This window comes from uncultured Psychrobacter sp. (genome assembly GCF_947488565.1).
GTDB classification, from domain to species: domain Bacteria; phylum Pseudomonadota; class Gammaproteobacteria; order Pseudomonadales; family Moraxellaceae; genus Psychrobacter; species Psychrobacter saeujeotis.
In genome coordinates this window covers 922,743-980,413 of sequence record NZ_CANKZC010000001.1, presented here as the reverse complement: position 1 = coordinate 980,413, position 57,671 = coordinate 922,743, and the positions used below count along the sequence as shown (strand labels likewise).

47 protein-coding genes (1 of these 47 only partly in view) are annotated in these 57,671 nt (G+C 42.3%); 24 read left to right on the top strand and 23 right to left on the bottom strand.

Features of this window, described 5'->3' with window-relative positions; all coding sequences use genetic code 11:
• Window positions 1–640 precede the first annotated feature (640 nt).
• The 4 genes from Q0890_RS03995 to Q0890_RS03980 all read left to right on the top strand — a co-directional run bounded on the left by Q0890_RS03995 (window position 641) and on the right by Q0890_RS03980 (window position 4,010).
• Window positions 641–1,936 (top strand): VWA domain-containing protein, encoded by a 1,296-nt coding sequence (locus tag Q0890_RS03995; protein ID WP_299217855.1) that lies wholly within the window; start codon window positions 641–643, stop codon window positions 1,934–1,936.
• Window positions 1,937–2,400: 464 nt separating this feature from the next.
• A complete protein-coding gene (locus tag Q0890_RS03990; RefSeq protein WP_299217854.1) occupies window positions 2,401–2,889 on the top strand; it encodes a hypothetical protein in 489 nt (162 codons plus the stop codon).
• 246 nt (window positions 2,890–3,135) lie between these two features.
• Complete coding sequence (locus Q0890_RS03985) at window positions 3,136–3,561, top strand: YbaN family protein (RefSeq protein ID WP_299217852.1); 426 nt, start codon at window positions 3,136–3,138, stop codon at window positions 3,559–3,561.
• 239 nt (window positions 3,562–3,800) lie between these two features.
• Entirely contained in the window at window positions 3,801–4,010 is a 210-nt protein-coding gene (locus Q0890_RS03980; protein ID WP_075102704.1) for a cold-shock protein, read from the top strand.
• Between the two features lie 242 nt (window positions 4,011–4,252).
• Here Q0890_RS03980 and Q0890_RS03975 read toward each other — a convergent pair whose 3' ends face one another.
• Entirely contained in the window at window positions 4,253–5,338 is a 1,086-nt protein-coding gene (locus tag Q0890_RS03975; protein ID WP_299217849.1) for a YeiH family protein, read from the bottom strand.
• Between the two features lie 155 nt (window positions 5,339–5,493).
• Between Q0890_RS03975 and Q0890_RS03970 the strand changes: the two genes are divergently transcribed.
• Window positions 5,494–6,426 (top strand): LysR substrate-binding domain-containing protein, encoded by a 933-nt coding sequence (locus tag Q0890_RS03970; protein WP_299217847.1) that lies wholly within the window; start codon window positions 5,494–5,496, stop codon window positions 6,424–6,426.
• Window positions 6,427–6,562: 136 nt separating this feature from the next.
• Here the strand turns inward: Q0890_RS03970 and Q0890_RS03965 are convergent, their stop codons facing one another.
• Together Q0890_RS03965 and Q0890_RS03960 are read right to left on the bottom strand one after the other, a co-directional pair.
• Window positions 6,563–7,030 (bottom strand): universal stress protein, encoded by a 468-nt coding sequence (locus Q0890_RS03965; RefSeq protein ID WP_299217846.1) that lies wholly within the window; start codon window positions 7,028–7,030, stop codon window positions 6,563–6,565.
• 179 nt (window positions 7,031–7,209) lie between these two features.
• Window positions 7,210–7,671: a universal stress protein gene (locus Q0890_RS03960; RefSeq protein WP_299217844.1), complete on the bottom strand. Its 462-nt coding sequence runs from the start codon at window positions 7,669–7,671 to the stop codon at window positions 7,210–7,212.
• 302 nt (window positions 7,672–7,973) lie between these two features.
• On the opposite strand from Q0890_RS03960, the gene Q0890_RS03955 reads away from it, so the two are divergent.
• Window positions 7,974–11,051 carry an insulinase family protein gene (locus tag Q0890_RS03955; RefSeq protein ID WP_299217843.1) on the top strand — a complete coding sequence of 1,026 codons (3,078 nt, stop codon included), beginning with the start codon at window positions 7,974–7,976 and terminating at the stop codon, window positions 11,049–11,051.
• A 79-nt stretch (window positions 11,052–11,130) separates the two neighbouring features.
• Here Q0890_RS03955 and Q0890_RS03950 read toward each other — a convergent pair whose 3' ends face one another.
• Both Q0890_RS03950 and Q0890_RS03945 read right to left on the bottom strand, forming a co-directional pair.
• A complete protein-coding gene (locus Q0890_RS03950) occupies window positions 11,131–11,694 on the bottom strand; it encodes an NUDIX hydrolase (protein WP_299217841.1) in 564 nt (187 codons plus the stop codon).
• Between the two features lie 389 nt (window positions 11,695–12,083).
• Window positions 12,084–12,599 carry an HPP family protein gene (locus Q0890_RS03945; RefSeq protein WP_299217839.1) on the bottom strand — a complete coding sequence of 172 codons (516 nt, stop codon included), beginning with the start codon at window positions 12,597–12,599 and terminating at the stop codon, window positions 12,084–12,086.
• A gap of 131 nt (window positions 12,600–12,730) precedes the next feature.
• Here Q0890_RS03945 and Q0890_RS03940 point away from each other — a divergent pair, with 131 nt between their 5' ends.
• A complete protein-coding gene (locus Q0890_RS03940; RefSeq protein WP_299217837.1) occupies window positions 12,731–13,468 on the top strand; it encodes a CoA pyrophosphatase in 738 nt (245 codons plus the stop codon).
• Window positions 13,469–13,619: 151 nt separating this feature from the next.
• Here Q0890_RS03940 and Q0890_RS03935 read toward each other — a convergent pair whose 3' ends face one another.
• Both Q0890_RS03935 and nhaA read right to left on the bottom strand, forming a co-directional pair.
• Window positions 13,620–14,975 (bottom strand): oxygenase MpaB family protein, encoded by a 1,356-nt coding sequence (locus Q0890_RS03935; RefSeq protein WP_299217835.1) that lies wholly within the window; start codon window positions 14,973–14,975, stop codon window positions 13,620–13,622.
• Window positions 14,976–15,053: 78 nt separating this feature from the next.
• Entirely contained in the window at window positions 15,054–16,253 is a 1,200-nt protein-coding gene (gene nhaA, locus Q0890_RS03930; RefSeq protein ID WP_299217834.1) for a Na+/H+ antiporter NhaA, read from the bottom strand.
• Between the two features lie 592 nt (window positions 16,254–16,845).
• Here nhaA and Q0890_RS03925 point away from each other — a divergent pair.
• Window positions 16,846–17,601 carry a TSUP family transporter gene (locus tag Q0890_RS03925; RefSeq protein ID WP_058369498.1) on the top strand — a complete coding sequence of 252 codons (756 nt, stop codon included), beginning with the start codon at window positions 16,846–16,848 and terminating at the stop codon, window positions 17,599–17,601.
• 162 nt (window positions 17,602–17,763) lie between these two features.
• Here the strand turns inward: Q0890_RS03925 and Q0890_RS03920 are convergent, their stop codons facing one another.
• From Q0890_RS03920 to radC, 3 genes are all read right to left on the bottom strand, one after another.
• Entirely contained in the window at window positions 17,764–19,140 is a 1,377-nt protein-coding gene (locus Q0890_RS03920; protein WP_299217831.1) for a dicarboxylate/amino acid:cation symporter, read from the bottom strand.
• Window positions 19,141–19,717: 577 nt separating this feature from the next.
• Window positions 19,718–22,627 carry an acyl-CoA dehydrogenase gene (locus tag Q0890_RS03915; RefSeq protein ID WP_299217830.1) on the bottom strand — a complete coding sequence of 970 codons (2,910 nt, stop codon included), beginning with the start codon at window positions 22,625–22,627 and terminating at the stop codon, window positions 19,718–19,720.
• 324 nt (window positions 22,628–22,951) lie between these two features.
• A complete protein-coding gene (gene radC, locus Q0890_RS03910) occupies window positions 22,952–23,632 on the bottom strand; it encodes a DNA repair protein RadC (RefSeq protein ID WP_299217828.1) in 681 nt (226 codons plus the stop codon).
• Between the two features lie 139 nt (window positions 23,633–23,771).
• On the opposite strand from radC, the gene coaBC reads away from it, so the two are divergent.
• Window positions 23,772–25,196: a bifunctional phosphopantothenoylcysteine decarboxylase/phosphopantothenate--cysteine ligase CoaBC gene (coaBC, locus tag Q0890_RS03905; RefSeq protein WP_299217827.1), complete on the top strand. Its 1,425-nt coding sequence runs from the start codon at window positions 23,772–23,774 to the stop codon at window positions 25,194–25,196.
• A gap of 51 nt (window positions 25,197–25,247) precedes the next feature.
• Window positions 25,248–26,030: a sulfite exporter TauE/SafE family protein gene (locus Q0890_RS03900; RefSeq protein ID WP_299217826.1), complete on the top strand. Its 783-nt coding sequence runs from the start codon at window positions 25,248–25,250 to the stop codon at window positions 26,028–26,030.
• Between the two features lie 104 nt (window positions 26,031–26,134).
• Here the strand turns inward: Q0890_RS03900 and Q0890_RS03895 are convergent, their stop codons facing one another.
• The 4 genes from Q0890_RS03895 to Q0890_RS03880 all read right to left on the bottom strand — a co-directional run bounded on the left by Q0890_RS03895 (window position 26,135) and on the right by Q0890_RS03880 (window position 29,705).
• Window positions 26,135–26,341, bottom strand: a complete 207-nt coding sequence (locus Q0890_RS03895; protein WP_299217825.1) for a DUF2905 domain-containing protein — start codon at window positions 26,339–26,341, stop codon at window positions 26,135–26,137.
• A gap of 53 nt (window positions 26,342–26,394) precedes the next feature.
• On the bottom strand, window positions 26,395–27,312 hold the full coding sequence (locus tag Q0890_RS03890; protein ID WP_299217823.1) for a histone deacetylase: 918 nt from the start codon (window positions 27,310–27,312) through the stop codon (window positions 26,395–26,397).
• Window positions 27,313–27,577: 265 nt separating this feature from the next.
• Window positions 27,578–28,528 carry a YbjN domain-containing protein gene (locus tag Q0890_RS03885; protein ID WP_299217821.1) on the bottom strand — a complete coding sequence of 317 codons (951 nt, stop codon included), beginning with the start codon at window positions 28,526–28,528 and terminating at the stop codon, window positions 27,578–27,580.
• Between the two features lie 64 nt (window positions 28,529–28,592).
• The gene (locus Q0890_RS03880; protein ID WP_299217819.1) at window positions 28,593–29,705 is read right to left on the bottom strand and encodes a hypothetical protein; all 1,113 of its coding nucleotides are present in this window, start codon (window positions 29,703–29,705) and stop codon (window positions 28,593–28,595) included.
• Between the two features lie 132 nt (window positions 29,706–29,837).
• On the opposite strand from Q0890_RS03880, the gene ccmA reads away from it, so the two are divergent.
• The 5 genes from ccmA (at window position 29,838) to ccmE (ending at window position 33,288) form a co-directional block, all read left to right on the top strand.
• Window positions 29,838–30,467: a heme ABC exporter ATP-binding protein CcmA gene (ccmA, locus tag Q0890_RS03875; protein WP_299217818.1), complete on the top strand. Its 630-nt coding sequence runs from the start codon at window positions 29,838–29,840 to the stop codon at window positions 30,465–30,467.
• 180 nt (window positions 30,468–30,647) lie between these two features.
• On the top strand, window positions 30,648–31,304 hold the full coding sequence (locus Q0890_RS03870) for a heme exporter protein CcmB (protein WP_068039454.1): 657 nt from the start codon (window positions 30,648–30,650) through the stop codon (window positions 31,302–31,304).
• Between the two features lie 195 nt (window positions 31,305–31,499).
• On the top strand, window positions 31,500–32,288 hold the full coding sequence (gene ccmC / locus Q0890_RS03865; protein ID WP_299217816.1) for a heme ABC transporter permease CcmC: 789 nt from the start codon (window positions 31,500–31,502) through the stop codon (window positions 32,286–32,288).
• Window positions 32,289–32,304: 16 nt separating this feature from the next.
• Entirely contained in the window at window positions 32,305–32,526 is a 222-nt protein-coding gene (gene ccmD / locus Q0890_RS03860) for a heme exporter protein CcmD (RefSeq protein WP_299217814.1), read from the top strand.
• A 261-nt stretch (window positions 32,527–32,787) separates the two neighbouring features.
• Window positions 32,788–33,288: a cytochrome c maturation protein CcmE gene (ccmE, locus tag Q0890_RS03855; protein WP_299217813.1), complete on the top strand. Its 501-nt coding sequence runs from the start codon at window positions 32,788–32,790 to the stop codon at window positions 33,286–33,288.
• 80 nt (window positions 33,289–33,368) lie between these two features.
• Here the strand turns inward: ccmE and Q0890_RS03850 are convergent, their stop codons facing one another.
• The 7 genes from Q0890_RS03850 to Q0890_RS03820 form a co-directional block, all read right to left on the bottom strand.
• Complete coding sequence (locus Q0890_RS03850; protein ID WP_299217810.1) at window positions 33,369–34,217, bottom strand: aldo/keto reductase; 849 nt, start codon at window positions 34,215–34,217, stop codon at window positions 33,369–33,371.
• A 338-nt stretch (window positions 34,218–34,555) separates the two neighbouring features.
• Window positions 34,556–35,518, bottom strand: a complete 963-nt coding sequence (locus Q0890_RS03845; protein WP_299217808.1) for a MetQ/NlpA family ABC transporter substrate-binding protein — start codon at window positions 35,516–35,518, stop codon at window positions 34,556–34,558.
• A gap of 136 nt (window positions 35,519–35,654) precedes the next feature.
• Window positions 35,655–36,251 carry a methionine ABC transporter permease gene (locus Q0890_RS03840; RefSeq protein ID WP_299218010.1) on the bottom strand — a complete coding sequence of 199 codons (597 nt, stop codon included), beginning with the start codon at window positions 36,249–36,251 and terminating at the stop codon, window positions 35,655–35,657.
• 109 nt (window positions 36,252–36,360) lie between these two features.
• A complete protein-coding gene (locus tag Q0890_RS03835) occupies window positions 36,361–37,131 on the bottom strand; it encodes a methionine ABC transporter ATP-binding protein (RefSeq protein WP_299217806.1) in 771 nt (256 codons plus the stop codon).
• A 303-nt stretch (window positions 37,132–37,434) separates the two neighbouring features.
• A complete protein-coding gene (locus Q0890_RS03830; RefSeq protein WP_299217805.1) occupies window positions 37,435–39,540 on the bottom strand; it encodes a sensor histidine kinase in 2,106 nt (701 codons plus the stop codon).
• A 131-nt stretch (window positions 39,541–39,671) separates the two neighbouring features.
• Complete coding sequence (locus Q0890_RS03825) at window positions 39,672–40,394, bottom strand: response regulator transcription factor (protein WP_299186927.1); 723 nt, start codon at window positions 40,392–40,394, stop codon at window positions 39,672–39,674.
• A gap of 344 nt (window positions 40,395–40,738) precedes the next feature.
• Window positions 40,739–41,992 (bottom strand): HlyD family efflux transporter periplasmic adaptor subunit, encoded by a 1,254-nt coding sequence (locus Q0890_RS03820; RefSeq protein WP_299217803.1) that lies wholly within the window; start codon window positions 41,990–41,992, stop codon window positions 40,739–40,741.
• Window positions 41,993–42,377: 385 nt separating this feature from the next.
• Here Q0890_RS03820 and pilG point away from each other — a divergent pair, with 385 nt between their 5' ends.
• From pilG to Q0890_RS03775, 9 genes are all read left to right on the top strand, one after another.
• Entirely contained in the window at window positions 42,378–42,758 is a 381-nt protein-coding gene (gene pilG / locus Q0890_RS03815; protein ID WP_299217802.1) for a twitching motility response regulator PilG, read from the top strand.
• 181 nt (window positions 42,759–42,939) lie between these two features.
• On the top strand, window positions 42,940–43,302 hold the full coding sequence (locus Q0890_RS03810) for a response regulator (protein ID WP_299217801.1): 363 nt from the start codon (window positions 42,940–42,942) through the stop codon (window positions 43,300–43,302).
• 3 nt (window positions 43,303–43,305) lie between these two features.
• Window positions 43,306–43,833, top strand: coding sequence for a chemotaxis protein CheW (locus Q0890_RS03805; RefSeq protein ID WP_299217800.1), 528 nt, complete (start codon window positions 43,306–43,308; stop codon window positions 43,831–43,833).
• Between the two features lie 232 nt (window positions 43,834–44,065).
• A complete protein-coding gene (locus Q0890_RS03800; RefSeq protein ID WP_299217799.1) occupies window positions 44,066–46,168 on the top strand; it encodes a methyl-accepting chemotaxis protein in 2,103 nt (700 codons plus the stop codon).
• Window positions 46,169–46,175: 7 nt separating this feature from the next.
• The gene (locus Q0890_RS03795) at window positions 46,176–47,177 is read left to right on the top strand and encodes a CheR family methyltransferase (RefSeq protein ID WP_299217798.1); all 1,002 of its coding nucleotides are present in this window, start codon (window positions 46,176–46,178) and stop codon (window positions 47,175–47,177) included.
• An 18-nt stretch (window positions 47,178–47,195) separates the two neighbouring features.
• The gene (locus Q0890_RS03790) at window positions 47,196–54,227 is read left to right on the top strand and encodes an Hpt domain-containing protein (RefSeq protein WP_299217796.1); all 7,032 of its coding nucleotides are present in this window, start codon (window positions 47,196–47,198) and stop codon (window positions 54,225–54,227) included.
• Window positions 54,228–54,234: 7 nt separating this feature from the next.
• A complete protein-coding gene (locus tag Q0890_RS03785) occupies window positions 54,235–55,236 on the top strand; it encodes a chemotaxis protein CheB (RefSeq protein ID WP_299217794.1) in 1,002 nt (333 codons plus the stop codon).
• The gene (locus Q0890_RS03780; protein WP_299217792.1) at window positions 55,233–55,811 is read left to right on the top strand and encodes a hypothetical protein; all 579 of its coding nucleotides are present in this window, start codon (window positions 55,233–55,235) and stop codon (window positions 55,809–55,811) included. The genes Q0890_RS03785 and Q0890_RS03780 overlap by 4 nt, the downstream gene beginning before the upstream one ends.
• Before the next feature lie 147 nt (window positions 55,812–55,958).
• Window positions 55,959–56,486, top strand: coding sequence for a cytochrome b (locus Q0890_RS03775; protein WP_299217790.1), 528 nt, complete (start codon window positions 55,959–55,961; stop codon window positions 56,484–56,486).
• 114 nt (window positions 56,487–56,600) lie between these two features.
• Here the strand turns inward: Q0890_RS03775 and minE are convergent, their stop codons facing one another.
• The gene (minE, locus tag Q0890_RS03770; protein WP_299217788.1) at window positions 56,601–56,891 is read right to left on the bottom strand and encodes a cell division topological specificity factor MinE; all 291 of its coding nucleotides are present in this window, start codon (window positions 56,889–56,891) and stop codon (window positions 56,601–56,603) included.
• A gap of 2 nt (window positions 56,892–56,893) precedes the next feature.
• On the bottom strand, window positions 56,894–57,671 hold the 3' portion of the coding sequence (gene minD / locus Q0890_RS03765) for a septum site-determining protein MinD (RefSeq protein WP_058369466.1). It continues 35 nt past the right edge of the window; 778 of the gene's 813 nt are visible here — the last part of the coding sequence; its start codon lies off the right edge, out of view; it ends in the stop codon at window positions 56,894–56,896.

The window sequence follows — 57,671 nt, the reverse complement described above, 5'->3', positions numbered from 1 at the left end:
TATCTATTTCTAGTGTTCTAAAAATACAGGGTTTTACTATGATGTACTTTATTATTCCTGATAGCCTATTTATTAATGTGTATTATATTGGACATTTTATATATTTAATTTCTTTCATGATAATTTCTTATTTATTTATCAAGTCTAGTAAGTTTTTAGAATTTACGGAAGTGGCAAGCAAGCAGTTCTATGAAAAAAACGATTCTTTAATGGGGATATTTTTTAAACATTTTTCTGGAGTGTTTCTTGTATGTGCATTTTTTACTCTTGTATTGAAGTCTTTTAACTACCATCCTAAATTTAATTCTATTATATTGGAAAGAACTTTCTATTCCATTATCCCTATTTTCCAATATCTATTAGCTGTAATGTTATTATTTTCAATAGTTGTCATATATGGTAGGTTAGCAGTGGTTATGGGAGAGAAGAAATGTGAATCATTAAAAGTATTTTCTGTGTTTTTTATATCATTCACGACTTTATTTTTTTCAGTGATTATGTAGTACTTTATAGTTTAAATTTTACTATTTTTTATTTCATATAATAAAAAACCGTTACCGCGTCATGCTGTAGTGGTTTTTTAATATCAGTAATTAGTCTATTATCTTTAAAAGAACAACACGCTAACGTAAGGAACACCATGAACCACCTCACCGTCGGACAACGCGCGCCTCTAAGCAACTTTGCTATTGACGATACCGCACCCATCACGCTCAAATTCACTCGCCAAAGCCCGATAGAGATGGACATCAGCTGCTTTGCCTTAGATGCAGCGGGCAAACTGATCAATGATGATTACATGGTGTTTTATAATCAGCCAACCTCTCCGTGCGGGCAAATCAAACTCACTCATTATGAGTCGCAGCCAACAGCGAGTAAAGGAATACAAGCCGAGTTTGAGGTTAATTTATCTAAACTGGCGGATAATATAGATAGTCTGTTTTTTGTATTATCAGCCGATACGCCGCTCAATCAAATTCAATCGTTAGAGATTGGCATTTGGCAACAAGTGCAAAAGGCGCAGGCAGAGTATCAAGCAGCAGACTTTGCTCAGCAGCAAGCCAGTATGTTGATGCAGCTTTATCGAAAAGGCGGTGTGTGGCGAGTATCTAACGTCGCGCAAGGCTTTAATGGTGGACTTGCCGCCATCGTCCAGCATTTCGGTGGCGATGTAGAAGAGGACACTACGCAAGCAGCAGACGTAACCACCACACCAGTGCAAACAAAACCGTCGCTCGAGAAAGTCATGCTAGATAAAGCGCCAAAACTGGTCAATCTGGCCAAAAAAGCCACCATATCGCTTGAAAAACGCCAATTGCAGCAATTAACCGCAAAGGTAGCGTTGGTGTTGGACGCCTCAGGCTCAATGAACAGGCAGTACAAAAAAGGCCGTGTGCAAGAGGTGGTCAACCGCATATTGCCATTAGCAGTGAACTTCGATGACGACCAAGCGCTAGACTGCTGGGCGTTTGCTCGAGATCCGCAGTACTTGGGCGAGATTGGGCTGAATAACTACGACGGTTTTATTAAAAACGCTCATGGCGGCTGGCGCAAATGGGTACTTGGCCCGCGTATCAATAATGAAGCAGAAGTCATGAAAGCGGTGACGGAGTTTTATCAAAAGGACGGCTTGGATGTGCCTATCTACGTGCTATTTATCAGTGATGGCGGGGTGAATGACAATCGCGGTATCACTAGAGTCATGACGGATGCCGCTAAACTACCGATATTTTGGCAGTTTGTGGGCTTGGGTGGTCGTGGTTATGGCATCCTCAAAAAACTAGATGATATGGAAGGGCGCGTGATTGATAATTGCGACTTTTTTGAACTCGATGACTTGGATGATATCAGCGAAGAAACTTTGTATGAAAACATGCTAGAAGAGTTTCCAAGCTGGCTCAAAGAAGCACGAGAAATAGGATTGATATCGAAATAAGTAAGCCAAAATAATATCATTAAAAATAAAACCGCCCACAAAATTGTGAGCGGTTTTTTTACGCCAAAACAAAACCGAATTAGACACTACGTCCACACGATTTACCAAACACGATAACCTGTCTGCTATAAGCTATACTCGATCCACCATAAAAAAAATACAGTGCTATAGGAATAAATTTTTTGTAGCCTCTGTCTGCGTAGGCACAACAAGCAAAGAAAAATTTGTTCCAGTAGCGCATTATGATATTTATTTATACTTATTTTATTTAGGACGGAATATAGCATCAGTACAGCAAAATCAGGTCTTAGACATTTTATTACAAATCAAAGCGATAAGGCTGATAGTATAAATATAAGCGCACTGACTTCTCTAAGAATTGGATTTACACAAGTAAAAAGTAAGTGACGGGGTCGGTGTATAAGATATTTTTAAATCATGTTTTAGTGGATTTAGGAATAATAATGATGATAAATATACATGTAGTCTTTTGGGTCGCCCTGACATTTTTTACCTTTCTTGTGACCATGAGTCATATAAAAGGTCATAAATCAATCGTTGATAGAGACTCGATGCCAAGGGCACTGAGTAGCGATAAGCTAAACATCGAAACCAGCTTTTATAAAGCTGATGCCACCTTACACGATATTATATTTTTCCATGCCTCTGCATCAGGTGCCGCGATTGTTTTATTGGTCCTAATTATCAAAGGTGAGATTTTATTCCCAGGAACGGTTGTCCTCTTTGGCGCGCTATCTTCCATCGCGATATTTACTATTAGCATTGTACTTCTCTTATTTGCCTTTTATTTTTATAGTATCTCGATTTTGAAGCTTGGCGATACGCTGGCGAGAATGCAGTTTAATGGTAAAGGTATCGAAACCAAGTACGCAATTTTGGCCGTTTTTGGGTATTTTTTGATATTCCCAATTATTGCGTTAATACTGGTTTAAGGTTTTTTCAACGCATGTTTAATCAAAACCGCTCATGATTTAAGTTATGAGCGGTTTTTGTTGGTCAAATTTATCCAGATATACTCAATAATAGTAAAATGTCGCAAAAATAGACTTGTGTCGTTCTAAACGTTATAGCATGCTTACACAATTATATAGATAGCTGAGCTTTACTTTTTAATCTGCGTTCTCGCTTCATAAGTTCATAGTGCTATCTGTCTTTTATCGTGTATCGAAACCATATTTATGACTGACAATAAAAAATCCTTTTACTATCGACCAAAGACCAATCAATCCAGTAGTCCAACGATACGCTGGACGTTTGTGACGCTTGGCTGGTTGTTTTTTGTGTTGGGTATTATCGGTATCTTATTGCCAGTGATGCCGACCGCGCCTTTTGTACTATTGGCAGCTGCCTGCTGGGCAAGAAGCTCGCGCCGCTTTCACTTTTGGCTGATCAATCACAAGTATTTTGGTAAATATGTTCGCGATTGGGAAGAAAACCATGCTGTTCCTCGGTATGCTAAATGGCTTGCAACACTGATGATGGGATTTTCAACGGCAATGTTATTTTATCGTCTGCCAGCAGATATGCTATGGGTTGCATGGGCGATAGCCCTTGTATGTAGTGGAGTGGCGATATATTTGTTTCGCTTACCCAATGCCAAGTAAGCGCAAAGCGATGACTAAAAAATAGGATTGTATATCCGGTTACATGAAATATAAGATAAAGCTTGCCATATAGGCTTGCACGTCTTATAATACGTCCAAGCTTAAAAGCAGTTCTGCACCAAATCATTACCTCGTAGTATTAGTTATAATCCTTCGTTTTAATATTTATCGTTCAGTAGCTATTTGCAAGCGTTACCGGTCACTAGACCATTAATAAATTTAAAAGTAGGATTATCGACATGTCAGATACTCAAAAAGGTACAGTTAAGTGGTTCAACGAAGCTAAAGGCTTTGGTTTCATCGCTCCAGAAAACGGCGCAGACGTTTTTGCTCATTACAGCGAAATCAGTGGTTCTGGCTTCAAAACTTTGGCTGAAGGCCAAGAAGTTGAGTTCACTGTAACTCAAGGCCAAAAAGGCCCACAAGCACATAACATCGTTGCTATCTAATTTGTCTTTATAGACAGCTAGATGAATAGATGTAAAAAAGCGGACCTTCGGGTTCGTTTTTTTTCGTCTATGATTTGGTATTTAAAGTATTGAGAATAGATTTAGTAATCGTTTTTCTTAAAAAGTTTTAGTCAATCATACTAGATTAGATGATAAACATAAAAAGGCCTCCGACTATAAGTAGTTGGAGGCCTTTTACGTTAGGTAATGAGATGAGCATTCAAGAATGGACAGGCAAACTACTAGATAAAGCTAATGCCAATATTAATAAGGCCACCGCCTAGTATTAACCAGCCAAACATAATTGCACCTAAAATAAGCGGTCTAATGCCAGCTTGCTTGATCGCGCTCAGATGAGTGGTTAGGCCCAGTGCAAACATAGCCATCGTCAGTAACACATCGTCTAGTAAAATCATGTTTTGCTCAAAGCTTTTAGACATTGGCACCCATGTATGTAGTATGACAATAGCAATAAAGATAAAAGCAAACCAAGGTACGCTGACTTGTCTAATACGCGCTATAAACGATAATTTTTTATCGCTGTTTTGACCATCGCCCTTGGTCAAGGCAAATGATAAAACCAGTAAAAATGGCGCGAGCATCATGACGCGTATCATCTTGGTGACAACTGCAGTATTACCAACCTCAGTGTTCACTGCATTACCAGCGACAACAACCTGTGCCACTTCATGGACGGTTGAGCCAGTATAGACGCCGTATTGCTCGGCACTAAGCCAAGGCTGTAACCAACCAAGGTGATACAAAAATGGATAAAGTAGCATGGCTATAGTGCCGAACACGACCACTGTCGCTACTGCAATCGTAACCTTGTGCGCCTCAGCTTTGACCACTGGCTCTGCCGCTATGACCGCCGCTGCACCGCAAATACTAGCGCCGGAACCAATCAATAAAGTGGTTTTTTTATCGACCTTTAACCACCTTGTGCCTAGCCAATACGTCAGTAAAAATGTCGATGTCAGTACTAGTGCATCTGTCATAACCGCTGGCATGCCAACGCTTGCAACCTGTGTTATTGTCAGTTTAAAACCATAAAACATAATGGCAAGACGTAAAATCTGACCCTTAGCAAAGACCACGCCAGCATTTAAGCGCTCAGCGAAATTAGGATAAATCGTATTACCAAGGATCATTCCAAATAAGATAGCCAATGTCAAAGATGACAGACCCACGATCTGTCCATTCGACCAAGTATTCAAACTGTTATTAAGCCATAGGCAAAATAAGCTACCGATCAGCACGACAACCAATCCTGCTAAGTGACGGTTGTTTGGAAAATAATGATTCACTGATTGGGCAAAAGCGTGCATAAGGGACGCATCCTATTGTCGATAATCAAAATAAGCATAAGCTTATGAATAGACAGTATAAGACAACTTGTTTTATAATAAAAACAGATTAATAAGGTATAACCTATCGAAATTTTAGGTTAATAGAGTATCTTGATAAAAGGCAATCGCGATTGATGAAGAAGACCGTTCAGACTGTACCAAAGATCACTTTGCGGCAACTGGCAGTATTTGTTAGTGTCTATCAGACAGGTAGTACCAGCCTTGCCAGCGAAGCGCTGCATCTATCACAGTCAGCAGTCAGTAGCGCACTGACCGAGCTAGAAGCGCGCTTACAAATGCCTCTATTTGAACGAGTAGGGCGCAGGCTTAATCAACATCCAAATGCGCATCCGGTTTATGTACAGGCGCAGGCACTACTAAGCCAGTCTTTGACACTTGAGCAGTATCATCAGTATCAAGCAGGACAGATTCATATTGGTGCGAGTACGACTATCGGCAATTATGTGTTACCACCACTATTAGCCCAGCTGTATAAAGCGCTACCAGACGCTAACGTCGATATGTATATTGCCAACACCCAAGAAGTCATTCATGAAGTTGAACAGTTAAATATTGATATCGCTTTAGTCGAAGGCATGCCGCGTCCGACAGACGTAAAAGCCATCGAGCAGCAAGAATGGCGTACAGATACCTTAGTAATATTTGCTAAATACGATAGTAAATGGCTAACCGATTGGGCGGAGTATAGTGCAGATGAGCAGTGTTATAAATTGACTGTAACACAGCTGGCAACATTACCGTTGTTGGTACGTGAAGCAGGCTCGGGCACGCGACAAATTATCGACGAGCAATTACTCAAGCATTTACCAGATGTCGAAGTCGTTATGGCGATTCAGCAGTCAGAGGCGATTAAAAATATGGTCAGTGCCGATATTGGGCTTGGCTGTTTGTCGCAGCATGTGATTGAAGCAGAGTTGACGGCGCAAAAATTGGTACAAGTGAAGGTAACGGGTATTGATCTGTCGCGGACTTGGTGGTTGGTCTGGCACAAAGCCCGCCATAAAAGTCCAATCTGGCAAGCATTTATAGATATTATTCAAGAGTAATACACTTAGGTATCAATGCATTAGGTAGGTAAGATTGTCATGCAGAAATATGCAAAAAGCGCACCGTAGACAAGTAGCTACAGTGCGCTTTTTTTATTTATTAATGAGCTAATAAGCAATACCTATATCAACTCTATTAGCTACGTTTTGATACTGGTTTATCAAGCCTGACGACTAAACTGTCGCAGGGTACATTTGGCAGAATGTTATCTGCGGTCGCACCGCTAATCCATGCAGCAATACCATGGCGTTCATGACGACCAATGACCAATAGATCAACCTCATTTTTATGGCAATAATTAACAATGCCTTCACTGTTAGAGATGGCAGTCGTCACTTCAGAGTTTACCGCATTTAGATCATTACGCTCCAAAAACTGGGCCAGTTTTGCCCGTGCTTCTTGGCAGCGCTCATCATCAATCTCATCATATAGGCTTGAGGCAGGTACCAATTCATAACCAAAGCCAACCATAGTATCTTTGACGATATGTAATACTGATAGCTTGGAGCCAGGACGGTTATCAACGATGCGTTTGGCTTTTTGAGCAACTATGTCGGCATCAGCCAATAAGTCAGTGACTAATAAAATATGTTGGTAACTCATGAGGGTCTCCTCGTAGCAAGTAGTTTTAACTATAGCACTACTGATGACTGCTGTTAAGTAGTGAGTTGCACTCTTTATTGTATTCTTTAAAGACACCGCTCAAATTACTTATTAGCCTATTTAACAGCGTTTAATTGGCTGCAATGTTTCAAGCAACCGGTCATATGGTTACGATAACCTTACTCAAGTACTGGCTGATTAAGCTTGACTACTAAGCTATCACAAGGCGTGTTAGGCAAGATATTGTCCGCTGTTGCCCCAACCAGCCACGCAGCGATACCATGTCGTTCATGACGTCCGATAATCAATAAATCGACGTTTTTTTCATGACAATAATTGATGATGCCTTTGTCATTAGAGATAGCAGCAGTCACTTCAGAATTGACCGCCTGTAAATTATTGCGCTTAAGAAAGAGCGCAAGCTTGGCTCGGGCCTTTTGCCAGTGCTCACCATCATTATCTCCTGATAAGCTAGACGCTGGTACCAGCTCATAGCCAAAACGCACCATATCATCTTCAACGATATGTAAGACCGATAATTTGGCTTTAGGAGAGCCTGCTAGGATACGTTTGGCTCTTTGGGCGACTATATCAGCATCAGATAACAAGTCAGTAACCAATAAAACATGTTGATAGCTCATAATGTGCTCCTATTGATGGATAATTTAATACTAGCAGTACTGGGCATCTTTGTTAAGGGATAAAGCCATATTTTAATTGTGGTTATTGTTACGTTATTGGTGGTTTGGCGTTGGCGACCTTGACTTATCAATATATTAGCCCCATCTATAAGCGCTAAGTTAGTTTTTAAATAATTTACTGACCAATCAACGTTTAATAACTAAATATTAAAAATATTTGGCACAATTTTGAGGCTAGACTCTCATATTTACCCAGCTCATTGGGCGCTCTCTACATTATATTATAAGCTATAAGGATAACTATGACTGACACACCGTTTACCGCTGACTTAACGTTGCATCCAGCGTTTGAGCTGATTGAGCATCGCCATATTGAAGCACTGTCGATGGATGTGCTGATCAGTCAGCACATCAAAACTGGCGCGATGCATTATCATTTAGCGCATCCAAGTGATGAAAATGCGTTTTTGGTGGGTTTTCGCACCCAGCCTATGGATTCAAAAGGTGAGGCGCATATCTTAGAGCATGTGGCTTTATGTGGCTCTGAGAAGTTTCCAGTACGTGATCCGTTCTTTTCGATGATTAAGCGCTCATTAAATACGTTTATGAATGCAATGACGGCGGCTGACTGGACAGCGTACCCGTACGCCACCCAAAATAAAAACGATTATTTTAACTTGCTTGCCGTTTATCTTGATGCGTCGTTTTTCCCCAATATTCATCCGCTTGATTTTGCTCAAGAAGGCATCCGCATAGAGCTTGACGAAAATGATAAGCCGCAGTTTAAGGGCATCGTCTTTAATGAGATGAAAGGCGCAATGAGTGGTGAGATTGATCAGTTATATCATACAGTCGCGCATCATTTGTTCCCAACGACGACGTATCATTACAATTCAGGCGGCGATCCTGCTGATATTCCAGACTTGACCCATCCTGAACTGGTTGAGTTTCACCGCAGTCATTATCATCCATCAAACAGCGTCATTATGAGCTTTGGTAATATTCCGGTAGCTGAGACCCAAGCGAAAATCCATGACGATGCTTTGAGCCAATTTGAAGCAGGTAAAAAGCATGTGTCACGCCCTGAGCAGCGTTTGTCTGCACCGATTAGCGCTGTCGATACTTATACTGCTGACGAGACAGGCCCTGATCAGACCCATCACGTGGTGGCGTGGTTACTGCCATCGATTACCGATCCCAAGCAGCGTTTGGCTCTGCGCTTATTAGAAGGTGTGCTGGTCGAACACTCAGGTTCGCCATTACGTGCGTATCTTGACAGTCATCCATTAGGTAAGGCACCAAGTCCATTATTGGGGCTTGATGACAGTCATTACGAGATGGTGTTTTATACCGGTCTGCGTGGTTCAAACCCCGAGCATGCCGAAGCGGTAGAGCAGGGTATTATTGATTTGCTGACTGAAGTTGCAAGCAATCCAATCGATGATGACACCATTGAAACCATCTTGCACCAAATTGAGATCGATCAGCGCCATATCGGCGGTGATAGCATTCCTTATGGTCTAAATCTGATGTTAGAAGGCTTTAGCACGGCGATTCATGATGGCAATCCTATTGATGTCTGGGAGGTCGATGAGCATCTACAGTGGCTACGTGAACAAGTAAAAGATAAGCAATGGCTGCCTAATTTAATTAAACAGCATTTACTCGATAATCAGCATCGTGTCCGTGTCACACTAACGCCAGATAGTGAAAAGTCAGCCCGTCTGGCAGCCGCTGAGCAGACCCGTCTTGATACCATCGCTATGGATTTGACCGTTGATGACAAAGATATCTTGCACAAGCAAGCGCTGGATTTAGCAGCGCGTCAAACTGCACCCGATGATGTCAGCCTCTTGCCAAAAGTTGGTCTAGAAGACGTACCAGCAGATATTAGCTTTAAACAAGGCACGCAACAGCCTGTGCGTTTGAATGGGCAAGACAGCACCTTGTTTGAGTATGAAGCAGGTACCAATGGCCTCTATTATTATCAAGTCATTGTACCGTTGACGGATGCAATCGGTGAGCGTAACTGTGATGAATTACCGGTTAATGAAGTGATTAATCACCCACTGCTGCCTATTTATCTAAGTCTATTATCTGAGCTGGGTACGGACTCCTTGAGTGCTCATGAGCTGCAGGCTAAGCAAGCTGCGCATTCTTCTGGAGTGACAGCGCGTATTAGTCAGCGCACCAATATCGATGATAGCCAATCTATCAGTAGTTATTTTGTCGTTGCAACGCGTGCGCTAAACCGTAAACCTGAAGCGATTGACTTGCTCAAAGAAGTGATGGAGCACAGCGTCTTTACCGAGCATGACCGTATCAAAGAGATCTTGCAGCAGCGTCAAGCCAGCTGGCAATCGAACCTTGCAGGATCGGGCCACGCTTATGCCATGCAAACGGCCAGTCGCGGTATGAGTCGCCAAGCGCAGCTAGAATATGTGCGCAGTGGCTTACCAGCACTCAATGCACTGAAAGCGTTTTTGACGCAGGCAAGTACGGATGAGGCGCAGTGGGATAAGTTGGCAAGCAGCTTGATGGACTTGCATCAGCGTTTGATTAGTTTGCCTAAGCACGCGGTTATCATCTGTGAAGCGGAGCAAACCGAACGCTTAAGCAACTTGATTGTCGATAGCTGGCAAGACAGCCGTGCCCCTGAGCTGGCTGAAAAGCTGAAAAGTTCTGATGCTGGTATTGAAGATAATATCCCAAGCGAGTTTGCAGACTTGCAACTTGATCCAGCATTAAATGGCGAACAAGACGCGGTGAGAGCGATAGAAAGCGGTACTACTGCTGATGTTGAAGATATAGCTTGGCTAGTGCCGACCAACGTCTATCATAATGCTAGCGCTTATACCGCTCCGGCCGCTGACCATCCAGATACGGCAGCGCTTATGGTATTAGCACCTTACTTGCGTAATGGGTACTTGCATAGTGCTATTCGCGAGCGCGGCGGTGCTTATGGTGGCGGAGCTGGTTACGATGCCAATGCTTGTGCATTTAAGTTCTTTAGCTACCGTGATCCGCATTGTGCCGAAACTTTTGCGCACTTTGATGCCAGTATTGAGTGGTTGTTAAACGAGCCGCAAACGGCTGAACAGCTAGAAGAAGCCATCTTAGGAATTATCTCAGGGATGGACAAGCCAGGCTCGCCAGCAGGTGAAGCGATTAAAGCTTGTTTTGCTGATCTCCACCAGCGCAGTGCAGACTGGCAACGTAAGATGCGAGCCGCCATCTTGGCCGTGACGGTCGAGGACTTACAGCGTGTGGCCAAGCAGTACTTGCAGGGCCAAAAGCATGTACGTGCGGTACTCGCGCCCTATGATAAAGAAGACAGTGTCAAAGATTTGGGCTTTAAAGTTTGCAAAATTAAAAGCTAGAGCAGTAGCGGTTATGAGATAGTAAGTCGCATACAAAAAGCCAAGTATAATGCTTGGCTTTTGTTATTTTGCCTCTGATTCAATAGCGCTTGATACTTTGATCTTTACCAATAAGGTCTTGATGAATAGGAAAGTCAGACAAATCATCGAACTGCTTACGATCTGCAAAATAGCTGGTCAATGTACGGCGTACTGCCTCAAAAGCAATCTTGTCCCATGGAATGTCTTCTTCACTAAACAAAGCACAGTCCAAGCTCTCAGAACCAATGCCGTAAGCGCCATCCTTTAAATCAGTCAAATAAATACTGTAGATTTGGCCAATATCTGGAATGTCATAAATACAGTACAAATGAGGATTGAGAACAACAGCGTCGGCTTCTTCAAAGCTTTCTCGTGCGGCACCTTCAGCCATGGTTTCACCATTTTCCATAAAGCCTGCTGGTATGGTCCATAAGCCATATTGAGGCTCGATAGCACGGCGACATAGCAGCACTCTGTCTTTGTGTACTACCAAAGAGCCACAAATTACCTTTGGGTTTTCGTAGTGAATGTAACCACAGTTTGGGCATACCAGACGCGGTACATTATCAGTCGCTGGTATCTTGCGTTCCGCTTCATGACCACATGCTAGACAATAGCGCATATCAACTGCCTTATTTTGGTGAGATAAAAAGAGTGGTAAAAGATGTTTAATTTTTAGAATGTTTTTACTAACGTCATGTTTTTAGCTTTTATAAGTATAGCCAACAGGTATAACTCTAGGTCTAAACATTATTTTGAGTTTAAACGTTATCTTAAGAACGTTGTTTTAAGATAGCACAAAACAAGGCAATGCTGAATAATGGTAACATGAACACGTCATTTATCTGCAATAGAGCAAATATGACTCCGATGTTACGCCAGTTATTTACCCTTATAAAGTATGACTGGCTTGATGAAGAATAGCCAGTCACGTAAAAGTGGGGTAGTGATGACCAGATTGGGCTAATCTAAACTACAAAGCAGGATATAGCTTAGTATGTCTGAGCGACATTACCAATATCTTGGATAGTGTCTGCCTCTACCGATGTTGTTATAAATCAGGGCAACGACAACCAAGGCGAGCGCGCCTACCAGTGTTGGGGTGACCAAAAAATGCCATTTGACACCGCCAAGCATGACAATTAGTGGGTTCGAGCCTGCAGGCGGGTGCGGTACCCGAAACAATAGCATAAGCGCAATGGCAGTACCGACAGCGAGTGCCAAGCTCCACCACTCAATACCAAATATCGTCATAAATGCTAGACCAGTAAAAGTGGTAATAAAATGGCCGCCAACAATGTCTCTTGGCTGAGCGAATGGGCTTTCTGGATAAGCAAAAATAAGCAAACAGCTGGCACCAAATGAGCCCAAAATCATAGCAACATTTTGCCAATTGCCAATCAATGCCAAGGCGGCGGTTGCTAATGTACCGCCAAGCCAAGCCAGTCCAATAATAACTAAGGGCAGTCTTTGCGGGCAATCATCAATTCTGCCTTGCATTTTATTCAACGAAAAAATCTTATTCACTAGCGTTTCTTAAATAATATACTGATAAATTTAGCGACTTGATTGATGATAAGTCTTATTATTTTTGAGAATTTTTATAGATAACCTAGCTTAATGACACTGAACACTGATAAAAATATAGGCCAATAATAATGTTAATACCTTCGCAGTCTGCACAATTTGATAAACTGTCAGTCGCTGTCCCCACGTTTATTCGTCACCCTACGCTCAGAACATTGGCTGAGCGAGTACAGCATGAGACTTTAAATGCTGTCACCAGTCCTGCGGTATATCATTCTTACAGTACTTCCCGTAGTGCCCGTATTTTGGACAGTCTATACCAAACGCCAATCGCTGATGCGTCGATATTGGTGGCCATTACCCATGAGCGCCATCCTAAGTTACTGCTGACACGTCGCGCCGCCCATATGAACAGTCATGCAGGGGAGGTCTCCTGTGCTGGTGGTAAGTATGAAGTAGGTGATGGCAACAACGTTGTCACAGCCTTACGTGAAGCTTGCGAAGAGACGGCGCTACCACCAAATAAAGTGCAGCTATTGGGTCAATTACCTATTCAAACCTCTAAAAGCGGCATGAGTGTGCGTCCAATCGTGGCGCTCATTGCTCCAGGTTTGGTATTGGTGCCTGAGATGGGAGAGATATCACGCATCTTTTGGGCAGATTTTGAAACCTTGCTTACTCAGCCAACTGTAGAATATGCAGTAGAGTACGCGATGCAAGATCAAGTGGCGACGATGCTGACACCCAGCTGGCAAGTCGATGGTGAGACAGTATGGGGGCTAACCGGACGCGTCATTGCAAGTCTACTAGAAACTGGGTTTGATCGACAGCTTGAATGGTACTACCGCATACAAGATAGTAGATTGTAAGAGTTGTCAGCTTATAGACACTTATGCATCTTTATCTAATAAAAAAGCATTATCTGAGTATTTTGTGGATTTATTATAGTTATTGTTGACGCTATTGATAATGGTTCAGGATATTCTATTTACTACTAATAATATTCTTAAGCTATGTTTTTTATTTATAGTAGTCATCGTTTTTCTTGAGCCACCAGTTCATATTGTCTTGGCGTTTAGCGCGAAACTGCTCAAGCTTATCAGCGATGCCACTGTTATGCTGGCGCGCTGTATCAAGCGCAAACAAAATAGGCACTGAGGACAATACCCCAAAACGTACCTTTGATCTGGGTAGATCTAGTCCATCGCCGATATCATCGCCGACTAAGGTGCGGGTCACACTGGCATTCACCATCTCAACGAAGCGTCCACGTCGATTGTCCTCGCCCATTAGCTGACGTGGCAAGTCGTGCAAAGCTTTGGCAAGTGGCCGACCCATCTTAAAGTCTAGCTGTTGAATAGATAAGTAGGTGTATAGCCACTCCCAGCACGCAGACTCATCTTTTGGTAGGCGCTGTAAGTCAACCCCCATCCAATAACTGGCAAGATTCCACAGATGCAAGATACCTTCAGCTTCTTCTTTACTGATACGCGCTCCCAATAACTGCAGTCCGCGCATAATCAATAACGAAAATTGTAAATGGGTAGCGATCATGTCCGTCTGATTGATGGGAACGCCCCAATAGGCCGTATTCCAAGTTCCATCAGGATTATGATGCTGATCAGCATTTGGTATAACACCTTTGGCCGCGTTGCCTTTGCCTTTGAGTAAGTTTTGCCGTACCAAGGTATGAATTTGGCGTACTTGAATGGACTGTCGCCAGCCCTCAGAGCCGATCGCCAACACCTGATCAATAGGCTTGCAATTATTGCGCGCGCTGAGATCTAGTTGCGGGTGTTCAGATACAGCCAATATATAAGCATAGGTGCGCATTAAGCGTGGTAATGCATCGTGCATCAAAGCGCCAGTCTGAATGAGCGGTAAGGAGAGAGCAGGAATGCTATAGCCTGCCATAAGTGCAACATTACGCAGTAGCCAGATGAGCATCAGCGGATAACGGCGATAGGCGACTGCCCCAATCTGCGCAAGCTTGGGATCAAACCAATCAGGATGGCTACTAAATTGCTCGGTTAATGAGTTAAATGAGGGGTTGGTTGCAAGATTGACGTTTGGCTGGTCATCGATGATGAGTTTTTGTAAGGGTTTTGCAAAACGCACACCGTCAGTTGCCAAGGCATCTGCCAGCGGGTCCCCAATGTCGTAGCCTGCCACCATCTCATCTAATAATGATTGTGAGACAGTAAAGTCTCTAGGTAGCAGGTAACGTCTGATACGGCGCAGAACTTGTAAATCGCTATGATCTGTAATCGCTGTAGTACGCCCGTGACGTTGGTAGCTTGGTACAGATACTTTATCTTGTACTAGCGGATCACTAGGCGTAGAAGAGTCATTTATAAAAGCGTCTTTGGGTTTCATAGTAATAATGTACCATCACGACGGCTGCTAATAGTAATCAGTTGTCACAACCACTGTCATAAGCCATCTGCTTAAACATCAATGGCGTGTTAAGTCGACTGACGTACCACTAACGCTGTCTTTTAAACTCAGTTTAAGCATAATATAACCGGCAATACCAGATACGATAGAGCCCATAATAATACCTAAACGCTCATCGAATAACGAGGTGTCGCCAGCAAATGCTAAGCCACCAATAAATAAGCTCATCGTAAAGCCCACACCGCACAATAAAGCTGCCCCGTAAATCTGCTTATAATCCATACCTCTTGGCATGGTCGAGATACCGAGCTTAAAGATGAGCCAACACATGACCATAACACCCACTTGCTTGCCGATAAATAGTCCTGCAGCGATACCGAGGGGCACTGAATGGAATAGCTCATCGAACCCTGCGCCTTTAAGCGAGATGCCCGAGTTGGCAAACGCAAATAATGGCAAAATACCATAGGATACGGTGTTTTGCAGATCGTGCTCAAGCTCTTCAAGCGGTGAATGCTCAGGATCGGTACGGTCAAATAATGGAATGAATAGCGCTAATACAACACCTGCTAGCGTTGCATGAATGCCAGATTTGAGCACCGCGATCCACATAATAACGCCGATGAGCAAATAGGGTGTGATGCTCGTAATGTTTCGGCGATTCAGTAAATATAAAAAAGGCAGACACAAGCCTGCGACGGCTAGTGAGCTCAACGATAACTCGCTGGTATAAAACAAGGCAATGATTAAAATAGCACCAATATCATCAAAGATAGCAATAGATACCAAAAATACTTTTAGAGAGTTGGGCACGCGGTTGCCAAGCAGGCTTAAAATACCAAGAGCAAACGCAATATCGGTTGCCGCTGGAATAGCCCAGCCTTTCCAAAACTCCGGTTCATTGTAATTGAAGAGTAGGTAAACGATAGCTGGCACGATCATACCGCCCAATGCAGCACCTGCTGGCAGGATGATCTGCTTGACGTTGGATAACTCACCAATCAGCACTTCGCGTTTGAGCTCAAGCCCGACTAAGAAAAAGAAAATTGCCATCAAACCATCGTTTATCCAATGATGAGCATCTTTGGCAATGCCAAAATCACCGATTTGAATAGAAACGGGTGCGTGGATAAAAGATTCGTACCAAACATTGAGAGGACTATTGGCGACGATCATGGCTGCGATAGCCGCCAAAGCTAATACAATACCACCTGAAGCATCGAGGTTAAAAAATGCCCTAACTTTTTGTATTGCCATATTATCCTCATTTGTTAAATATATACTGTAAACTTAAACGCCTATCTAACAGCTTTATGACAACGCTGATAGCTCGCTTTAGTTTCTCATAAATTCATCAATATAAACAATAAAATGCGTTAAACAATATATATCAGCGCACATCATCACCTTATGATAGGCGTTATAAACATGCTGGTATGATCAATAACGCTCTTACGATCCGTTGAATGTTTTAGGGTTATCACATTTTTCTGATGTTTTTTATTGCCAAAAAGTATTTTATGTTTTGTGACAGATAGTAGCCACTACTATTGATAAAAGGCGATTGTCATAGACAGATTTGCGAGCGTTATCATAAATTATAATGTTATGACATGATAGTGTTTACCGTTAAGTACGCCTATAATCGTGACAAAAAAACCAACGGACTTTACTGCATTTTTGGTTTTTGACAGTTTTGACTTTATAATAAGTCGCTTTTCAACCAATACCTCAACCCATCCACTATTCTATTTTAATATTTATGTTGATATTAATATTAAAGGCCGCTTGGCGAGCGGTCTAGTGTTTTTGGCTGTTTTTATGAGAATTTTATAACAAGGCCATCTCTATGGACGTATCTTTAACCCTAGAAATCATTTTAATGCTCACTGCAGTGGCGGCGCTCGCCGGTTTTATCGATGCTATCGCAGGTGGCGGTGGACTACTTACTATACCAGCAATGCTACTGGCCAATATACCACCAGTGCTCACTTTAGGCACCAATAAATTGCAGGCGGCTTCAGGCGCCTTAGCGGCCTCCATTACCATGGTTAAAAAAGGGGTGGTCAAACCTCAGCGTATAAAGATCGCCATTATTGCCGCTTTTATCGGTTCAGTTATTGGTACTATCGCTGTACAACTATCACCACCTGATCTGTTAGAAAGGCTGATTCCGTTTTTGATCGCCGCTATTGGAATCTATACCTTATTTGCGCCTAGACTCGGTGAAGTGGAGGCTGCACCGCGTATTTCAGAAAGTAAGTGGCAAAAAGTCGTGGCACCATTGATTGGGTTTTATGATGGTTATATAGGACCAGGTACGGGTATGTTCTTTGCGCTGGGTAATGTCGCTTTGCGAGGTCGGCAGATTATTGAAGCGACTGGAGCTGCCAAAGTATTGAACCTATCTACCAATATTGGCTCACTGATATTTTTTATTCTAGGTGGTAATGTGCTTTGGAAAGTGGGGCTGGCTATGATGGTTGGTCAAACAATAGGTGCCTATTTTGGCTCACATATGGTGGTCAAAGGCGGTAGTAAGCTGATTCGACCAGTGATTGTATTGGTATGCTTGGCGATGTTGACTAAATACGTATTCGGTTAGGCTGATGGCCAATAACCGCCAATGCTCTACAAATACTATAAAACAGCTACAAAAACCAAGATATAAAAAACCCCAAACTAATTAGTCTGGGGTTTTTTATATTTTAAAATATCAAGTTGTCCTACTATTGCCTGTCATTATTTACGAGTAATTTATGAGTAGTTATTTGCGACGATCGACATCATCGTACTCACTACCCATCAATCCATCGCTAAAGACCTGCGAAAATTCACGCTCATTGTCTTCATCAATATGACCATCAAATACATCTTTTGCACCAGCATGAGGGTCATTATAGATGGCAAGATCCATTTTGTTTTCTGACTTTGCCACAATTGTTGTCACCGCTGCATCACCGCCAACGTTCACTGCAGTACGCAACATGTCTAAGATACGATCCACACCTAAGATCAGACCAATACCTTCGATAGGTAAGCCTACTTGAGCAAATACCATTGATAGCATGATTAGACCTACCCCTGGTACACCTGCTGTGCCAACAGAGGCCAATACTGACATCAAAATAACAGTCAGATATTCGGTAATGCCCAAATCAACCCCATAAATATTGGCAATAAAAATAGTCGCAGTACCTTGCATGATCGCTGTACCATCCATATTGATGGTCGCCCCAAAAGGCACAGTAAACGATGCAACTGAGTTATTGACCCCCATACGCTTGGTCACGGTGCGTAAGGTAATAGGAATGGTGGCGTTTGAGCTTGAGGTACTAAATGCAAAAATCTGTACTTCGCGCATTTTTGCTAAGAAAGTCTTGATCGATAAACCTGAGAATAGCTTGAGTACAATCATCATCGTAATGAAAAAATGGAAAGCAAGAGAGCCGACCAGTACAGCGACATAACCAAGCAATGACCAAATAAGATCCAAACCAAGCTCAGCCATGGCTTTCGTTAAAAGTGCAAACACACCATAAGGGGCAAGGTTCATAATGATGGTGACCATCTTTAAGATGACCTCATTGATAAGCTCTAAACTTTGCACTAAGCCTTTGGCAGGCTTACCAACCATCAAAATACTAATACCAATCAAAATAGCAAAGAAGATAATAGATAACATATCCCCGTTTGCCATCGCGCTGATGGGATTTGATGGGATGATGTTGGAGAATACATCAAGTAGTGGCGGCGCAGATTTGGCTTCAAAAGCGGCTTCGGTTTCGATATCCATCCCTTTACCGATGCCAAACAAAATACCAAGCCCAATTGCAGTTGCAATCGCTAAGGCTGTCGTCATCATATAAATAAGAAAGGTCTTGGTACCAATACGGCCAAGTAAGCGAATATCACCAATACCGCAAACACCGCAAATAAGTGAGATTAATACTAAAGGTACCACCAGCATCTTTAGCGAGTTGACGAACAGCTTACCAATAATGGCAAAAAAGCCATTGGTTACATAGGTATTAACAAAGCTGCCTTCAGCGTTGAGTCCGGAATAGTTCAAAAATAAACCCAGTATAATACCGAGTACCATGGCAACAATAATCTTGCCTGTCAGTCCCATATTTTTCCACATAACTTATATCCTTGGTATACGTAACTTTTGGCAATAAAACTGATGATTAAATCAGTATGACTAATATCATAGTCATCATTATCAATCTCCTTAAAAGCCCTGTTACGCCTAAATTCTTTTTAGTCTCGCGTTTCGGTGGACAATATAAAAGAATTGTTAGGGGCACTGCAAGATTTTTTTTCTCATCTAAGTCATATTTAATTATTGATATGACCGCCTACAAAAGCTATGTGCCCAAAGAATAGCTGTCATTTATTCTAAACATTTTGTTTTCGTTATGGAAACAAATTTTTTTATTTACTCTTACTTAGCTAATCACTGATCAGTTTGATATATTCATTATGGGTTGAACCTCTCTTAAGTACATAAATCTCGCCAATACATTTTCGGACAAGGTTAGGTCTTGTACCATATATACTTATGTTATTAATGGTTTAATATAACTGTCCTAACATACAAAAATTTGATAGTGGCACAGTCAAAAAAAGCAAGACTGCCATAGTTTGACAGTCTTGCTTTTGAAGTTTTTATTTTTGTAGCTTGCCCAGTTACTTAAAGAATATTAACTACGCTTTCATCACACCTTATCATCTTCTTCACGGCGTAGACCGTCTTGCCATTTAGCGCCTTGCGTAGAAACGTTTTCTCCCTCGCTACTTTCATGACCATTGTGAGCATTTAGATGCCTATTATCTGTGTCTAGTTGAGTATCAATACCTCTACTATGATTGTAACTCATACGTTCGCTAAGCGTCGACTCAGCGTCTCGACTACGATGATCAAGTGCTTCAGCTTCAGGATGGGCCTCATCGAAGTCAGTTTGTGCAGTGACTTCCTCGGCCATACTTTGTTCGTCAGCCATTTTGACATCGCCATCTGACTCATAACCATGAGCTGGATTGTCATCGCCAGTAGACTCAGTGTCTTTGATTGTAGTATCACTGGCTGATATACCATTTTTAGCCTGAGCTGCGCTTTTGAGTTCAGCATAATCCGTCAGCTGATGTACCGCATTCTCTAAACTATGCGGATTAAAGCGCTCTTGTACATGTAATAGATGCTCATCAAGTACATCGGTAAGTAGCGAATCAAAGCGTAGTGCGTTGTATTTAATTAATTGCTCAGCCTCACTTTCAGTAATAACACCACTTTGGCTGGCATGGACTACGTGATCTTCAAAGGTTAAGCCCTCGAAGCTATCATCATGTTCTGCTTTTTTGAACTTTTGCCATAGTGGTTCAACTTCGAGCAAGGTTTGATAAGCGTGTTCCATACGTCCAGTAACATCATCAGGATCAGTATTGTAGTACACCATGGTCTTGAGATAATCACGAAATGGATTGGCTTCATGATCATCCATAAAGGTATCACCCAATTTGGCTTTGAGCTCATCACTAGCTGGCGTAAAGATACGTCCACTTGGGAATGTCACAAAGCTAACCACATTGGCCGCCATCCGATTAGGGAAGTTGGCAAAAAACGCAACAAAGGCTTCTTGAATAGTATATAGGCTATTTTGTAAGGCGACCTCTGCGTGTAAACGTTCTGCTTCTGACTTAGTACCATGCTCGTAAAACTGCAAAATAGCGGTGGCAATAAATAGATGACCATGAATATCAGCCAAGCGTCCCGACAGCATCTCTTTACGCTTTAAGTCACCAGCAAGTAGGCCTAAGGCCATATCGGCAGTAAGAGCGAAACCAGCGCTCAAACGGTTGATATGCTTGTAGTAGGGGCGAGTGAAACCGTCTGCAAAGCTTGGCGCGTTGTTGCTACCCCCAACGTATCCTGCGACGAAGGCTTTTGCTCCGCGATTAAAAGTGTAACCTAAATGCTTAAAGAATAAATTATCAAACTGCTTTAGCGCATCTTTTTTATCTTCACTTTGTAATAATTGCAACTCATCGAACAGATATGGGTGACAACGCATAGCGCCTTGACCAAAGATCATAAGCGAGCGTGTCAAAATGTTTGCACCCTCAACCGTGATAGAGACTGGAATAGCTTGATAAAGGGAGGCTAAAAAGTTACGTGGTCCCATTTGAATAGCACGGCCACCAACGACATCCATACCATCATTGACGACTTCACGCATAGTCTCGGTTGCATAGTATTTCGCCATGGCCGTCATCACCGATGGCGTACCACCTTGGTTAAGACCGCAAGTAACCAGATGTCGAAACGCCTCTAACATATAGGTATTACTGGCTATACGACTGGTGGCATCTTGGACACCTTCAAACTTACCAACCGATATTTTGAACTGTTCGCGAACTTTTGAGAAGGCACTGACTGATAAGTAACTCATCTCGCTCGCTGACGTCGAAAGCGCTGGCAAGGAGATGCCGCGCCCAACCCCAAGACATTCCATCAGCATACGCCAGCCACGACCAGCATTTTCGACGCCGCCGATAATATAATCTAGTGGAATAAAGACATCTGTACCGTCAACCGTACCATTCATAAACGGCGAGCCACTTGGATAATGACGTGGCCCCACGATGACGCCTTCGTGGTCAGCAGGTATTAAAGCGCAAGTGATACCATAATCAGTCTTATTAGGATCGCCAAGCAAGCCTTCTGGATCGTGCATTTTAAATGCCAGTCCCACGACAGTTGCGATAGGAGCAAGCGTAATCCAGCGCTTAGAAAAGTTCATGCGCAGACCAAGCATATGCTCGCCTTCATGGGTACCGTAGCAAACCACCCCTGTATCAGGGATAGCGCCAGCATCAGAACCAGCTTCAGGCCCCGTCAAGCCAAAGCAAGGCACTTCTTCGCCTATGGCCAGTCCAGGCAACCAGCGTTGTTTTTGCTCATCTGTACCATAGTGCATGAGCAGCTCACCAGGACCAAGTGAGTTTGGCACCATACAGCTGACCGCAGCCGTTGAAGAGCGTGAAGCGATTTTACTCATTACGCGACTTTGAGCATAGGAGCTAAATTCTAAACCGCCATACTCCTCAGGAATAATCAAACCCAAAAAGCCATTGGCTTTAATAAACTGCCAAGTCTGCGGGGTTAGGTCTTTATAATCTTGAGTAATCTCCCATTCATCAAGCATGGCACATAGCGTCTCAACCTCATTGTCGATGAAGCTTTGTTCGCGTTCTGACAGCTCAGGGTAAGGGTAGTTGGCAAAGGTGTCCCAGTTTGGCGCACCCATAAATAGCTCTTTTTCCCACCAGCTAGTACCCGCATCAAGCGCTTCGCGTTCAGTATCACTCATACTTGGCATGGCACCGCTTAAAGCTTTATAAACAGGCTTGGTAATAAGCGCTTGGCGTATGGGAGCAATCAACAACATCAAACACAAAAGCGCTATCGGAACCCCCAATATGAGCGACCATGGGCTTATAAACGCAGTAACTATGACAGTTATAATGGCAACGATACTACCAGTGACACGAGATAAAGACAGTAAAAATATGGCCAGGACAACGGCTAACTGAATGATTACTGCTAAAATAAATAAGCCAATCGCCATGACTGTCTCCTTGGCAAAACGTGGGTGAGAATCGGGAAATAAAAAATATAGGTAGTATTAGTAATCAGAGTCGATAATGAGCCAATCGTCATACATCTTATTTATATTATTTCTGAGCTTGTTCTTTTATCCTTGCTTGAGAGCCTGATTAAATCTAATCGTTTATTAAAACAGGCTATAAAGACAATTTTATCTACCAATATGAAATAGTTCTCGTAAACTATCAATAGACAAAATGCTACGCTATGTCGACAATATGTATCAGTCTATCTTCTTTTTTTTTAGTTTTTTTAAATAAAACAAAAAAATTTTGTGATATTTGAATTAAAAGGGAGACAAACAGTTTTCAGCGTAAGATAAGGTGTCGTTACGACCAACGATAATATGGTCTATAAAAGTGATATCAAGTAAATCACAGGCTTTTTTTAGCTCATAAGTTAACAGGTTATCTGCTGTCGATGGCTGTGCATCAGCATGAGGATGGTTATGAGCCACGATTAACTGACTGGTTGCATGGCTTAAGGCATGACGCAATACGTGCTTGATGCATACTGAACAAGAAGAGATACCACCAGTGAAGAGTATCTCAAAGTTCAATAGGTTCAGAGCGTTATCGAGACAAAGCACGGCAAAGACCTCACGATGCTCGCCGCGTAATTGCGTACTGATATAGTCCTTGACTGCTTGTGAGCGCCCAAGCGCTTGACCAGTCTTGAGCTGACTGTCCAGATAGCGTGTACCCATCTCAAGCGAGGCTAATATTTGTGTATATTTGGCAGGTCCGATACCATGGCAGGCAAGTACTGTTTCTTGCGGTGCCGCTAGAAGCTCAGCAAGGCTACCGAACTGATCAATCAGATGACGAGCAAGTTCAATAGCAGACTGTGATTGAGTGCCAGTGCGTAAAAATATTGCCAAAATTTCTGCATCAGTTAAATGCGCTGCACCAAATTTCAGCAGCTTTTCGCGCGGTCTGTCGTCTTCGTGCCAATCTTTTATAGCCACTATTTTTCCTTAAATATGGGTTGATTTTAATTAATCGAAAAAGCAAACAAAATTGGAAGAGAAAACTTTCCCCAATTTATCGCATAATTGTTACTATAAACGCAATTTTATCTTCTAACCTTTTATTGATGTTATGCCTATGTCTAATGTTGTGCTTGCTATTACTGGTGGTATTGCTGCTTATAAATCTGCTGTTTTTGCCCGTTTATTGATTAAAGCGGGGTTTGATGTGCGTGTCATTATGACGACAGGCGCGCAGGCCTTTATCACGCCGCTCACTCTACAAGCCTTGACTGGTAACGAGGTACATATCTCATTGCTTGATGAGCGTGCTGAGGCTGGCATGGGGCATATTGAGCTTGCCAAGTGGGCCGACTTGATAGTGATTGCCCCAGCATCAGCCAATACTTTGGCTCGGTTGGCAATGGGAATGGCTGATGACCTATTGACTACAGTATGCCTTGCAACTACCGCACCAGTATTGGTTGCCCCAGCGATGAATCAGCAAATGTGGGCGCATCCAGCAGTAAGCTTAAATGTGCAGACGCTAGCTGATATGAATTATCATATTATTGAGCCTGCCAGCGGTGAGCAGGCGTGCGGTGATGTAGGGGCAGGGCGCTTGCCTGAGCCTGAGCAATTGTTAGCAGAGGTGCGCTTATTTAGTGCGCAGCAAACCATCCCACAGCATCTATTTGGTAAAACGGTCGTTATTACCGCAGGACCCACTGTTGAAGCAATCGATCCGGTGCGCTATTTATCCAATCACTCTTCAGGAAAAATGGGTTTTGCATTGGCACAGGCTTGCGTAGAAGCAGGCGCGCAAGTGACACTCATCGCTGGCGGTAAAGTCGCGCTACCAACGCCGCTTGGGGTCACCCGTATCGATGTGTTGTCTGCCGCACAGATGCTAACGACTGCCCAACAATGTGTGGCTGGTACGCATCCTGCGCTATTGTCACTGACTGAAAATGAACAGATCGATGATCATAAACACCATCATGTGCATAACCATCACGAGCATGAACGAGCAGAATGTGACTGCCATGAGCCGGACGATCAAATAGAGCAGCAAAGTGTCGCGTCAGGAGATATAACGTCAAACGGTAATTTGGATACATTGCCCTTAGATAACTTGCGCCATGCTGATATCTTTATTGCCACGGCAGCCGTCGCCGATTATCGTACGCAAGAAGCTGCCCCGCAAAAAATCAAAAAAACCCAAGATGCCATGACGCTAAATCTGGTCAAAAACCCTGACATCTTAGCGACTATTTCACATGCCTACCCTGATATGTTTGTCGTCGGTTTTGCAGCAGAGACCCAAGATGTAGAGCACTATGCCCGCGGTAAGCTAGCTGCTAAAGATCTAGATTTGATTGCTTGTAACGATGTGTCACGCTCAGACATTGGTTTTGCCAGCGATGACAATGCGATGCAGGTGTTTTTCTCAGAGCGCTATGCCCATGATACGGTGACATTAGAAAAAGCAAGTAAGGATAAGATTGCTGAGCAGCTCGCTACTATTATCGGCAAGACCTTGACGCAACGTCTAAATGGCTAGTTATTCAGTCACAAATATCAAGTCGCAAATATTATGTCGGTTAGAGCTACTATGACGGATATAGCTGATAGCGATAGCACCCAGACGTTATTGCTGATTGTGATTTTTGCACTAGCATCATTGCTACATGGTATTAGTGGGCTGGGTGTAACGTTAGTGACTACTACTGCACTTGCCAGCATGTACCCGCTGCCACATGCCATTGTCTTGGTGATATTTCCGTCATTATTGCTAAATGCAATGACTTGGCTAGCTGGTGGCGGACGTAGTATCTGGCAAAACTTTATTTATTACGGCAGACGCTATTGGCTGCTCGCGCTAACCAGCCTGCTCGGTAGTATTTTGGGCGCAAAGCTACTGCTGTGGGTAGATAGTGCTTATATCTTATTAGTCTTGGCGGCTGTCATCGGCTTTTATGTGATAAGTGCACTACTTGGTAAGCAAATACGTCTGCCTGATACTAAGCCTGTGCTGATTATCGTTGGCTTTAGTGCAGGCGTCATTGGTGGCGCGACCAACGCGATGTCGACCATACTAATGATGTATTTATTGTCCGCAAGTAACGATAAAAACACCATCGCTAAAGTCGGCAACATGTGCTATTTACTGGGTAAAATTGCCCAAATTATCGTATTGCGTGAGCCTATCATGGCGCTGAGCGGTAGTGAATGGCAGCTGATTACTCTGCTGAGTGTCCTATCTATTGCTGCGCTTTTAGTCGGTATCCGCCTGCGTCGTTACTTACCGCAAGCACGCTTTCGTCAGCTTATTTTATTGATTCTTACCGTACTTGGTATACGCGTAGGCTGGCAAGGGATTACGGCGTTTTTGTAGTGTAGTTAGTACCAAATAGAATCGAGCCATCAATAATTACGGGCTGCTGGGTTTTAAAATGAGTTGACTATAGGCAGTGCTTTTCAAGTTAACGTAAAATATGACTAGCGATTGAATAAATTTAGCACGATAGTCGCGATGACACTGATGACTATCATCGTGACCACTGGAAAATAAACCCGTGTATTGCCTGAGGTATGTTTGATATCGCCTGGCAGATTGCCTATCCACGAAAACGCGCTTGGAAACAGTAGCCAAATAACGCCAATAGTAACCAGCACAATGCCTATAATTATCAATATTTTTGCCATATAAATCTCGCTAGTCGCTTTACGTTGTTTTGTGTCGACTTTCTATATGCTATTTAACCGGCCATCGCGCCAAAATACAGCTGCTGGGCCACCCGAAAGGTATTACAGTGCGCTTCGACCACATCTTCAACATCTTCTGAATAGCCACCGCCCATGACGATAGCGACTGGAATGTTAGCGGCTTTTGCTTGCTTCAAGACGTACTCATCGCGTGCCCTACAACCATCTTGCGTTAAGCCAAGTTTACCTAGCTTATCGGTCGCGAGCACATCGACTGCAGACTGATAAAAAATCATGTCTGGTGCGACGTCGCTAATTAGGCGTGGCAGCGTATCCATCAAAATCTGTAAATATTCTGCATCACCCGTATCGTTGTCCAGCTCAATATCTAAGTCAGATATTTCTTTACGAAACGGATAGTTCTTAGCGCCGTGCATACTAAACACAAAAACGCGCGGCTCATCCGCCATAATGCTGGCGTTACCATTGCCTTGATGGACATCCAAATCAACGATTAAAATCTTTTGCGCCTGTCCACGGTCTAATAATAAATTACTGGCGATACAAACATCATTAAAGACGCAAAATCCCTCGCCATGATCGGCAAACGCATGATGGGTGCCGCCTGCGACATTCATCGCGACACCGTATTGCTGGGCATATAACGCACATTCATAAGTGGCATGGGCAATATGGCGACCACGATCTACTAACGCTTCGGTCATCTCAAAACCGATAGGGCGCGCTTCTTTGCGTGGCAGCGTTTGGGTTTTAAGCTTATGCCAATAGTCCTCAGTATGGGTGGTTAATATCTCATTTTCTGTTAGACGAGCAGGCGCAAAAAAATTCTCGGTCGTGATAGTCCCTTCGTTAAGCAGTCGCTCAGGAATCATCGTATATTTTTGCATGGGAAAACGATGCTTGTCGGGTACGGAATAACGGAAGACTTCAGAGTAAGCAATTTTTAGCATAATGTTTAATTGTGTCGGTGTTTAAGAGGGTGATAAGGAGTTTGTGAAAGCATTTTTTATTGTCTTTAATAGTTTAGAGGCCATAAAAGATAGGATTATAGTCTCTACTAAATAAAAGTGTTATACATCTCATCTGCATACGAGGCTGATAAAAATCTTCTTGCTTGCTGTGCCTACGCAGACAGAGGCTACGAAAATTTCTATCAGCCTCGCCTTAAGGTTTTCAAAGTAAGTTTGTTGTGTTACTTTTTTAAATTGAGCATCTTTATTGAACAAACTGAGTCGGAAGAAAGAAGGTTCTAGAGTCTGCTTGCTGACGTAGCTCTATAAGTAACGTTTGCATATCTTCAGCAGGGTCTTGAGTATTGATTAAATCATCAAATATCTCGTAAGCAACTGTCGTCATGGCAATCACGCTTTGTAGCAGATGCTCAATGATATGATCATTAATACCAACTGCTTCGACATCGATAGCATGTTTGTAGCGTATTTCGCCATCATTCACATCCATCTCTAAATTGCCAATCAGCATGTCATAATTAATTTGGGTGATAAGTAACATGGCTGCGTTTTGATGACTCTCTGGCACCAAAAACGGCAAAATACCATAGACCGCTAGCAGGTTGTTTTTCTCTTGTACGCGGAACAGATAACCACATTCTAGTTGTTTATTACGCATCCTCAAGGATAAATGGTGCGATTGCTGGCTGTCGTTGGTTTTTGGTCGATAATGGATATAGTGCCACTGTTTATCATTAAAATACTGCTTAAGATAATCGACAATAGCTATGTCGGTATTACGGCCTAGTTCGGCAGTCTGATTCGGTGTATCTGCTTTAGAGTTCTCGCGGTTATTTTTGTCACCAGTAGCACTATCAATACCATTAGAATCGCGAATATCTGTTTTAGCAGAGCCTATACTACTTATGCTACTAGCATTTTTATCATTGACATTGTTATCACTAGGCTTTTTATTAGCCTTGGCGCTATAAGCTCCAGCTTGTAGGGTATTAGTAGCAGTATCTTTATTAACATTAGTTTCGTTATTATCATTAGTTTCGCTATCAACATCAGTATCGTTATCAACGCTAATTTCAGCTTCGAGTAATAAGGAATGCTGCGACAATTTCACGTCATCAACAACAGCCTGCGGTGCTGAAGCAGTCAGGAACCGTTTGAGTTTTTGCCATAAGCTGAGTTTATTATGTTGACTCATAAATGTTGTACTAACTTAATAAATGAATAATATTAAAAACTGATAAATAAGCTAAAACCTCGAATTAATCTTTACTGAATACAAAACCATCTTTGATGTTAGGTTGCGCATAAAATGCTTGTAACATGTTATAGATATGAGTGGTCAGCCAGGTACTTTCAAGAGCGTCATGCACGACAGGAAGTAGGGCGCTACTTAATTGCGCCATGGCCTCTTCATCGATATACAAGCTCGCTGCTACGCTTGCAATCGTATCCGACTGATGATTGTCATACCAAGTGTCGACGCTAGCTGAGACAAGGCTGCGCAGATAAGGCGACAAGCGCAGACGGTTATAGCTTTGTTGGATGCTGGCTTCGATATGATCAATACTGCTATGGTCAGGCTCATCGTTTAAGTAGGTTTGCAATTGGCTAATCGGTTGGTCTTTGATGCGCTCCCAACCTGTTATCAACAGCCGAGCGACTTCTTCGTTTGACAGATGTGCTTGCGCATTTGCCTCCGCTCGGCGAGTTAAGTCTTTAATATTGCGATGCAAGTAGGTTTGCAACTTCTCATCTAGGTTTCTGTTGGTTGCCTTCTCAAATGAGTTACGCCCAAGCTTCATGAGCTTGCCGACACCACCTGCTTTATCTAGCGTGGTTTCCATAAAGTCGTTGATAGCGTGATATAACGTTTGCGTTAGTAAGTCTGCAAAGGTTTCATTGCCGACGAGCGTATGAATCAAGGCATTACGTTGCTCGTCATGGCTACCGATGTAATTGGCAAGGGTCTCAACCTGAGTATCATCTACCAGCTCAGATAAAGGTACGTTGTCGTTGACCGGATGATAAATGATGGTATGCAATATATCGCGAATATCGGTGCGCATGACATCGCTCATCGGTTGGCTCAGTAGCCAGTCATTAATTAGATGCTGTAAATCATCGGCGCTGACGTATCTATGTAATGGCTGTGCGCCTAACCACTGCCAAGCCTCTACAGCCATCGGCTCTGCTTGCTGCTGTAACCACTGCTGCATAAAGGCAACTTGAGCATTGATTAAGCTATCCATAGTTAGACTGGTAGCTGATAAGCTTGCGCTAGAATGAGCCGTTACGGCACCTGTATGAGGCATTGGCGTTTGCATGTCTGATACTTGCGTGTTTAAAGTTTGGTTATCTTTTGAAGTCTGCATAGGTTTTGAGGTCATAGTAATCGACAATTTGTTATACTGTGTGGATAGAGTGAGCATAAAGTATTATGCCATGAACCATGTATTCGTTTGTGATGAATATTGCTTAGCGCTTGATAAATAATGAGAGATTTGATGACGGCTGTGGATGCACCCTTACTTGCGCTCGATGAGCTGACGGTTCAGCGCGGTGAAATACCTTTATGTGAAGGGGTCACGCTTAACTTACCTGCGGGCAGCATCTGTCATTTAGTTGGTGCAAACGGTACCGGTAAAACGACGCTACTGATGCAACTGGCGGGATTGTTGCCAGTGCTGACGGGCGAGGTTCACTATCAAGGGGTAGCAAGTTTACCCATTCAGCCTTTGTATGTCTCGCATCAGTTAGGCATTCATCCCAATCTGACGGTCGCGCAAAATCTGACCTTTCTGCTGAATCTATACGGCATTAGCCCAAGTATCGCTGATATTGATGACGCCCTCGCTTGGGTGGGATTGCAGGGCTTTGAGACGATTAGCTCAAGCCATTTATCTGCTGGGCAAACGCGTCGCATCACCCTTGCAAGATTATATTTGTTGACGCCGGACGTGACACCATTATGGTTACTGGATGAGCCTTTTACCGCACTTGATGTTGATATGGTGGCACGAATGGAAGATAGATTGCGCGAATTTTCCCATACTGGTGGTGCCATATTGATGACCAGCCATCAAACTGTCGGCGTCGCCAATCAGGTGCTCGATTTGTCAGATTACATGGTATAAGCGCGACAAATATAAGTGAAAGGACGAATAATGACAGACAGTCCATTACGAGATAGTCCATTACGAGACAGTCCAGTGCAAGAGAGCACCATGCAAGAAAACCTAATGCAAGACAGTCCAGTACAAGTAGCGAATAAAAGCTCAAATGTTAGTGCATTAGCTGCGCGCGGTATCAGCTTTATGCAGTTATGGCGGCGCGAATGGCACGTGAAGCAGCAAGGGGCAGTACAGTGGTTGTACCCTTTAGTCCTGTTTTTAGTAATTATTACCTTGTTTCCGTTAGCCGTAGGTAGCGAGCCAGCATTGTTGCAGCGTCTTGGGGTTTCGGCCGTGTGGATTGCTGCCTTGTTGTCACTGGTGATGGGCGTTGATGGTTTATTTAAACCTGCTCTCGATAATGGCACGCTCGCGCAGTTGGTCGTCGCCAAAGCGTCGCTACCGTTATGGGTACTTATCCGCTTAGTCATCCATTGGATTTTTAGTAGTGGGATTGTGGCCGTGCTCAGTTTACTTGCCGTGCCATTATTTCAGCTTAGCTGGTTTGAAGCGTGGATATTGATGGCTTCTATTGTGACAGGTAGTCCGATGCTGTTGATGTTGTCAGCGGTCGCCAGTAGCTTGACGCTATCATTAAAGAATGGCGCGGTGCTGGTGCCTTTGATTGCTTTGCCGATGCAGTTGCCAGTACTGATTTTTGCGACAGGAGCAGTTGACTTATTTGCTACTGGTCTTAATGGTTTGCCGATTCTGGCTTTATTATTGGCAGGCAGCATCATCTCGGTACTTGTGATGCCATGGGTGATTGCCATGACCCTAAAAATGGCGTGGCTAAACTGAAAAAACCTTTATATTAACAGCATGTTGAAAACGGGCAACTTTGCTATAATAGCCAATTAAATCCATAACAAGTCACTTGTAGATTCTATCCAGTGTTTAACGCCAGTAGGTTAGCAGATAGTAGCGTTTATGATGTAGCAAGTTCATGATGCAGTATCTGTATAACCAATAAGCTGTGCAAATAGGTTTATTCCCATGCCCAACCTGAATAATGTCTCATCTCCTAGCCTATGGCAGCGTATCTGGCAAGGCTTCTTGACCACTGTGGGTACCAAGCAGTTTTTTCGCATCTTTGCGCCTTGGGTTAAGTGGTTAGCTATACTAGCCAGTATTTTTCTACTGATCGGTAGTGTTTGGGGTCTCGCTTTTGCGCCGCCCGATTACCTACAAGGTAATAGCTACCGCATTATCTTTATCCACGTGCCAGCGGCCAGTATCGCTATTTCTATCTATTTTGTCCTCGCTGTATTAGGGGTCATCTTTCTCGTTTGGAAAATTAAGACGGCTAGTCTGGTGGCGCAGGCGCTTGCCCCATTAGGCTTTTTGCTCTGCGTGATTAGCTTAATCACCGGCTCTATTTGGGCAAAACCTACTTGGGGTACTTACTGGGTTTGGGATGCGCGTTTAACGTCTATGCTGATTTTGGCGTTTTTATATGCAGGCGTGATGGCGTTGTTTGCAGCGTTTGAGCATACCGCTAATCGAGGTAAAGCGGCGGCCATTTTGTCTATTGTCGGTGCGGTGAATCTGCCGATTATCAAATACTCGGTACAGTGGTGGAATACTTTGCATCAAGGCTCAACTTTTACCTTAACCGCCGCACCAAAAATGTCAGCCGATATGTGGATGCCGCTGCTGCTCATGATTATTGGTAGTTACTTACTAGTCGCGACATTAACGATTTATCGTACTAACACCCTCATTTTGTACCGAGATCAAGGTAAAGCGTGGGTCAAAGAATATATTCGTGGGCAAAACAAATAATGGCTAGGAGCTGATTATGCAGCCTTACTTTTATAGCGTATCTGAATTTATCGCCATGGGTAAGCATGGCGTGTTTGTCTGGTCGTGTTGGGCAATTACGGTCGGCGTGATGCTGGCTTTTATTATTTATAGTCGTAAGCAGCGACAAACACTTATCAAACAGCTGACCATTCAGCAAGCGCGTCAAGCTCAGCGTACTGCTAAAAACCCCAATTCTATACCCAAGCAAACGTTGTAAAAAATATTTTAATATCATTGCCTTAGCATGTACTATTACATTTTTTTAAATAATGAAAACATAAGTTTATTAGTGTTTAAAGGCTTATTGATTTGTTTGAAAAATGCTACCATATAACCATTAGAAGAGTACGATTAGAAAAATATGTTAAAAATTTTTTTTAATCGTAGTTTTTTTAATATTCTAATATTTTTTGTTTTATAGATTTAGATGGTATTGCCTATATTTTTTAGGGCAAAGACTCATTAATGAGGTAATAGTATGAATGCAGTTCGTCGCAAAAAACTGATGTGGGTAATGTTTACGTTAGCAGGAGCAGCAATTGCCGTGGTACTGGTCATTTATGCTATTGGCCAGCAGACTGACTATTATTTTGATGCGACCGCTATTGCCGAGGGCGAAGCACCTCAAGATAAGCGTATTCGTGCAGGTGGTATGGTCGTCGCTGGTAGCGTACAGCGTGCACCAGATAATCCGTTGAACGTTGAGTTCGCGATTACGGATTTTGAATCAACGGTTCCGGTCACTTATCAAGGTATCTTGCCGGATTTGTTTGCTGAAAATTCAGGCGTGGTCGCCACTGGTAAAATGCAGGGCGAGACTTTTGTGGCCGGTGAAGTGCTAGCCAAGCATGACGAAAACTATATGCCGCCTGAGGTCGCCAAGTCTATGAAAGCTAATAACCGCAATGGATTGACGCCGACTTCAGAGCAGTACAATCCAGCAGAGCCAATCCATGAGTCCAAAACGTTGCAACAGTAGTCTTAAACATCTACTGACAGCAAAAGCGCCGCTAATAAAATATTAGCGGCGCTTTTTTTATACGGGTGTTGATATAAAAGTTAGTCATCCCATACAGGAGTATAATCAGGATGTTCGATTTTACGGCCATCACTACGAGCCAAGTTGCCAATTTTTTCTAATTCATCGGCGCTCAGCTGGACTTCGATAGCATCCAAGTTACCTTGTAAATGATCAGGATTAGAAGTCTTTGGAATAGCCACACGGTCTTTGTCCGATAATATCCAAGCCAATGATATTTGGGCTGGAGTCACGTTGTGCTTATCTGCAATCTCTTTGATAACGTCATTATTAAACACATCACCGCGTGCGAGAGGTGAATAAGCTTCCAGCAAAATATGATGATTATTCAAAAATGTCTGCAAGGTGTTTTGTTTGATAAACGGATGAAACTCGACTTGGTTGACGACAATAGGGACATCAGCATGTTTTTTTGCTTCAATAATATTGGCGATATTAAAGTTAGAGACACCGATATTGCGTGTTAAGCCTTGTTTTTGCAACTCGCACAATGCAGGAATGGTCTCAGATAACGGTACACGGGAATCTGGCCAGTGTAGTAATAGCAGGTCGACATAATCGGTATCGAGGTTTTCTAGCGAACGTTTGGCCGCTGCGATTAGCTTTTCTGGCTCAAACTTCATATCATCAGGGAAAATCTTTGTGGTCAAAAAGAACTTATCACGAGCCACGCCTGATTGTTTGATGCCTTTTCCGACTTCGACTTCATTATCATAAGCTTGCGCAGTATCAATATGCTCATAACCCATCTTTAGTGCTTGACTGACGACATCGATACAGTCCTGTCCCGTTGATTGCCAGGTACCAAGTCCTAATACAGGGATATTGGCTTTGCCTGCGGTACGAATTTTATAAGTTTTGGTACTCATATTATTATCCTTATTATGTGTGATTTGTGGTTTTATAGCTTTTTAAATAATTCATGATACGATTTGGGTTAGAAGTTTCTAAACCTGAGTTAACAATAGTTATATCATAGTGTTAACTGTAAAACCTAGCCTAATACAATGACTAAGCGACCTAACTACTATAGAAAAAAATAGAAAAAAGTGAAAGAGTGAGTGACGGTTTCCTACAAAGTACAAACAGGCTGTAACGTCATTTTTAGTAAGTAGGTAACGTAAATTGTGTATAAAATAAGGTATAAAAAACGCTCAATACTGGGCGGTATTGAGCGTTTTCAAAAAAGACAAAGCTACATTTTAAATTACTGTGCTGCTTCTGCTTCTACAGGAGTAGTGGTTGCAGCTGTCTCGTCTGCTGTTGCCATGCTAGCATCCCAGATTTTTGGATATTTATAGCCTGGGAAAGTATCATGAGCATACTTTTTGAAAGCTTCTGAGTTATAAGCGTCGGTCACATCCGCCACCCATTTTTCACCAGCATCAGCAGATTTGACCGCTGACCAGTTAACATAAGCAAAGCTTGGCTCTTGGAACAACGCTTCGGTCAGCTCAATACCAGCATCTGTTGCATAGTTGCCATTGATGACAGCAAAGTCGACTTCGTCACGAGCGCGTGGTAATTGAGCCGCTTCTAGTTCAATGATGTCGATGTCATACTTACTGTTATCAGCGATATCAGCTTTTGAAGCAGTCAATGGATCAATATTGTCTTTTAGTGTGATCCAGCCCAGATCGTCCATCATTACCAAGGCACGGGCAAAGTTACTTGGATCATTCGGTGCAGAGACGCTCATACCTTTATAAGCATCATTTAGAGTGCTTTTTTTGCCTGAATAGATACCAAGCGGCGCGGTTGGTACTTGGAAAACTTCGACCAAATCAAGGTTATTTTCTTTTTTAAAGGTATCAAGATAAGGCTTATGCTGGAAAATATTGATGTCCAAATCACCTTCAGCCAGTGCAAGGTTAGGGCGTACATAGTCAGTAAAAGGCACTAACTCAACTTCATAACCTTGCTCTTCTAGTGAGGCTTTAACTTGATTACGTACCATATCAGCAAAGTCGCCTTCGGTCGTACCGATGACAATTTTTGTGTGTTCAGGATCGATATCGCTAGCAGCAGTTTGGGCTGTTGAACCCTCAGTAACCGCTTCTTTATTTGCTTCTGGTGCAGATGAGTTATTACAACCGACCAACACTAGGCTCGATACACCAACAGCGGCAAATGCAGTCGCCAACTGACGGCTAATATCTGTTAATTTCATAATATTTCCTCAAATAAATAATAAAGTAACCATTAAAAAAGCAACATTATGGATAGTAATGCTGCCTCTACAAAAAATCGGATGACGGTCAAATTAAACCTAGTCGGCTACAATGTCAAGTATTCTACAAAGTGGCTTAGCGTTTATCCAAGCGAGTCGCCAGCCAATTACCAAAAGCTTGAATTGAGATGACCATGATTGATAGCATAATGACAATAAAAATCATGACTTCTGTTTGATAACGGTAATAACCATAACGAATCGCCAGATCACCAAGGCCGCCCCCACCGATCATACCAGCCGCCGCTGAATAAGACAGTAGGCTGATACATAAAATAGTGACGGATAACACCAGTCCTGATCGCGCCTCATTAAGCAATACTTTAATGATCGTAAAAGGACGTGCGCCCATTGATTCGGTTGCCTCGATAATACCACGTGGTACTTCACGCAGATTTTGTTCGACCAAACGTGCAAAGTAGAACGAGCCGGCAATTGCTAGAACCAAAGAGGCAGCAATAGGACCAATACCTGTGCCGACAATCGCCTTGGTAAATGGACTCATGGCAATCATCAAAATGACAAAAGGGAAGGCACGCATAAAGTTGGTGATACCGCCTAAGATTGCATACAATCCTTTATTCTGTAAAAACTGCCGATCGCTGGACAAAAATAAGAATATCCCAAATAGCCCACCAATCGTAACAGCAGCCGCGGTCGAGATACCAAGCATGACAAAGGTATCAAACGATGCTTGCCAAATCTCTTTACGCAGCGCATACAGCTTATCTACTGAGGCGGATAGTTCAGTACCAGTTAACATATCTGTTTATTTTACCTCATTAATCTTCAACGACTAAGCCTTTGCCAATCGGAGTGGTTGCTTGAATCAGACCTTCTTTTACTGCTGCAACTTCAAGCAATTTTCCTTGATGAAGTAGTGCAGCCCGATCACAGAGTCTACGAATCACGCTCATCTCATGAGTGACAATCACGATGGTTACGCCAAGCTGGTCATTGATATCACGCAAACAGGTCAGCAAACTGCGAGTCGTTGCAGGGTCAAGCGCACTGGTCGGCTCATCTGCTAACAAAACCTTTGGACTTGGGGCAATCGCGCGTGCGATACCGACACGCTGCTTTTGTCCACCTGAAAGCTGGGCAGGATAATGACCTGCACGATCAGTTAGGTCCACAATCTCAAGACAGTCCATGACACGTTTACGTAAATCGCGACTAGGATAACCTGACACTGTTAAGTTAAACGCCACATTATCAAAGACGGTGCGATTGGCCATCAAATTGAACTGCTGGAAAATCATGCCAATATTGTGACGCGCAATACGTAGGTCACTGGCGGACAACGTCGTCAAGTCAGTACCATCAACGATGACTTGACCGCCATCAGGACGCTCAAGCATATTGATTAATCGTAGTAAGGTAGATTTACCAGCACCTGAATAGCCCATCAAACCAAAGATTTCACCTTGTCGAACAGACAGAGACGTCGGTTCAACCGCAGTAAACCAATGCGGCTTACCATCTTTGTCTTTTATGGATCGGTCGCTTAAAAAGCTTTTGGTCACGTCATTTAGGACGATCATATCGCTCATGGAATGCTCGAAGTTTAGTAAATAAGGTAGCGGTGATAATGTCGATATACTATTGCAAGATGCCAACGTCAAATCTATATCAATGGCTATATGATAAGGGGCAGTAATATAGCATATTTCTAGACGTTTTGGATATGAACATTCGAGAACCGCTTATAACGATATGGATATTAGCCTTATACAGTACTCGACGTATAGAGGGTATTCATAGAGGCTTGAGATACAGTAGTGGATAGATACAAACAAGTATTAGGTTAAAAAACAGAATTGTTTAGCTTATATCAATAACTAGATTGGCCATACCTAAACACGGTTATCATGATTTTTATGTGGATTATGCTTGACTGGAATAACCACCAAAAATCTGGTATGTCCATTAATAGTATCAGTAATTATTTGGCCTTGATGAGCCGTGACGATTTGTGATACCAGTGATAAACCTAGACCAGAACCTTTGTTTTTTTGCTGTAAGCGCACAAACGGGCTAAAGATTTCTTCGCGCTTGTCTTTTGGGATACCAGTACCTTCATCAATGACTGCAAGTACTGCATATTTTGGTAAAGGGCGTGCATCTTCAGATTTGACTTTTTTAAGATGTTTCTTAAATAGGCTTTCTTTACGTGGTGTGTTATTGCCATCACTATTAACGTTGCTGTTGCTAGCATTATTGTCTTTGGCTGAATTGCCTTTATGGTCAGCAGTATTTGCCTTTTCAATTACTCGCTTGTGAGTGACAGGTTTGACTAGAGCATCACTTAGCGCGCCGGTCTTTAGATGTTGTTCTTGCGATTCTGGGACGATATTCCAAACGACTTTTTTGATTCTATTAGTTAAATCAGAAGCAAGTTTATAGTGGTCATGACGAAGTGTCTTACTATTGTCATTGGAAGTTAGGATATCCGCTGTCTGTTTTTGACCCTGATTATTATAATTATTATCAGATATGTCGCTTAACTGATCGGTCTCATTATGATCGTAACTGTTTTTATCGTTTTCTTCATCATGACTAACAAGCGTTTCGCCATTTTTGAAAATAACCGGTGCTGGTATGATATCAGGCTGTTCTGATGCATCGGATGAGGTCTGTTCAACAGACTGGATAGAGGTAGGGCTGTCTTCTTGTTCGTCTTTAGACTGTTCTATTATATCGATAGGTTTGTCATAAGTTGGGTGGCCATAGTTTGAATGACCGTAGTCAGCAAAGCTACTACATACAAGCGAATCTAACAAATATTCAGGTAGGGTATCTGCTTCTGCAAGGGTTTGTGCGCCATATAACAAAACAGTTACTGGAGGAACACCATGCAACATAGCGTTATTTAGTAGGTTGCGAATAAGATGAGTCAACATCGGCGGTTGGCCATCGATTACAATATGTTCGCCGATCAATGTTGCTTCTGGATAATGCTGACGCTCTTGATTCACTAAGTCATATAAGTCCACACGTTCAACCTGCTGCATCACATGACCTGCATCAAGTCGACTCACTAACAAGATGCTTTCGACCAAATCGTTAAGCCCTGATAAATCACGGTTGATCGCCTGGGCACGTTTGTCAAACTTTGCCTTTGTATCGCTTGGCATCGAACCTGCCAACATGTCCATCATCTCTATCTGCAGACGGATACGGGTAATGGGTGTGCGTAGCTCATGTGATGCATGGGCCAACAACAAATTATTGGCATCAATTAGGTGTTCGATTTTTTGCGCTGCTTGGTTAAACCCACGAGCAAGAAAAGCAATTTCATCATTACCACGACTATTGACACGTACAGTAAAGTCACCGTCACCAAGTTGACTCATCTGCTGACTCATGTGATTGATACGCCATGTCATTGAACGTGCAATCCACCATAGTACGCCTGCCATAATCATAAGTAAGAGTAGGGTGCCGGTGAACAAGTTTAGCGCCGCAGATAAAGCTGGTTTTTTGGGCGATAGTCGTGACTCATACAGCAATGTATAGCCTGTACTACTATAGACCTGAGCTTGTTGAGTGGGAGGCGTTTCTGAAAAAGAGGGGAATATAATGGTTAATAACGAAGGCGTTGCAGGTAGCTCTAAGGGCAGATCACTGTTGTCGGTTTGCATGAGCAGGCGACCTTTACTGTCATACAGTCCCATTTTAGCTTGCAATGATTCATCAAAGATATCAAAGCTTTTTTTGACCACGGCTAACATAAAACGCGATTGCAAACGGTTGTTCTTACTAACGGCCGTATTTAGTTCATGCAAAAAAGGATCGATTTGTCCAAGTATTTGAGTTGCCACCACTTCAGAGCGAATACCAGCATTTTTATCATGAACGAGCTGTGTCAATAACACCATAGCGACTGCGAACAAAACAAGTGCCAGCATCACACTAGCAAATAGTTTGGCAAACACGGAGCGAAAACCCAACTGCTGCATTACATGCTCTCTATTAACGAACGCTGATATCAATGACTAACAATAGCCATCGCGGTTGACGTGATGGCTATTTTTATTTGGTCATTACTTTAATGGTTTACTCAAACCGATTTTACGCATCAGATAAGTCGTTAAACCTGATCAGTTGCAAATTGATAACCAACGCCGCGCACAGTAATAATGCGTTTTGGCTGGCGCGGATTGTCCTCAATTAAGGCACGTAAGCGTGAAATATGTACATCAATTGCGCGGTCAATATTATCAGAGCTATCGTCGTTTGGCATTGCCTGCCATAACTGCTCACGATTGAGCACTTTACCAGAATGAGTCGCAAAGTAATGTAATAGTTGGAACTGATGAGTGGTTAGACGTACTGGCTGCTCATCAATGGTCACTTCATGACTATCAGGAAACACGCTCAAACGCCCAAAAGTTAAACTATCAGACTGACTGTCTGCTTGATTGGGCTGTTCATGACGACGAACCACAGCACGTATGCGGGCTAGTAATTCTCGCGGTTCAAAGGGTTTGGCGATATAGTCATCAGCACCCATCTCGAGACCCAGCACCCGATCAGTTGTATCCCCTTTTGCGGTCAACATAATAATAGGCACTTTATTAGTCATGTTGTTTTTATTGCCACGTATCTTTTGACAAACCTGCATACCATCCATATCAGGTAGCATCAAATCTAGTACGACCAGATCAATGTCACGCTCTTTAGTGTCCAATATATCCAAACCTTCTTGACCTAGCCCTGCATGATGAACATCGTAATAGTTCATTGTCAGGTAATCGCTGATCAATTCAGCCAAATCTGGATCGTCTTCAATTAATAGGATCTGTTTACTCATGAGCTGTCCTTTAGTAATGGTTATTATTCAATAATTGTTGTTTTAGTCATTATGGTTATTTTTCTGATTTTTCTAAGATACATAGTACTATATCGTATCCATAGCAACAGAAAAATGAGCAATACAAATGTTACTGGGTCTATTTTGCCTAACTTAGGCCTTACCACACAAGATGCGCTTTGTTAATATTTCTACACAATGTAACTCGCGATATCGCTAATATATTTTATGAGGTCGCTATTTTAGTCAGCCTAAATAAGAGTACAACGTAAAAAGCAGATAAAATGAATGATATTTTGTTCTGAAAATTCTAAAGTGAAGTTTGAGTATTGGATAGAACAACGTTATGAAACAATTACCTTTTTGCCTACTGACTCTATGGGCAAATCTGCTAAGCAAATAAGGCTATCATTACTAATACCAGCAACCAGATATTGTTCAGTGCTGGGATCATACTTGATTACTTCTACTGACAAGCGAGTTAAGCGTTGATCTTGTTTGATTATCCAAACGTTAGCAGTGATTGGCATAAGCGACTGATAAGGGGGCTCTTTTAGTACCGACAGATCAGCATCATGGATACCATATTCAGGCACAATGGTACCGACTTCTATCTGTCCATAATCAACCCGTCCAGAAACGAGCATATCAGGTCGGAGTTTATCACGACTGGCTTCATTTTTGACGACATGAACATAGACCTGTAGCTTGCCAGGCTGATTACTTGTGGCTAACTTTCCAATCTGTCCAACAAACTTCTCTGACGAATTCTCGGCTGTAAAATTCACAGTCTGTCCAACTGACAGTTGCGGTTTCATTTTTAGAGGAAGCGTGGCAATAAACTGCAAGTTTTTATCATCGCTTAAACGTAATAAAGGTGTGCGAGCAGTAACTGGTTGAGTATTTTTTACGTGTAATTTATCAATACGTCCAGAAAAGCTTGCTCGTACTACAATAGACTGTGCTGATAAATTGGTCGGTATGGTTTGCTCTACAGTGGCTGTATCTTGGTCATTGTTAGATTTTTTATTATCTATACTGCTATCTACCTTGTCATCTGTTACATCACGATTGGTCAAGACTTTCTCTATCGACGCTACATTATTATTCGATTCTTCATCATTACTATCTGTAGCTCCTTCTTTTGGCATGTTAGTAGCGGGTTTCACTTTGCTAGCAACACTCTTTTCTTTTTGTTCAACGTCTTCAGTAACTGCAGAAGTTGCACTGACTTTATCAACAGACACTTGACGCTTTACTATTAGTAGTGGGGTACCTTCCTCTATCCATTGCCCCTCTGAAACCAATACTTTTTGCACAATGATGTCATGCGCTGCGACAAAACGTGACTGCTTAGTAGGTTCGATTACTCCTTGCAAGCCAAGACTTGGCTGATAGCGAGAGGGTTTGATATTCAAAATATAATCAGACGCCATAGTGACACTATCGGCACTAGCGATAATAGGAGAGTCTGCCTGTACATCTTTTTCGTTAAGCGGTTGATTGTCTACAGGTGCTGGAGGCTGGCAAGCAATTATAAGTAAGCTACTTAACAAGAAGGCACAGTTCTTGCAGTTGTTAGAAAGTCTTATACGCATCGTCATTAATCATTATGGTGAACGTCATTTTATTATATAGATAAAGAATGAAAGGTGCGATAACTAGTATCTATCTAGATAACAGTTATTAATAACATCTATGAGACAGAATCATAGAGTGATGCGGGCAATGTAAGGCAAAACAGAGCGATCATATCAATTATCCCAATTGTTGTATGCGTGGTCTGAGCCATTAAAAGTTTGAGTGAACTATGACAAAACGGGCCTAAGGTATTTTGTTTATACAATATAGTTACAAAACAGACTTAAATATTGGTCGAAAAATTACTGAGACTGCTTAATGAAACTCTTGTTTTGTAAGGGTTTGTCAAACAGTAAGTAGCAACCATGTCAAGAATAAATATCTATTCATAGGAAAGTAATAATGGAAAATAATTTTGAAGGGTTAAAGGTCATGGTCATTGATGACTCAAAAACCATTCGTCGTACCGCTGAGACTTTACTACAAAAAGCTGGCTGTGAAGTCGTCACTGCAATTGATGGTTTCGATGCACTTGCAAAGATTGTTGACAATAATCCTGACATCATTTTTGTCGATATTATGATGCCACGTCTTGACGGTTATCAGACCTGCGCCCTGATAAAAAACAACTCTGACTATGCAAGTACTCCCGTCATTATGCTGTCCTCTAAAGATGGACTGTTTGATAAGGCTCGAGGACGCATTGTGGGTTCTGATGAGTATCTCACCAAGCCATTTAGTAAAGATGAGCTGTTTGAGACTATTAACCAGTACCGTACCTAGCTTATATATCGACACATTTTAAAAGATATCGAACCTAAATATGTAACGACCAATGATAGCCAACAACGAGTGATCGTTTATTCAGATGTTTTGAAAAAGAGGCAATACCTCACTGAACGCATTACTTAATGGCTTTGATAATTTATCCGAATGGATAAAAACGACAATAAAAGGAATAACCATGACAACTGTGTTGGTCATAGACGATTCGCCATCTGAAATGGCAAAATTTCGCGACATTCTAACGAAGAACAACTTTCAAATACTAGAAGCCAGTAATGGTGAAAAAGGCTGCTCAATGGCTGCTGAATATTTGCCAGATGTGGTGTTAATGGATGTGGTGATGCCTGAAATGAATGGTTTTCAAGCAACTCGCAAAATCACCCGTGGTAAGACAACGGCCCATATCCCTGTCGTCATCGTAAGCACTAAAAATCAGGAGACTGATCGGGTATGGGGCAAACGTCAGGGGGCTAGAGAGTACCTAGTCAAGCCAGTCGACGAAAATGAGCTTGTACGTATTATCCGTACAGTAACGGAGTAAATTGTGGCTTCCAAAGGATTTATCGAGCTTCTACGCTTAGCTGATCTTGCCCGTGCTCGTAGTAGTGGACGTCAAGGCGGGCAGGTGTATGATTGGCGTGGCATAGTCTTTGAAATCGGTGGTCAGCGTCTGGTTGCGCCCATGGGAGAGGTATCTGAGGTGTTGGCCATGCCTGAATATACCAGTATGCCATTAGTAAAACCTTGGATGCTTGGCATTGCCAACGTCCGAGGACGCCTGCTACCAATCACTGACTTGGCGCAATTCTTGCAAATCCCTAGTCAGCAGCAAAAAAGTCATCGTAAGGTAATAGTTGTCGATCATAGCTCAGTGTTTTCAGGTTTATTGGTTGATAGAGTCATTGGTATCGAGCAGTTTACTCGTGATCAATATCGCGCTGAAGCCATTGATAGTGACTCGCCATTTGCAGCTTACAACCATGGCAAGTTCTCCAAAGATGGTCAAGACTGGTATATTTTTATGCCGAGTATGCTAGCACGAGATATAGACTATATTGATGCTGCGATATAAATCAGTATTTGTAGGTGATCGTAACCACTCAATATCTGCCACTAAGTTTGTAGAACTTAGGCAAGAGCATAAAAGTTATAAAGACTGACATTAAAGATGATATGTCAGCATTAAAGAAGATTTTATTAATAGAAATTTTGCCAATGATCGCTAGAAACCATCATTGGATGATGATCATTAACAACGTCAGTCACGATATGACTTAAACGACTGTTTGAAAGGAACGCGCGCAATGAGTGATGTTATAGAAAACCTTACGACTGGTAGCAATCAACAAACATCAGGCCCTAACAATAATATATGGAAGATTCTATTAGGAATTTTCACCTTAGCAAGTGTGGCTTGTTTGATTCTGCTTATTAATACGCTATCGACAGTAAGTAACTACTTAAGTAACGTCAATCAGTTAGAAGTCAGTGCAGCTAACATTGTAAAAAACGTTAATGATGCCACTTTTTCGCGTGACGCTGATGTAAGCGCTAATGCTTATGATGCCTTACAAAATAATGTGCAACGTTATCAAGTAGCATTAATCTCAGCTCAACAAAACGCCACTGATCATAGAGCGGTCTTTGGTGAGCTTAAGACCGAATGGCAAGCCAATAAAGAGAAGATTGATTACGTCCTCAATCATCGCAACGATGTCAATGCACTACAAGACATAAAAGATAATGTCGCTACGGCTACTAAACAGATGCAAAGCGACTATAGTCAGGTTATAGAACAGGCGGTTGCAGCCAACATACCTGTTGCAGCCATCAGCGATATGCAGACTCAGAGCTTACGCGCTGAGCGTTTGCATACTGAGATGGATAAGCTGACTCGTAGTATTGATGGTACGCCAGCAGAATTTGCAGAGCAAGCAGCACTATTTGCTCAAACGTTAGACGTACAGCAGCAAAACTATGGTGAGTCGTTACCCGCCTTACAAAGTATATCTGAAACCTTTAATACTGCTGTTGCCCCTGTGGTACAAGAGCTTGCTTCATTAAATAGTCCTGCTATCGAGTCTCGCGAGAACGCGCGTGCTCTAGGCGAGCTTGCTACTAATACTCAAGCACAGTTGGCTAGTATAGATCGTGATATCTTGACACGTACTGGTGTGATGTGGCCTGCGCTTATATTCTTACTAGGTTTGCTTGGTGTTATATACGCGCTCTCCCAACTATTAAAACAACAAGGTGGTACTGAGCGAGTATTGATTGAAAAAGAAACCCTACGTCGTCGCCAAGAAGCAGAAACTGAATCTGAGCGTGCACGACAAATTCAAGAAGAAAACGAACGTAACCAGATGGCTATTTTACGTTTGCTTGATGAGCTAGGTGACTTAGCGGAAGGTGATTTAACTGTTAATGCAACGGTGTCAGAAGATTTTACTGGTGCGATTGCTGACTCAGTAAACTTCGCCATTGACCAATTGCGTCAGCTGGTATTGGTTATTAACAGCACTGCTGAAAAAGTCTCTCAATCTTCTGAACAGACCCAGATGAATGCCGTTGAACTTGCCGAAGCTTCTGAGCATCAGGCGCAAGAGATTGCTAGTGTCTCTGCTGCGATTAATGAGATGGCAATATCGATTGATCAAGTATCAACCAATGCGACCGAGTCTGCATCAGTTGCACAGCGCTCAGTTGCCATTGCCCATAATGGGGGCGACGTGGTACAGCGCTCTATCGAAGGTATGAACGTAATTCGTGATCAGATTCAAGAAACCTCAAAACGTATCAAACGTCTGGGTGAATCATCACAAGAGATTGGTGATATTGTAAGCCTTATCAACGACATTGCAGATCAGACCAACGTTTTGGCATTGAACGCTGCTATTCAGGCATCCATGGCGGGCGACGCTGGTCGTGGTTTTGCGGTAGTTGCTGATGAAGTTCAGCGTCTAGCAGAGCGTTCAGCAAATGCCACCAAGCAGATTGAAACCTTGGTTAAGACCATTCAGGCAGATACTAGTGAAGCAGTTATGTCAATGGAAACAACGACTTCAGAAGTTGTACGCGGGGCACGTTTAGCAAAAGATGCTGGAGAGGCGCTAGAAGAAGTGCAAAGCGTTTCTAATACGTTGGCTGATTTGATTCAAAACATCTCAAATGCGGCGCAGCAACAGGCAGAGTCTGCTGGTCATATTTCTAATGCAATGAATATTATTCAAGATATTACGTCGCAAACCTCATCAGGAACAATGGCGACTGCGCGTTCAGTTGGTGAGTTGAGCGAAATGGCAGCAGCGCTTCAAGAGTCAGTAACAGGCTTTAAATTATCTGATGATGATGAGCAGTTGCATGATTACGAAGAAGACTTTCAAGATCATACTTCCGCTATGGCGTAGATAAAAAATGTCATTTAATACATCTAACGTGGGTACGGATATACACAAGGTAAATGGCTTAAGAGCCAGTAAGTTTAAGCTCAATCATTTGAGACGCAACCATCTAAAAATAAATGAGCCGACCCTTTTTCGCTTAAAAGACAGGCCAATTGCAGTTGTTCAGTGGCAACGCTATATAGAACAAGAAATTGGTTTTGTCTTGCCAAAAGAGCAGTCTCAATGGTTATTGAATGCTATTGAAACCACAGCCACAGAAAACAATTTGTCTGTAGCAGAGCTTTGGGAAGCTATAAAAAAAGATAACAAACTGAACCAGCAGTTACTTGATACCGTGCTTATTCCTGAAAGTCGTTTTTTTCGGCATGAACCTTCAATAGCGTTTATAACATCGCTGGCAAGTCAGTACAGTGCTCGGCTATCGCAAAATATTATTGAAGACTATGCTAACGATAGCATTAGTAGTAGTAACGGTAGTAGTACAAGGCTTTTTCGTATATGGAGCGTCGGCTGTGCTACAGGCCAAGAAGTGTGGTCGTTGGCAATGAGTCTAGCTGCAAAAAACACCTCAAATTATGTGTTATTGGGCTCAGATGTTAGTCAAAGAGCGCTCACTAAGGCACGTAAAGGACAATATGATCAGCGACAACGACGACTTATTCCGTCAGAGTATCAGCATTTTACGCAACCATTAGCCGCTACCGACCAAAACGAAAATCCAACATATTGGCGAGTAGTGCCAGAGTTGCATGAACAAGTCAGTTTTATCTGGCACAACATTTTTACTCAGGGTCTAGCGACCTTGCATCTGCAGCAAGTGATTGTATGTCAGAACGTGTTGATATATTTTCGACAGTTTGATCAGCGCGATATTTTGACAAGACTGTCTGCACAGTGTGCGATAGGCGGTTATATCATATTGGCTCCAGGAGAGGCGCTGTTTTGGCGACCTTCAAATATGCGCCGCATTGCCCATCCACAGGTTAATGCATGGCAAAAAATTAGTGCCTAAACGAGTTAGGATAATCCTATGAAAAACCAGCCAAATGAAATGGTGACGCTAGAATGGCTTCTCCCACTTTTTGATCAGCAGTTATCACTAGTGTCTGAGGACTGGCAGTTAGATACTTATCCTGATTTTAAGCGTATAGGAAGAGATTACCACGAGATCAGTGGTGCATTAATAATGGCTAACTTGCCCCAACTGGCTACTTTGGCTACAAAGCTTAGCTTATTAGCCTATAGTAAGAGTGATGGTACACTATTAACTGCTCAGTATTTCCGAGTAGGGCGATTTGCTCATCAATTGTTGCAATATGAGCTGACTCAATATGTCCATACGGGAAGTTACCGAAGTGCGCTTATTGATAGAACGGTTGATAAACTTATACATCTGTTACCGCAGCAAGATGTAGCAACAGATAATAATTTATCGCTAAAAGATACCTTAGCTGATGACGATCATAACTTTTCCACCCAAACAATTGATGTGGTAATACCCAACGCTACAAAGACGAGTGGCTCTTTTTTATCACCCCTATTACCTGAGCAATATAAACAGTTGTTACTGGTATGGCGTCAACAAGTCCAGCAGTTGTTGGCCATCAATAACAATGATGCAACTGTCCTACTGAGCTTAAAAAAGGTTAGTCACTATTTATGGCAAGCTGTCAGCTTACAGCATACAAATAATGCCGACGCTCAACAGCGTTTATGGTTTCTAACAGAGCTTTGGTTGAGTAACCTAGCAGACAACTCATTACCACTACCAGCTATCTATGCGCAGCTACTATCACAGTTAGACGAGGTCTTAGATAGCCGGTATCAGCAGACTATCGATGTAAGTAAGCAGCCAAATAACTCATCAAGCAGTAGTATAGATTCTAATCTAATAGCTGCTAAAAAAAATGAGAATAAACAAATAGCTCATGAAGATATCGAAGGTTTAATAGCTGATATCTATATACAAATAAGTGGTCTTGAGAATATTGATCAACAGACACATGGTTTGTTAAGTCATTTATCAAAATCGACCGAATCTACATTACGTTTTTTACCACGTATATTGGTTGAGCTTGAGTCTATAATTTTAGGTCTCAATAACCCACAAGCAGTTATAGCTCCTTTGCAGCAACTCCAAAGACAGCTTGAATGTCGTGGTTGGTCTCGCTACGAAGCACAAGTAACACAAATCTTGCTCGACATTGACAATAACATGATATCAGAGTCGTCATTTGCAGAAGTAAGTGAGCAGATTGAACGTCAGCTTGAAGAGTTATATAGTGCCATTTACAACACTGAACAGTCTATTCATATCAAAATTGGCGATAAAGCGTCTTTTGTAACATTAGCTGCTTCCGATGATACCGCTATTGATGAGAATGCCCTAGATCCTACCACCTTTACCAATGATAATTTACGCCAGCTACGTATTGCAGTCGAAGACCTAAAGCATAATTTTAACGATTATGTGTATCAGCAACAAACCTACCTCTTACCAACAGCCACCGCATTTGATGAGATCGGTAATGCTTTTGAAGAGATGGGTTTGACGTCAGTACAGACAGTTAGTGACAAGCTTGCAAAAGTGTTTGCTAAATTAGAAACCCACAAAGTAAAAAATATCAGCTGGAATCTAACGCAGTCTTTAGCGGAGAGTGTGACAGCGCTTGAGCTATTGCTAGATTATTTAGCCCAGCAAGTATTTGATCGTTCTTTATTGCAGCAAGCCAATGAGCATATAGAGCAGGCGCAAAGATTGGTAGATGCATTGATAGCAGCGCCTGATGAAGTAGTGCCTGCTTTTATAGCAAATGAGCCAATGTTATCCGATGTTGTTCGCTATGATGACAGTGGTGAGATCGTGCCTACTGACGAGGCGTTAAATAAAAACGTATTAGATGATGATGCTGGTGTCCAAGTAAGCGCTGCAAAAAAAGTGGATGCTATCAGTCGAGACAGCAAAGAGCTACAAGCTGCACGTACGCAAGTAAAACCTGATAATTTTGATATAGATGAAGAGATTCGCGATATTTTTATCGAAGAAGCAGACGATGTACTTACTGATTTAAAAGACTTTTTACCTATCTGGCAGCAAGATATTCAAGATTTGTCGCCATTGACCGAAGTGCGCCGCGGTTTTCATACGTTGAAAGGGTCGGGACGGATGGTAGGGGCCTTTACTGTTGGTGAGATGGCATGGGCCATTGAAAATCTATTAAACCGAGTTTTAGATAAGACGTTAGCCGTCACAGAAGACGTGGTCACGTTAGTGACTCAAACAACCGCGCATCTATCAGCGCTGGTCGCAGATTTTGCAGCATTACAAGAGCCTAGTATCGATCCTGCTATTACTATTTTGCAAAGTAACAACCTATTAGCAGGAAAGTCATTATTGGCTGGTTTGGATACATCAGAAATTCAGGTCGCGCCAACTGACGCGCAAAATATGGTAGGCCAATATAACGCTGCAGTAACTAACTCTACTTCCAAGTCCCAAGACGCTATATTGGACAGCGCTGCCCAAACGAACAATGCTCAAACAAACAAACCAAGCATTCCTGTCGCACTTGAACCTTTTATACAACAAGCTCAACAATTACCTGTTGATGCTCAAGATAGTGATCCAGAAATTAAAGAGATCTTTATCGAAGAAGCAGAAGAGGTATTGGATGAAATTACACCAAAATATGAACAATGGCGTCTAGTACCTTCTGACTTAACGGGACTAAAAGAAATACGTCGAGGTTTTCATACTTTGAAAGGTTCAGGACGTATGGTTGGCGCTTACTATACAGGTGAGCTTGCTTGGTCTATCGAAGACATGCTTAATCGTATCTTAGACCATACTATTATAGTGTCTGCAGATATCGTACAACTGGTAGCTGATGTCCTAGCCACTTACCCAGATTTAGTGAAAATATTTGCTAGTAATAGCGAGGGTCACGATGCGGACTACCCAGCGGTAGTACCTTTATGGGTCGCCTGTGCTAATGCGTATAGTAAAAAGCAGGGTGATAAATTTAGCTATGTTAGTTTACGTAAAGTATGGTCCTCAGGTAACGAAAACAGTTTAGACAACCAAAATAATATTGGTATGTATGATAGTAAATTCACTGATGATAATGATAAAAAGCATGGAGACGACAGTAGCGACAACATGCTAGAGACCATTCATTCTATCAATGAGATGATGGCAGACGCACCAGTGGTAATAACACCGCAAAGTGCTGAAGAACAAACTTTTTACAAAATCTTCGTTGAAGAGGCGCATTCACTATTACAGGACATCAATAAGTTTGTCAAAGCTCATGATGGCGCTGAACACATTGAAGTCACTGATGAGATTGTACGCGCCTTCCATACTTTGCGAGCAGCTTCTGGCTCTAGTGCACTCATCTCAATTAGTGAAATTAGTGCAACTATAGAGCATAGCCTAGAGCAACTACAAAATAACGATACACCAATGAGTGATCATCACTTACAAGCGTTAGCGCAATCAGTGAGATTAATTGAAGGGTATCTGGACGCCTATCAGCAAAGTTTGGAGCAAGATTTAACTGATGAGGGTCTACATAATGAAGAAGACCTTATGTCTTTGCAAAAAATACTGAATGAATCCAATGCAGCGCATACATTAGCAGACAATAAACTAAGCGTGGCGAAGCTACTAGAAACAGACGTTGATACCCTATTAAATGCTGAATGGGAGCTGGGTGAAGCATTAAATGATGGCCGTATTGAACATGTCCAAAACTATGTTCAAAAACAAGTTGAACAAATCAATCAGTTGGCAGGCCAGACTAAAGAGTCGTCAAAATTTACCTCGTTATTAGCAGCTTTAAACTCAGCGTATAGCTATCTTAATAGCAATATTGAGGCAGCTTACGACGCAAAAATACAGACAGTATTGTTTGCAGGTCACCGCCAATTAGTGGGCTTGTTCGATGCTTTGGCAGGTAGCATGTCTTTAAAAGTGGATCAGCAAGTACTAGACGACTTATCTGCAATTGGTACAGCAGATATTGGAAGCAGCTCAAATGTTTCAGATGATAATCTAATAGTGTATCAGGAAACAGAAGAGGCCGAGGGTGATGAATCAACGACGGTAAAAAGCATACAGGCCAAGATCTTACAACTTGAAGCAATCGATACCGATATTGAGTTGTTGGAGATATTTTTAGAAGAAGCACAAGAGCTTGATAGTGCTATCGCTCAGTCCTTTAGCAAGTGGCGTGCTGATAGTGGCAATATGGCAGCGTTAAAAGTACTACAGCGTCATCTGCACACCATCAAAGGTGGAGCGCGCATGGCAGGTATCCGTAGTATCGGCGACCTGACGCACGAGGCTGAAAGTATTTATGAAGCGTTTGTTGAACAACGATTGTACCCAACAGCGCAATGGCTGACCATTATGCAAATGGTACAAGATACTCTGTCTTTACAGATTGATTATGTTGTGCGCTATCAAGAAGCATTTTTTGCTGATGATCTCATTGGACAGTTGCAAGAATTTGAACGCAGCGCTCAGCTACCAAGAGTGATTACTTTGGTTTTACCAGCGCTCCAAAACCATAATAATGATTCAAATGAGACGCAAGACAGTCATCAAGAGAGCGAGCAAGCTTCTGATACCGCCAGTTTGGATAGCATCATTGCTGAGTCTTGGACAGATGGTCTACCGGATCCTGATATTTTAGAAGTCTTTTTAGAAGAAGCAGATGAGATAGTTGTCAGTAGCAATAAGTATTTGCAGCTGTTTTTAGGCAACGTCAGTGACGTGGCAGCATTGCAAGCACTGCAGCGAGATCTGCATACTATTAAAGGCGGCGCACGTATGGTGGCGGCGAATGGTATTGCTGATCTTGCGCATGAGATGGAGACAGTATACGAAGAGTTGGCTATTCTGCGAAAGCCTGCGACCAAAATGATCTCACAGCTGCTAACAGACTGTCATGATTGGTTGGCTGATGCGGTGTTTATCCTAAAACAGCAGGTCAATCCATCAACACCCAACGCATTAATCTTGGCGCTAAAGCAGTTTAGTAAAAACCCTGATGACTTAAAACATATTCCTAATGAAACGTTGCAAGCTCAGCGTAGTACGATTTTAGCAGCCAAAATGCTACAACAGTCAGGTCGGGTAGTCGAAAATTTAAAAGAGATGCCATCTATGGCAGGTAGCTTTGCAGAGCAAGAGCAAAGCACCAGTAGTAACGAGATGATTCGTATCTCTGGTGGTTTGGTTGAACATATGATTAACCTATCGGGTGAGTCTGCAATCAACCGTGCACGTATTGATATGGGTATAAGTAGCTTAACCAATAGTATTGAAGAAATGGGCACTACCGTTCAACGCTTAGCGGATCAGCTACGTCGAATGGAGATTGAGCTTGAAGCGCAAATTTTATCGCAAATTGATGATGATGAATTGGTGAATAACGAGGACTTTGACCCATTAGAGATGGATCAGTACTCTTCATTAAATCAGCTATCTAAATCACTCACAGAGTCCGCTTCTGATTTGATCGAAATCAACAGCACTATGTTAGAAAAGACACGTGATAGTGAGGGTTTGCTGCTGCAACTATCGCGTACCCAAACTGAACTGCAAGATGGGTTAATGAATTCGCGTATGGTGCCATTCACACGTGTGACACCGCGTCTTGAGCGTATCGTACGTCAAACTGCTAATGAGCTTAATAAGTCGGTAGAATTGACAATTATCAATGCTGATGACGAAATGGATAGAACCATTCTAGAGCGCATTACCTCGCCACTAGAGCACATGTTGCGTAACGCAGTCGATCACGGTATTGAAAATGTTCAAACTCGTCTAACAGCTGGTAAAAACCGTAGCGGTCATATCACTTTAGAAGTCCTACGTGAAGGCAGTGAAGTTGTCATCAACCTTAGTGATGACGGTCGCGGTATCAATGTTGAGGCAGTCAGAAATAAAGCAATTGCTCAAGGGCTTATCGATGCAAGCGATAACAGTCTGACTGATTTAGACATTATTCAGTATATTTTTAATGCCGGTCTTACGACTACCCAGCAAGTCACCCAAATCTCAGGACGTGGGGTAGGAATGGATGTGGTTATCAGTGAAATCCGTCAGTTAGGCGGTATGGTAACCGTCACATCTGAGGAAGGTAAAGGATCGCGCTTTACCATACGTTTGCCATTAACAGTGGCGGTATCTGATGCTTTGGTAGTACGTGCAGCGGATCGTTACTACGCCATACCTTTGGTACAGATTGAGCGAGTAATACGAGTCAATCCAGAAAGGCTATATGATTATTATGCATCTGGTGCTACTACTTTACATGTCGAAGATGAGGATTACCGAGTCCGTTATCTAAATGAAATCTTATCTGGTAGTAAGCTGAATGAGCTGATGGTCAGTACCAATACTAGCTTACCGCTTATCGTCATTAAAAACCGTGCTGGTCAAAAAATGGCCCTGCAAGTGGACCAAATTGCAGGCTCTCGTATTGAAGTGGTGTTAAAGCCACTTGGTCGTCAGTTATCGCATTTGGCAGGTATTTCGGCTGCGACTATTATGGGTGATGGATCGGTTATGTTGATCTTAGACCTTATCGCGCTAATGCGTAATGCATCGACGCAAACCATGGTTCAAATACCAAAGCCTGAACGTAGTGGAGTGGAAACACAAGTGACTGTGCTTGTGGTTGATGACTCTGTGACGGTTCGAAAAGTCACGTCACGTTTACTTGAGCGTCAAGGTATCAATGTCGCTCTTGCAAAAGATGGTGTTGATGCTATTGAGATTTTACAAGAGACCATACCTGACTTGATCTTATTGGATATAGAAATGCCACGTATGGATGGTTTTGAAGTGGCAACACAAGTAAGGTTCGATAAACGCTTACGCGATATTCCAATCATTATGATAACGTCACGTACTGGTGAAAAACATCGCGAACGCGCATTAGATATTGGGGTAAACGATTATATGGGTAAACCCTTCCAAGAGACTGAATTACTAAATAGAATGCAGATGTTACTTGGTCAAAAGATAAGTTTGAGTCATGATGGATAAAACCTATATGTCCAATGTTATTGATAAAGATAACAAAGACATCAGAGTACTAGTGATTGCAGAACATCAACATCAACGTTTGGCTTTCACTGATACCGTACGCAGTTTAGGATTCATGCTGATCGATTGCTTATCGCGGCAACAGTTGCAAGATAAGAGTAAGTTATATGGCGTTCAAGTCGATATTTGGTTGATTGATGGTGATTATGACGACAGCATAGCCAGTTTTATTATGGCATCTCAATCTAGTGCAGTGCTGGTAGGGTTTAGCCCAGCACCGTACCTAAATGAGATGCAACATTATGCAAAATGGCAGCGCAAATTAAAGCGTAAACTGGCTAAGCTGCTAAACAAGCCAGCATTGTTAGACAATCCACCGATCGACAACAATCCTGCGCCTTGGCGTTATGTCGTGTTTTTAGGAGCATCTATGGGTGGTCCGCATGCAGTCAAAACGTTCTTAGACAACTTATCGCCTACGCTACCTATCTGTATCTTACTCGCGCATCATTTTAACCAAAATATGATAGAGACCTTACCTCGAATATTAAACCGCCATAACGATTGGCGTTGTCAAGTGATTACGACAACTCAGCGCTTGCGAACCGGACATTGTCTAATTGCACCCATTGATCGACAGATTATATGTGACTCAGATGGTCGAGTCATATTAACAGAACAAACATGGTCAGGAGAGTACAAGCCTGGTATTGGACAGCTGCTGCAAAACACCAGTGATGTTTATGGTAGTGATCTTGTGAGCATTATATTTTCTGGTATGGGCAAGGATGGTGCTCAATACATAGATTTAATTCAAGATAATAACAGTCAGCTATGGGCGCAGAATCCAAGTACAAGTGTTTGTCCTAGTCAGCCACAAGCCATTATTGATTCTGGTCACTGTCAATTTATTGGTAGTCCTGAATTACTTGCCCAAAAACTTACCAATTATATTAGTGAGATGACAGCGGGTATCATTTCACCTTCATTTACTGTGAGCGATGTATGAGCCAAATTATAAAACATTCATTTGAAGCTGTCAGTCTATTGACGACTGATAATGGCATGCTAGAGGTTACTATTATCCCTGCTGCAAACCAGCCAGATTGGATTATTCCAAGCAGTTTGATTCTAAGTGTTGATGACCATAATGAGCGTGTATGGGTATATGAGTGGGAACAAACAAAAGTGGCAGTATTTCATTTATTACCCCATGATCAGCCTATTGATAAAACCATTGTGTTAGAAGGCAATACCAATGCGCATCGATTTGCTTTACAAACAGCAGGGGATTTGCATCACATGAAAGTTAGTATTTCAGAAGTTAAGGATGCTGAGTTGCCCGAACATCATATACAAGTCTCTGTAGACGATGATAATAATACCCCTACCAGTAGTGAGAAAGAGGAGGGGGCAGTAAGCGCTCAATTCAAAGAAAATGTCATTACCTCTTATATGTTTCAAGTGGTCACTATCAATGACACCCCTTACTTAATACCAGATTTGGATAAGATCGCTCATCAACTGATCGATTTAAGTGATGAAGCTCTACTCGATACGCCACGCTCAGCTACCTCAGATTGAAAGACGACTCATAGCTTTTTTTGAAAACGTTGAACTGATTTGCATAAATGGTTGTGCAAAATATATTTTAGAGGTATGGTTTGAACTATTTACTAAAGTGATCTTAATAGGTCAGTAGTGTCAGAATCAAACGGCATGGAATGTTTTATGAATAGTAATAATTCAAACGTAAAAAAATGGTCAGTTAGTAGTCGCATATTTCATTGGATTAGCGCCATTTTACTGCTAGTAACTTGGACAATGATGTTTTTATATAACAATTCTGATAGTAATCTATATATTGGACTACATAAAGCCTTTGGCGTTAGCTTATTGTTTTGGATGATTGCACGAGTGATCAACCGACTGCTTACCAAAGCGCCACCGCCAGTACCAATGCCAAAATGGCAGTTACTGATGTCGCAATTGTCACACTTTGCACTTTACGCTCTGTTGATTGCGATGCCGATTGCAGGGCTACTTATGTCTGTCTATGGTGGTCGACCTGTCGATATTTTCGGACTGTTTCAGATTCCAGTGTTTGTTAATCCAGATCGAAGCCTAGCACGTTTTTATAACGATCTACATACCGACATTATATGGCCAATGATTATTGCCTTTACATTAGTTCATATTGGAGCGGCTTTGCATCATCAATTTATCAAAAAAGATGGACTGATAGCGCGCATGAAATAACGACAGATTAAGTTATATACAGATAGTTAAATAAAAAGCCCCCAGTAATTTACTGGAGGCTTTTTTAGTGATAGATGGTTTTGAGATTTAATGCAAATCAAGCATTTATCCGATTTACTTTTTATGTTCAGGCAAACTGATATTCATTTCAAGAACATCGAGCGTATCCTCAGAGCGATGATTGATATTGACGTCGTCAATTTGTACGCCATTAACGTACTTATTGACTACCTCTAATATTTCACGTTTCATCTTCTCGATACGATCAGTGGTCAATCGATTGTTTAACCGATTTTCACTTGCAACAATGACCTTCAAGCGCTCGGTGGCCATATTGGCACTACCTGCATGACTGTTATCATCGGTACCAAACAGACTACTCCAAAATCCTTTCTTTTTACTCATTATTAACCCCCAAACCAGCGCTGTAATAGACTCTTTTTCTTCACGTCGAGATGACGTAATGGACGTTCTTCCCCTAAGAAACGGGCAACGATATCGTCATAGCACTGACCAGCGACCGAATCGGTATAGTGAATCACCGGCTCACCGTGGTTAGACGCTTCAAGCACTGAATGACTTTCAGGAATAACACCAAGTAGTGGTACTTTTAAAATATCATTAGAGATGGTATCAATGTCCATCATCTCATTGGCTGCCGCACGCTCAGCATTGTAGCGCGTGATAATCAAATGCTCACGTATAGAACCTTGGTTTTCTTCTACCTTTTTAGTACGGCTTTGTAAGATACCAATAATACGATCAGAGTCACGTACTGAAGAGATTTCAGGGTTAGTAACAATAATGGCTTCATCAGCATGATACATCGCTAGCTGCGCACCGCGCTCGATACCAGCTGGAGAGTCACAAATAATGTAGTCAAACTGCTTAGACAACTCAGATATAACTTCCGTTACACCTTCGTCTGTCAAAGCATCTTTGTCACGTGTCTGACTGGCAGGCAAAATATATAGATTCTCTAATTGCTTGTCTTTGACTAATGCTTGCGATAGACGAGCATTACCGTTGATGACGTCAACGAAGTCATATACGATGCGATTTTCACAGCCCATAATCAAATCTAGATTACGTAAACCCACATCAAAATCAATAACAACCGTCTTATAGCCACGCAATGCTAAACCTGCGGCAAAAGAGGCACTGGTCGTGGTTTTGCCCACGCCG

Coding starts and splice junctions, on each gene's coding strand:
- Q0890_RS03925 (WP_058369498.1), top strand. CDS start 16,846: ATGGACGTATCTTTAACCCTAGAAATCATTTTAATGCTCACTGCAGTG.
- Q0890_RS03965 (WP_299217846.1), bottom strand. CDS start 7,030: ATGAGTTACCAACATATTTTATTAGTCACTGACTTATTGGCTGATGCC.
- Q0890_RS03990 (WP_299217854.1), top strand. CDS start 2,401: ATGATGATAAATATACATGTAGTCTTTTGGGTCGCCCTGACATTTTTT.
- Q0890_RS03980 (WP_075102704.1), top strand. CDS start 3,801: ATGTCAGATACTCAAAAAGGTACAGTTAAGTGGTTCAACGAAGCTAAA.
- ccmE (WP_299217813.1), top strand. CDS start 32,788: ATGAATGCAGTTCGTCGCAAAAAACTGATGTGGGTAATGTTTACGTTA.
- Q0890_RS03985 (WP_299217852.1), top strand. CDS start 3,136: ATGACTGACAATAAAAAATCCTTTTACTATCGACCAAAGACCAATCAA.
- nhaA (WP_299217834.1), bottom strand. CDS start 16,253: ATGGCAATACAAAAAGTTAGGGCATTTTTTAACCTCGATGCTTCAGGT.
- Q0890_RS03915 (WP_299217830.1), bottom strand. CDS start 22,627: ATGGCGATTGGCTTATTTATTTTAGCAGTAATCATTCAGTTAGCCGTT.
- Q0890_RS03845 (WP_299217808.1), bottom strand. CDS start 35,518: ATGAAATTAACAGATATTAGCCGTCAGTTGGCGACTGCATTTGCCGCT.
- Q0890_RS03895 (WP_299217825.1), bottom strand. CDS start 26,341: ATGGCAAAAATATTGATAATTATAGGCATTGTGCTGGTTACTATTGGC.
- Q0890_RS03830 (WP_299217805.1), bottom strand. CDS start 39,540: ATGCAGCAGTTGGGTTTTCGCTCCGTGTTTGCCAAACTATTTGCTAGT.
- Q0890_RS03960 (WP_299217844.1), bottom strand. CDS start 7,671: ATGAGCTATCAACATGTTTTATTGGTTACTGACTTGTTATCTGATGCT.
- ccmA (WP_299217818.1), top strand. CDS start 29,838: ATGACGGCTGTGGATGCACCCTTACTTGCGCTCGATGAGCTGACGGTT.
- Q0890_RS03790 (WP_299217796.1), top strand. CDS start 47,196: ATGAAAAACCAGCCAAATGAAATGGTGACGCTAGAATGGCTTCTCCCA.
- Q0890_RS03880 (WP_299217819.1), bottom strand. CDS start 29,705: ATGCAGACTTCAAAAGATAACCAAACTTTAAACACGCAAGTATCAGAC.
- Q0890_RS03995 (WP_299217855.1), top strand. CDS start 641: ATGAACCACCTCACCGTCGGACAACGCGCGCCTCTAAGCAACTTTGCT.
- Q0890_RS03890 (WP_299217823.1), bottom strand. CDS start 27,312: ATGCTAAAAATTGCTTACTCTGAAGTCTTCCGTTATTCCGTACCCGAC.
- Q0890_RS03800 (WP_299217799.1), top strand. CDS start 44,066: ATGAGTGATGTTATAGAAAACCTTACGACTGGTAGCAATCAACAAACA.
- Q0890_RS03775 (WP_299217790.1), top strand. CDS start 55,959: ATGAATAGTAATAATTCAAACGTAAAAAAATGGTCAGTTAGTAGTCGC.
- Q0890_RS03950 (WP_299217841.1), bottom strand. CDS start 11,694: ATGCGCTATTGTCTAGCATGTGGTCATGAAGCGGAACGCAAGATACCA.
- ccmD (WP_299217814.1), top strand. CDS start 32,305: ATGCAGCCTTACTTTTATAGCGTATCTGAATTTATCGCCATGGGTAAG.
- Q0890_RS03900 (WP_299217826.1), top strand. CDS start 25,248: ATGACGGATATAGCTGATAGCGATAGCACCCAGACGTTATTGCTGATT.
- Q0890_RS03850 (WP_299217810.1), bottom strand. CDS start 34,217: ATGAGTACCAAAACTTATAAAATTCGTACCGCAGGCAAAGCCAATATC.
- Q0890_RS03785 (WP_299217794.1), top strand. CDS start 54,235: ATGTCCAATGTTATTGATAAAGATAACAAAGACATCAGAGTACTAGTG.
- Q0890_RS03940 (WP_299217837.1), top strand. CDS start 12,731: ATGTTAATACCTTCGCAGTCTGCACAATTTGATAAACTGTCAGTCGCT.
- Q0890_RS03955 (WP_299217843.1), top strand. CDS start 7,974: ATGACTGACACACCGTTTACCGCTGACTTAACGTTGCATCCAGCGTTT.
- Q0890_RS03885 (WP_299217821.1), bottom strand. CDS start 28,528: ATGAGTCAACATAATAAACTCAGCTTATGGCAAAAACTCAAACGGTTC.
- Q0890_RS03935 (WP_299217835.1), bottom strand. CDS start 14,975: ATGAAACCCAAAGACGCTTTTATAAATGACTCTTCTACGCCTAGTGAT.
- coaBC (WP_299217827.1), top strand. CDS start 23,772: ATGTCTAATGTTGTGCTTGCTATTACTGGTGGTATTGCTGCTTATAAA.
- Q0890_RS03780 (WP_299217792.1), top strand. CDS start 55,233: ATGAGCCAAATTATAAAACATTCATTTGAAGCTGTCAGTCTATTGACG.
- Q0890_RS03820 (WP_299217803.1), bottom strand. CDS start 41,992: ATGCGTATAAGACTTTCTAACAACTGCAAGAACTGTGCCTTCTTGTTA.
- Q0890_RS03840 (WP_299218010.1), bottom strand. CDS start 36,251: ATGCTTGGTATCTCGACCGCGGCTGCTGTTACGATTGGTGGGCTATTT.
- Q0890_RS03810 (WP_299217801.1), top strand. CDS start 42,940: ATGACAACTGTGTTGGTCATAGACGATTCGCCATCTGAAATGGCAAAA.
- Q0890_RS03975 (WP_299217849.1), bottom strand. CDS start 5,338: ATGCACGCTTTTGCCCAATCAGTGAATCATTATTTTCCAAACAACCGT.
- Q0890_RS03970 (WP_299217847.1), top strand. CDS start 5,494: ATGAAGAAGACCGTTCAGACTGTACCAAAGATCACTTTGCGGCAACTG.
- Q0890_RS03795 (WP_299217798.1), top strand. CDS start 46,176: ATGTCATTTAATACATCTAACGTGGGTACGGATATACACAAGGTAAAT.
- Q0890_RS03825 (WP_299186927.1), bottom strand. CDS start 40,394: ATGAGTAAACAGATCCTATTAATTGAAGACGATCCAGATTTGGCTGAA.
- minE (WP_299217788.1), bottom strand. CDS start 56,891: ATGAGTAAAAAGAAAGGATTTTGGAGTAGTCTGTTTGGTACCGATGAT.
- Q0890_RS03870 (WP_068039454.1), top strand. CDS start 30,648: ATGCAGTTATGGCGGCGCGAATGGCACGTGAAGCAGCAAGGGGCAGTA.
- pilG (WP_299217802.1), top strand. CDS start 42,378: ATGGAAAATAATTTTGAAGGGTTAAAGGTCATGGTCATTGATGACTCA.
- ccmC (WP_299217816.1), top strand. CDS start 31,500: ATGCCCAACCTGAATAATGTCTCATCTCCTAGCCTATGGCAGCGTATC.
- Q0890_RS03920 (WP_299217831.1), bottom strand. CDS start 19,140: ATGTGGAAAAATATGGGACTGACAGGCAAGATTATTGTTGCCATGGTA.
- Q0890_RS03835 (WP_299217806.1), bottom strand. CDS start 37,131: ATGAGCGATATGATCGTCCTAAATGACGTGACCAAAAGCTTTTTAAGC.